Here is a 57,671-nt window from a genome sequence, read left to right on the forward strand (position 1 = left end):
AGGTAAGTTTATCTACTACGTTGGCCCCGTTGATGCGGTGGGCGATGAAGTCGTTGGACCTGCTGGGCCAACCACTTCAACCCGTATGGACAAATTCACCGATATGATGCTCGAACAAACCGGCATCATGGGCATGATAGGCAAAGCCGAACGTGGCCCAGCAACGGTGGAATCGATCAAAAAACACAAAGCGGTCTATTTGATGGCCGTAGGCGGCGCGGCTTACCTAGTGGCGAAAGCAATCAAAAAAGCGCGTGTCGTCGCCTTTGAAGATTTGGGTATGGAAGCGATCTACGAATTCGAAGTGGAAGATATGCCCGTTTCTGTCGCCGTCGACTCGAATGGCGTGAACGCTCACCAGATTGGCCCAGACACTTGGAAAGTGAAAATCCAAGAGATGGAAAGCCAAGCTTAAGTGTGAGAAATCGCTGATTTCATTAGGAATCAGTTGACAAAGGTGCGAATGAGTCGCACCTTTTGTTTAACGTCTACTGGTATTAGGAGTGCACATGCCTCGTTTTGTACAAATCTTACAGCTGATCATCGCTGCGGTTGTTGGCGCCTTCATCGGCTACGACTTAATCCTGCACGGTATCAGTATCTTCAATGAGAAATACGTCACCATTACCTGTGTGCTGTTTGTGTTGGTTGAGATTAGCTTGTTTGTTATCTACAAATTGATTGAAGACGATTAAGCGACGCTCAAGCGCAATCACGATTTGCTAAGCCTCTGATTTTAATCAGGGGCTTTTTTGTTCATCTTTGATTAAGATTGAAGTCGGTACCTTTAGTACAAATGATCAAAAGAGGCCATTCATGTCCATTCCCACGCCGATAAAACAGCTCTCACAAGAGATGCAAGATTTGCTCAGTCGCAGTATGGATTCTCATGTGCGCATCGCGGTCACGGGGTTATCTCGTGCAGGGAAAACCGCGTTTATCAGCTCGCTCGTCAATCAACTGCTGCATGCCTCGACCCATGAGGCGCTACCCTTGCTGGAAGCCTCGCGTGAAAAGCGCATTATTGGTGCGCGACGTGAACCGCAAACCAATCTCATGGTACCGCGCTTTGCCTATGATGAGGCGATGCGGGCCTTCTATGCGGATCAGCCCGATTGGCCGTTACCGACTCGTGACGTGAGTGAAATTCGCTTAGCGCTTAAGTACAAGCCGAAGAAGCGAAGCAAAAAGTTGCTCGGCAGCAGCGCAACGCTCAATATTGATATTATTGATTATCCAGGCGAGTGGCTGCTGGATTTACCGTTGTTGGAGATGGATTTTGATCAATGGTCTGAGCAGCAATTTGCTGCGTTGAAAGGCGAAAGAGCTCAACTGGCCGAGCCTTGGCTTAGTCAGTTAGCGCAATTTTCGTCCCAAGCGGACGCCGATGAAGACCAACTGGCCGCACTGTCAGCCGCCTACACCGACTATTTGCATGCCTGTAAAGCCGCGGGGCTACACTGGGTACAGCCGGGGAGATTTGTTTTGCCGGGCGATTTGACCGGGGCGCCTGTATTGCAATTTTTCCCCTATGTGGAGAAAGAACAAGGGAAACAAGTAAACAAAGACAGCCAGTTAGCGATGCTCAGAGCGCGCTATCACGAATACCAAACCAAGGTTGTCAAAGCATTTTATAAACACCATTTCGCAACGTTTGATCGCCAAATTGTGCTGGTGGATTGTTTGCAGCCACTCAACGCGGGCGCGGACGCTTTTCAAGACATGCGCGGCGCGTTAGAGCAACTGATGGGCAGTTTTCGCTATGGGAAAAGCCACCTGTTGCGGCGTCTGTTCTCGCCTACCATCGACAAGATTTTGTTTGCCGCCACCAAAGCCGATCATGTGACGCCTGATCAGCACCCACACTTGGTTTCACTGCTGGGCCAGATGGTTTACCCGGCATGGCAAGCCACCACGTTTGAGAATATTGAGATGCAGTGCCTCTCCATTGCTTCCGTGCAGGCAACCCAACCGGGCTTTGTGACCAAAGCGGGAACGTCTTACCCGGCACTAAGAGGTGTCGATCTTAGCGGTGAGCCGCAAACCCTCTATCCCGGAGAGGTGCCGAGAAAACTGCCCGATGCCAGTTATTGGCAGCAGCACGGTTTTGAGTTCACGGAATTTAGACCGCAAAAAGCGCAGATCGATGCGCCACTACCTCACATCCGAATGGACAAAGTTCTGCAGTTTTTGCTGGGAGATAAATTGAAATGAGTCAGCATGAAGAGCACCACAGTGAACCTCGCTTGAAGAAAAAGCAGGTCTTTGAGTCCACGCCCAATGAGGACACGCAGTGGCAAGGGGAGGCGCAGTCACAGGAGGACGACTTGACTCTCAAGCAGGCCTTCTCGTCCCAAGAGTCCTTCGCGCCCGTTAGTATTGATGATGAGGTGGAAGCGGATGAGGCCATTGAGAAGCTAGAAAACTTGCGACCGAAAAAACGCACCAGTCGTTGGGTGACAGTGCTACTTACGGCCTTTGCTGGATTGGTGGGCTGGCAAGCGGTCGATTCTCTCTACAATGCAATTCAAGCGGGGGATTGGCTGACATTAGGGTGGACTGGATTTGTCGCCGCATTGGCCGGCCTTGGTGTAACAGCGCTGGGGAAAGAGTTATGGAAACTGCGCCGCTTGCGTCACCATTTTAGCGTACAAGAACAAAGCCAAGCGCTGTTGGAGGCCAACAGTGTTGGCCAAGCGAAGGCTTTTTGTGAGCAGTTGGCCAAGCAAAGTGGTCTTGATGACAAGAGCCCTGATTTTCAGCGCTGGCAAGAGGCGGTGACCCAATCTCACAGCGACGCTGAGATTCTAGAACTGTTTGATGCGTTGGTCATCGCAGAGCAAGACCGACGCGCCAAAGCGATTGTCACTCAACATGCCACGGAGTCCGCGGCTTTAGTGGCGATCAGCCCGTTGGCGATCGCAGATATGGCCTTGGTCGCGTGGCGAAATTTCAAGATGGTGGACAAGTTAGCGGCGGTCTATGGTGTGGAGCTAGGCTATTGGTCTCGGCTGACGCTGTTTAAAGCCATCTTAGTTAATATGGCCGCGGCGGGAGCGAGTGAATTAGCGGTGGATGCCAGTATCGACTTGATGTCAATGGACTTAGCAGGTCGCTTGTCTGCGCGTGCGGGGCAAGGACTTGGGGTTGGCATACTCACAGCAAGACTCGGTATCAAAGCGATGGGACTATTGAGACCGCTTCCTTGGCTGGCGGGAAAGCAGGTCCGATTGGGTGAGATTCGCAAGCAAATTGTAGAAAAAGTCGTCGCTTTATCGGTCAAATAGCGCGAATGTGAGGCAGGCAAGCGCATGCGGCTTGACGAAAATCGGGGCTTAGGCGACACTTCTGTCAACTTTTCGTGACACCCAAATTAGGAACGGATCTGTGCGCTTAGAAGTACTATGTGAAGACAGGGTTGGTCTCACCCGCGAGCTACTCGATATCCTTGCCTCTAAGGATATCGACTTACGCGGCATCGAAATTGACATCTCGGGCATCATTTATCTCAACTGCCCAGACATCGACTTTGACACCTTCAGTGAACTGATGGCGGAAATACGCCGCATTTCAGGTGTTGACGACGTACGTAAAATTCAGTTCATGCCGATGGAGCGCCACAATACAGAGCTGATTTCGCTGCTGAACAATCTACCTGAGCCTGTATTGGCCATTGATCTCAAAGGCAATGTCGACATGGCTAACCATGCCGCGACGAGCTTGTTCAATCTTGAACCACAAGAGATGCTGGGTCACCCTGTGGCTTCGCTGCTGCCCAACTTTAACTTTTCAAAGTGGATAGACGGCAAGATCAATCGCCAACGGGAAAACACCGTGATTGGTGGACTGGATTACTTAATGGAAGTCATGCCGGTTTACATTACCGATGAAACCAATGTCTCTGTGCTTGCCAGTGCGATGGTGATGATTCGCTCAGTTCAAGAGAAGAGCTTGTTTGATGATTCGCTTCCACTGCACAACAACCTCGGCTTTGAGCATTTTGTCGGTATTTCTAATCGCCATAAAGCGCTGATCAGCCAAGCGAAGAAACTCTCTATGCTTGATCAACCCTTGCTGATTCAAGGTGAAACCGGCACCGGTAAAGAGATGCTCGCGCGTGCATGTCACAATCGCTCTCATCGTGCGGATCACCCATTTTTGGTATTGAGCTGTGCCTCGATGCCTGATGATGTGGCGGAAACCGAGCTGTTTGGTCACGCGCCGGGCTCATTCAACCATCAACAAGGTCACAAAGGGATTTTTGAACAAGCCAATGGCGGGACAGTGTTCCTCGACGAAATCGGTGAAATGAGTCCGCATTTGCAGATCAAACTGCTGCGATTGCTTCAAGATGGCACCTTCCGCCGGGTGGGTGAAGAGCACGAAGTGCATGTCGATGTGCGTGTGATTGCCTCTACGCGCCACAACTTAGCCGATTTAGCGGAGTCAAAAGCGTTTCGTGAAGACCTGTTCTATCGCCTCAATGTCCTCACCCTCAATATTCCGCCATTGCGTGAGCGCACTAACGATATCGCGGTATTGCTCGACCTGTTTGTCGCTAAATACATGAAGCAGCTGGGTGTGGACAAACCCGCTCTTCAAGAAGGCTTGGTGGATCAACTGGTCAATTACCATTGGCCGGGGAATATGCGCCAGCTAGAGAACATGGTCCTTAGAGCGCTGACGGAACTGGAAAGCGATACGTTAACGGTCGATCTTTTCCATCTTCCGCAACTAGAGAACAGCCACGGCAGCAGCGCCAAGATCAATCTCGACGGTTCATTAGATGACATTATGAAAGACTATGAATCACAGGTGTTAGAGCGTTTGTATCAGTCGTTCCCATCGAGTCGTAAGTTGGCCAAACGCCTCAACGTCTCGCACACCTCTATTGCCAATAAACTGCGCGAGTATGGGATCAGAAAAAACTAGATGAAGCGAATCAGTACCCCCACCAGCGTATTTGAGGTCGATGGTGATGTCACACTGCGCACGGCAGAGCCGACCGATGGTCAGATGATCAGTGATTACTTTGTGGCGAACCGCGAACATCTAAGGCCTTGGGAGCCCGAGCGAGAAGCGCCGTTTTATACCTGCTCAGGCTGGACTCAACGCCTGATCAAGTTGCATGAACTGCACAAGATGGGCCTTGGCTATTATCTGCTCATTCTCGACACGGATTCTGGCGAGATGCTAGGCACGATTTCTTTTAGCAATATCTCGCGTTTTCCTGCTCACACGTGCACGGTGGGTTACTCCCTTGGTCAAAACGCGCAAGGACGAGGTGTGATGACCCGAGCACTGCGTTTAGCGGTGAATTACATGTTTGAGATTCAAAACCTCCACCGAATCAACGCCAGCTATATGCCAAGAAACACACGGAGCGAAGCTGTGTTGCAGAGAGTGGGGTTTGAAGCAGAAGGCTTCGCAAAAGCGTACTTATTGATCAATGGTCAGTGGGAAGATCACAAACTGACGTCGTTAATTAATCCACATTGGAAGGCGAATTGAATGACACGCTTAGAACAGCAGCTTAATCTTCTTATTGAGCTCGACCAATTGAAAAGCGTCTTGCGCCGCACACGAGTCAAGAGCGCGCAGGGCCGATTAGAAAACAGCGCAGAGCACAGTTGGCACGTCGCTTTGATGGCAGTGTTGCTGCAAGAGCACGCCAATCAGCCCGTCGACATCGCACGAGTAGTGAAAATGCTGCTGCTGCACGATATTGTCGAAATTGATGCCGGTGACACCTTTGTTTATGATGCCAAAGCGAGCGCTGAACAAGAAGAAAAGGAACTGAAAGCCGCGCAGCGCCTGTTCGCAATGCTTCCTAGCGATCAGGGGGAGGCGCTGTTTCAGCTATGGTGTGAGTTTGAACAAGGCCAAAGTGACGATGCTAAGTTCGCCAAGGCGCTCGATAGGCTCATCCCTATGTTGCTCAACTACCACAATGAGGGGCAAAGTTGGCAGGAGCATGGCGTGCGCCGAGAGCAAGCGCTAACTGTGAATCGTAAAATTGAGTTGGGCTCCACCGCGTTGTGGGACAAAGCCAAACACCTGATTGAAGACGCGACCAAAAAAGGTTGGCTGAAAGCCGACTAACACGTAGAGGACTATTGATGTCGTACATACCTTTGGATGAATACCAAAGAAAATGGATTTTTACTCACCAGTCAATGCCATTGCCTGAAGAAGACTTGGCGCAACTGCAACCCATGACACAAGCCAGAGCTGCGCAGCTTTGGAAAGAGAACATCAGTGCACAAAGCCCCGATTCAGAGCGCTTTAGCTCATCTGACTGGCCGATGAAAGCCAGCAACTGGTCTGAGAGTGTTGACTGGATGGCCAACTGGGAAAGTGATGACGAGAGTTTACCACAAGCGGTCCTTGAGCATCTTGATTGGCAAGATGATGTCACCGTCTATTTTTGTTACGAGAAATACAACATCATCGAAACTAAGTGGGCTATTTTCAAAAAACACTGGAAGAACTTTTTGTTTTACGATGACGGCCCGATGTTGATCGCCCGCCGCCGTGATCAAGCCTTGTGGTTCAGTGATGACGGCCAAGTAAAATTGGGGCGTCGTAAATAATCAATATGCGGCGTCCAGCCGCTTTTTTCGGGGTGACTGCTTTATTTCCATAAGCGGGAAATGATTATTTTGAACCGCGAATAAAAGTGATTTCGCTCCCATTTACCTGACGTCATAATGCAAGATATGCGCAATTTGTTATCATGTTTGAGACTTATAGTGTGAATATGACGCTACCGTGCATTATCATCCACAGGTAAATATCATCGATAGGTAAGGTTAAGGAAAAGCAGTGGACGCGATCATCCGAGAACTGAAAAAAGACTTTCACTCTAAGCTCAATGCGCTGCAATCCCCTGCGGCGAATAAAGAGTCCTCATTGGCGGTGCTCACCCAAGAGGAATTAAAAGAGTTGGAAGCTCGATGGATTGAGCTCAATATCTGGAAGAGCCAACAAAGCTAAGTCCACACGCTCTGCGTTTAAACAACCAAAGACTGACAACCTCAATCTGAGTGAATCGATTGGGGTTTTTTATTGCCTAACGTAATTGCTTAAGAGGGAAATTGTTATATTATAACAAAAGTGATCTTATCGTTGAATTTTACAGTAAGAGTCCCCATAGTTAACGGCAAAGGCGCTATCAATGAACGCGTATAATGATAATAGAAAGTTGCAAGTGAGAACCCATATGGCGGAAGTAAGAGCCAGAGTGGATTTTAAAGTCGGAGCCCAAAGCAACATCGACGCAGAAATCCTTTCTTTTCATGGTCTTAAAACAGACAAAGAACACGTCGCGATCATCTTTAAGCAAGCAGACAAAACGCAGCAAGCACCTCTGGTTCGCATGCATTCAGAATGCCTGACCGGTGACGTTTTTCATTCGTCTCGTTGCGATTGCGGCGAACAGTTGGACGAAACCATCAACCGCATGGGTGAGCTCGGCGGTATTATTTTGTATTTGCGTCAAGAGGGGCGGGGAATCGGTCTTTACAACAAAATAGACGCCTATCGTTTACAAAGTGAAGGGATGAACACCTACGAAGCCAACAACCATCTAGGATTTGGCGATGACTTGCGCGACTTTACTGAAGCGGCTCAAATGCTCAAAGCGCTGGGTGTAGAGACTATCCGATTAGTCACCAACAACCCTAAGAAAATTCGAGAGTTGAAAGAGCACGGCATAGAGATTCAAGAAGTCGTCAATACCTCTGCTCACCTTAAAGAGGGCAATCAGGGTTACTTACAGGCGAAAGTGTCGCACGGTAAGCATAAGCTCAACCTGTAACACACTCATTTACCACCGATTATTAAAACCTCACTTTTGTGAGGTTTTTTTATATCCGCCCTGAATCCTTACTTGCAAAAAAATTGTAAATTTGTATTATCGGCATCTGTAGTGCAAATGATAATGATTAGCGCTAGTAATATAAATAATAGTTAAGCTCAACAAGGATGCCCCTTTCATGAACGTAAAGTCTCTATTCGCTCAATCTGTTACTGCATCACTCGTATTGGCGAGTGGATCGTTGTACGCAGCCAACGTGACCCAAGCGCAAGTGGTCGAACACTATGCGGATGTTGCACACGCTGTCTTTGCCGACGCGCTGATCACGGCAAAAACACTCGACAAATCTATCGAGTCGTTTCTGGCTGATCCATCGGCGGCGAAACTGGAAGCCGTGAAACAAGCCTGGCTCGCGTCACGCGTTCCTTACCAACAATCGGAAGTGTTCCGTTTTGGTAACACCGTTGTTGATGATTGGGAAGGACAACTCAACGCCTGGCCTTTGGATGAAGGTTTGATTGACTACGTATCGAGCGACTATCAATACGAACTTGGTAATGAAGGCGCGGCGGCTAACATCGTTGCCAACACAGAGCTGAAGATCGGTGCGACGACCTTAGATGTGTCGACCATCACGCCTGAGCTGATTGCGGACTTGAATGAAGTGGGCGGATCAGAAGCGAACGTGGCATCGGGCTACCATGCGATTGAATTCTTGCTTTGGGGCCAAGATCTGAACGGTACCAATGCGGGCGCGGGTGCACGTGCTTACACAGATTTCGTAGTGGGTGAAGGTTGTACCAATGGTCACTGTGATCGCCGTGGTCAATACTTGCAAGCGGCGGCAGACTTGTTGGTCCAAGATCTAGAGTGGATGGAAAAGCAGTGGTCTGCCGATGAAAAAGGCAACTACCGTGAAGCCCTGCTGGCGGATTCTGCTGAGAACGGTTTGCGTAAAATGTTGTTTGGAATGGGTTCACTCTCTCTTGGTGAACTGGCGGGTGAGCGAATGAAAGTCGCGCTAGAAGCCAACTCAACAGAAGATGAGCACGACTGTTTCTCTGACAACACGCACAACTCTCACTACTACAATGAGCAAGGTATATACAACGTTTATACCGGTCTTTACAAGCGTCAAGATGGCACACTATTGTCAGGCCCAAGTCTGCATGATCTAGTGACACAGCAAGATGCGCAAGCGGGAGCAGAGATCCAAAAACAGTTTGATGTGACACGCGCCCAAGTGGGTGAGTTGGTCACATCGGCTGAACAAGGTCAGTATTTCGACCAATTGATCGCATCAGGGAATGCGCAAGGTAATGCCTTGGTCAATGAAGCGATCATGTCTCTGGTTGCACAGACCGCTTCTATCGAGCGCGCGGCGAAAATTGTGGGTATCACCAACCTAAATCCTGACACCGCTGACCACGAATTTTAATCGTGGTATCAAAACCAAGGGCTCTTTTTAGAGCCCTTTTGCTGTTTTTATCCCCTAGTGGTTTTTGATAGTAGTTCTTGTTTAGATTTAAGGAAAAGTCCCTTTCATCATGTTGTACTCAGCTCTTTCGTTATCCAGCAGACGACCCTCGCGCTCATTGGCTCTATACATACTGGCTTTTGCCTTTCAGCCCATGGCGAATGCGTATGAAGTTAAGTCAGGCGGCGCCACCTCTGTAAACAAAGAGGGACCGAATGCGTATTCGCTCCCAGCGGCGAATTTACCCTTGAGTAAGCGTTTGGATTTCAGTGTCGGCAATAGCTTCTTTCGCAACCCCTGGGTACAAGCGCCTGCATCAACCGATGCCAGAGACGGGTTAGGGCCGCTGTTTAATACCAACGGTTGTCAAAACTGTCACATCAAAGATGGTCGTGGTCATCCACCAGAAGAGAACGACCAGCATGCCGTGTCAATGCTGATAAGACTCAGCATCCCAGCGATGACGGCGGAGCAAAAAGCGGCGTACATTCGTGATGGCGTGATCCCAGAACCGACTTACGGCGCACAGTTGCAAGATTTCGCTATTCAAGATCAGCGAGCGGAAGGGCAAATCAAGATCACCTACACCAACCATGTAGAAGCCTTCAGTGATGGCACCACCATCACGTTGCGTAAACCTCATGTTGAGTTGACGGATCTCGGCTATGGGCCACTTCACCCGGACACTCAGATCTCAGCGCGTATTGCGCCACCGATGATAGGGCTAGGACTACTGGAAAGTATCGCCGATGACACACTTGTGCAGTGGGCCGATGAGCTCGATGAGAATCAAGATGGCATTTCAGGCAAACTTAATCGCGTGTGGGATATTGAAAAACAGACCCATGTCATTGGTCGTTTTGGCTGGAAAGCGGGGCAACCGACCTTGATGCAGCAAAACGCCGCCGCATTTAACGGCGATGTTGGCCTCACCAGCCGCTTATTCCCAGAAGAGAATTGCACGCAAGCGCAAAGCCTGTGCCGTGACTTGCCCAACGGCGGCTCACCGGAAGTCAGTGACAATATTTTGGACTTTGTCGAATTCTACTCTCAGCACTTAGCGGTGCCCATTCGCCGCAATATGAATGACCCCAAGGTGAAGCAGGGACAGGCTTTGTTTGCGCAAGCAGGCTGCGACAGTTGCCATAAAACGGACGTTGTGACGGCCGAGCGAGAGGGCTTGCCTGCACTTTCTGGGCAACGCATTCACCCTTATACGGATTTGCTGCTGCATGATATGGGCGAAGGCCTTGCAGACCATCGGCCCGAATACTTGGCGACGGGCCGAGAGTGGCGTACCGCGCCGCTTTGGGGTATAGGCTATACACAAGAAGTGAATGGGCATACCTACTTCCTCCACGATGGGCGAGCTCGAAACTTACTCGAAGCCGTATTGTGGCACGGGGGAGAAGCCCTCCCTGCCAAGCAGCATGTACTGACATTTAATCAACAAGAGCGTGAGGCGTTGGTCGCCTTTCTCAACTCATTATAAGGAACGTTTATGAAGCCCTTTACTCTATCGACCGTTGTTTTAGCGGCGAGCTTGTCTGGCTGCCAAAGCGTCTCTCACTCGACGTCAGAGAGCGGCTATGAAGTCACGTCTCACGTTAGCCAAGGTGTCTATCAAGTGGAATACCTTGCTGCTGCGCGTTTGGCTGACTCAACCCAAGCCTTGCACCTTGAGATGGTGAACTATTGCCAAAATGGTCACCACAACCCAGAACTCAAAACCCAGTGGCAAGCCACGATGCAAGATTGGATGGCGCTCCAAGGTCAGGAGCGCGGGCCGGTACAGGCCCTTGAACAGAGCTGGAACTTACAGTTCTGGCCAGATAAAAAGAACACCACGGGTCGCAAGATGAGCGCATTAACGACATCGACATGGACCGCAGCAGAGATCGCGCAGCAAAGTGTTACGGTGCAAGGATTGGGGGCAGTGGAATGGTTACTTTATGACGCCAGTTCGACACTGGAGAGCTCACAGACCACTTGCCAAACGGCGCAAGCGATCACCGAAACACTCGCCAACAATGCCAATACCATTCACCAAGCGTGGAAAACCAACCCTTGGCAAGCGCTGAACGATGAGCAATGGCTGGCGGAGTACATAGCGTTGCTGTCCAATCAACTCGAATTCAGTATGAAAAAGATGACCTTGCCGCTGGCGGATTTTGGTCAGCCGCGTCGCTACTTCGCTGAATCTTGGCGCTCGCAAGTATCGATGGCCAACCTGTATGCGAACGTCGAGGCGATGCACGCTCTTTATCTGGCCGGCGGTAATGGCTTAGATGCACGTTTACGCCGCGAGGGGCATAGTGAGCTTGCCGATCGCGTGCTCAACCAATTTGAGCTGATCAGTACCACATGGCCTAAGGACGACAGCTTGTTTACTTTGCTTGAGAGTAAAGAGGGTTACCGAGAGGCGTATGCTCAGTACAATAAGTTGGAGCAGCTGAAGTATCTCATTCACGATGAAGTGGCTGTCAAGTTAGGTGTGGTGATAGGATTTAATGCAACCGATGGTGACTGATTCAACACGCCGACAGCTATTGAAAGCCGCATTGCTCGGCGCCGCAGTGCCTTGGATGCCTATGGGGTGCGCCTCGGCGAAAAAGAATACCGGGCAGCCCGATTTGATTGGTTGTGCGATGACGGGTCCGAATCGCTTTAGCGCGGTGGTGGCCGATGCCACTGGCATGCCGATACGTCAAGTCGCGCTCCCTTCCCGCGGGCATGGTGTCGCGACATCGGTAAGGCTTCGCCACGCGGTCGCGTTTGCGCGTCGTCCAGGGCACTACTTTTTAGTGTTTGATTACGATACCGGTGACGTTGTCACTCTAAGCGCTGCAGCAGGTGACCGTCATTTCTACGGTCATGGCGTTTACTCCAATGATGGGCAGTGGCTTTATGCCACCGAAGGGGAACGCGGATCTAGCCGCGGGATCATCGGTGTCTACGACGTGCTGGCGGGTTATAAGAAAGTGGCAGAGTTTACCGGGTTTGGTCTTGGGCCGCATGAAGTGATCGTGATGCCTGATGACCGCTTGGTGATTGGTGTCGGAGGGGTACACACTGATGGGCGGACACCTTTGAATCTCACCACTATGCAGCCGAGCCTAAGTTATCTTGACGCCAACGGCCATGTGGTGGAACAAGTCTCGCTACCTGATAGGTATTTGAGTATCCGGCATCTCGCCCATGATGGCGATCAAACCGTGTTGTGCGGTCAGCAATACAGAGGCCAACCGGAGGCGACCCCATCACTGCTGGCTATGCATAGCGCAGGTGAAGAGATGGTGTCGTTACGAGCAGAGCCGGAAGAGTGGGCGCGCTTTGACCACTACATTGCCAGTATTGCCGCTACACAAGAGTGGATTCTTGCTACCTCGCCAAGAGGAAACTGCTATGGCATTTGGAGTAAAGCGACCGGTCGGCTGGTGGAACTGTCGGCACTGGCCGATGCCTCTGGTGTGGTTGTTCATCAACAACGTTTTATGGTCAGCTCCGGTTCAGGGCAAGTGGTCTCGCAAGAGCAACCCAAGGTGAAAACTCGGCAACAGTCGGGTGTTCAATGGGACAATCATTGGTCTAGGATCACATAGTTCAATTAATTCGCGATAGAGTGTCATACACTTTTAATGGCCGTTCTCATAAACTGTGCACACGCGCCCATTATTTTTTGCCATACTGATCACATGGACGCTGAAAAGCAAACGGCGGAGAGAGCGTATGAAGAGATGGATGATCGGTGTTTGGGTAACCCTAGTAATGGCGTTCCCACTCAAAGCCATGGAGCATTTTCAGCAAATCGGTTGGATTGACAGTAGCAGTCAAGTGCATGAGATTGTTCAATATCCGCAACTGGTGGAGCAGGCTTATCGTCAGAACAGTGACCAGATGATTTGGTTCGATCTGCAACAAAGCACCAAACTTGAGTTCCAACTTGAGGTTATCCAGCAAGCGCAATTCAGCCCTCTGTTTTCACGTCAACTCAGTTATTTGGCCTTCTTTCGTAAGAGTAATCGCTGGCATGAGTATGACATCCTCGCCACTGACACACTGCTGCTTTATCTCAGTTACGCCGAGCACGCACGCTCACAAGGCGAAGATTGGTTTTTTGGCGCCTCACTCAATGCAGCGTTACCTCAGCTGAGCAGTGATGCTTGGCTCGCGTTTCAATCTGCAGCTCACAATCAGCAGCTCGCTGAGTTGATTGAAGCCTACACCCCCGACAGCGAAGGCTACCAAAAATTGGTCGATAGCTATCTGGATCTCCTTAAGTATCAAAAGATTGATGTGCCCAAATACACCCAACAAGGTCTAAAGCGGGTGGGGGATACGCTGACCGATCGTGACGTGTTGCTTGAACGTATGGCGATGGTCGGCGTCAACTTAGATGAGGTCAGACGCGATGTGAGTTGGTACGACGTGACACTGGAGCCGGCGATTAAACGTTTTCAAGCGCTACATGGCCTTACACAAGATGGCATTATTGGCAGTGAGACCATCGGCTGGCTAAACCGACCTATTGAATCACGGATGACAACTCTCGCACTCAATGCAGAGCGGATGCGAATGTGGCCCGCTCAGCGCGACACGCTCATTTTGGTCAATGTGCCGAGCTTTGATATGCACTATTGGCATGCCGGTCAGACGGTTTTCGAATCCAAAGTGATTGTGGGTAAAACCAAACGACCTACGCCAGTAATGCAAACTCGTCTCGACTCTTTGATATTCAATCCCACTTGGAATATCCCATGGAAAATCATGGTCGAGGACATCATTCCTAAGGTGAAACGCGATCCTGAGTATCTGACTAAACACAATATCCATATCATTCCCAAATGGGGATCGAGTGAGACAATTCCGGCCAGTGAGATAGACTGGCAGAACTTGAGACCTAAGTCTTTCCCTTATCGGATGCGGCAGATGTCGGGCAGTTACAATGCCTTGGGTCTGTATAAGTTTAATACCCCCAACGCGCGCGCGATTTATCTGCACGACACGCCAAGCAAAGGTCTCTTTAGTCAAACGTCGCGAGCGTTCAGCTCCGGATGTATTCGCGTTGAACATGCGGACACCTTCGCCAACTTGCTTCTTGCTCAACAAGGCATGAGTATCAATGATGTCGATCGCAGTGAATGGGTATCGAACAAGGCCGTAGCGCTGCGCACGCGTATTCCGGTCTACATCATTTATCAAACGGCATGGTATGAGGAAGGGATTGTCCACTACCGCGACGATATTTACCGCCTCGATAAATCCAGTTACACAAAAAGTTAAGCTGACCAAAAATTTACAATTCTATCAACGTACAAAAATAGCCTGACAGCTCAATTACTAAGCAAACGTGCCGCTCAAATTTTTGAGATTGTGCACGTTTTATGCATTTGCACTTATTATTAGACTCGGGTAGTGTCCTGACATCTTGATAACTACCCTATTTGATGAAGGTGCAAAGTTTTGGATTTATCACGCAGACATTTCATTCAGTTGGCAGGCAGTGGCATTGTTGTAGCAAGTTGTCTACCCGGGGTGGCATTCGCATCACGAGCCCAGCAGCCACGTGTCCTCGCTATGAGTAATCTCCATACTGGAGAAGCATTAGAAACCTGTTACTTTGACGGTGCTAAGTACGTTAAAAATGAGCTCAAACGTTTGAACCATTTATGTCGTGACTTTCGACGTAATGAGGTTCACCCAATGGATAAACGTTTGTTTGACCAAATTTCAAAAATACAAACTATGCTTGGTGTCGAAGCCGAAGTGCAGATTGTCTCCGGCTACCGCTCTCCAGCCACCAATGAAGCGCTGCGTGCGCAGTCAAGTGGTGTGGCGAAGAAGAGCTACCACATGCTTGGTCAAGCGATCGATTTTCGCCTCGATGGTGTGGATTTGAAGAAAGTGCGCGATGCCGCTAGAGAGCTCAAAGCGGGCGGCGTTGGATTTTACCCAAGTAGCGACTTTGTTCATATCGACACTGGACCGGTACGCTACTGGGCGTAACGGTTGTCAAATCAAACCGGTGGTGTCATAGTTCAGCCAGTTTAACTGTTACTCAAGGCTGAATTATGGCACTCAAATACCAAGTCGTCCCTGTTACTTCCTTCTCTCAAAACTGCTCCATCGTCTGGTGTGATGAAACCATGAAAGGCATCGTCATTGACCCAGGCGGTGACGTGAAGTCATTGGCAACGCTTATCCAAGAGTTGGGTGTCGACGTCGTCAAACTGGTGTTGACTCATGGTCATCTCGATCATGTCGGCGGCACAGAGCCTCTTTCTGATGCATTGGGCGGTGTTGAAATTGTCGGTCCACACAAAGACGATAACTTCTGGTTGCAAGGACTAGAAGGGCAGAGCCAAATGTTTGGTTTCCCGCTTACCAGTGCATTTGAACCTCATGAGTGGCTAGAGGATGGCGATACGGTCACGTTTGGTCATCAGCAATTGGATGTCCTTCACACTCCGGGCCACACTCCCGGTCACGTGGTGTTGTTCAGTTCATCGGCGCAACTGGCGTTTGTCGGTGATGTGTTGTTTAACGGCTCCATCGGTCGAACGGACTTCCCGAAAGGCGACTTTGACACCTTGATTCATTCGATCAAATCAAAACTGTGGCCGCTAGGTAATGAGGTCCGCTTTGTTCCCGGTCACGGACCGGAATCTACTTTCGGCCATGAACGCCGCACTAACCCGTTTGTGGCGGATGAAATGCCGCTGTACTGATGAATCTTCCCCTAAAGGTCGCGAATGCGGCCTTTTTTGTGGTCGCTATTCGGGTTCTGCGGCGGCTAGGTAACGTCGCATTAGACCGACAAACTCATCGGCAGGGCGATCAAGGTCTTGGGTAGAGATGAAGATATCATAGTCATAGTAGGCGCGTTGATAGCGCATGCGGTTGGCGAGCATCGCTTGCAAACCAGTAAAGGCTTGCCCGTCTTCGTCGTGGTAATCGGCCGAGTCCAACACAATCTCCTCAAAACGCGTTCCTTGTTTGTGCTGTTTTGCGCCAAGGTAAAGTAGTGCACGTTGGCTGAGCAAAATTTCTGTCGCTATCCGAGGGCACACGCCAGTGAGGTAGGGCGAGTAGTGTTTGAGTTTGATGCCTATCCAAGGCAGTGGTTGCTGCCAACCGTCGCTATCGTAGTAACACAGACCAACGCGGCTGATGTTGTTCCATTTCACTACCCAGCCGCCTTTGAACAGATGCTGCTGAAAATGGGTCGACGTTAGGGTGTATTTGACGGTACTTTTTAAAATCAACCAATAGGCGACGAAGAGCGAAAATCCGAGCAAGAACAGCGCCAATAAGAAGGGTTTAAAGCCGGGGGCCCAGAACATTAACGCTGCAAACACCACCAACAATAGAGAAGCCAGTGACACTCGCCACAAGGGGGAAGCAAGGTTGATAGGCTGATTCACAAGGTGTTGCGTTTCCATGTCGCTCTCCGGTCACAATCTAATGACTTCTAATATTACGATGAGCAGAACCGATAAGTTTATACGTTGTTTAAATTGTAGTCTGATCTTGGTAGATAGCGCATTTTTGGCGCACAAAGCCGCCCTAACTCTGTAAATAGTGCGGAAATTTTGTTATAAAACGCGCTTCAAATTTCAACCGCTGCTCGATTCCTCGTGAATCTGCAGTGATACGGAGACAGATTCAATGAGATTAGCTCATAAGCGTAAAGTGCAGATGAAACTGCAAAAACGCATTAAAGCGACGGTAGCAAACATTCAAGCGGTAGCGAAAGCTGCGCCTGCACCTAAAGTAGCCGCTGAAAAACCGGCTGAGAAAGTCGTCGCAGCGAAATCAGTGGACGTGGCATTGACACCGAAACAGCAACAAGTGCTAGACATCGTGCTGGCCAACGGTGAAGGCATCAACCCAAAAGGTATCGGCATCGCAGCTGGTCAAGAAGAGGCGAAAGCGGCTTCATGGGCGACGGGTGCGCTTAAGAAACTGTTGGACGAAAATCTCGTCGTTAAAGAGCAGCTAGCAGGCAACAAGGTTATCTACAAAGCCATGTAATCTGCACGCTCAGTATTGCAGTGCTCTGTGAGTGAGCACAAACACAAGAGCCTCGATGAATGTCGAGGCTCTTGTGTTTTTATTGGGCATAACAACCAGTTTTTAACATTTGTCACAAATATCACATCTTTCTACTGATTCATTTTACTTATCAATCACTACGTATAATTTGATCTTCTACTTATCTGTCTGGTTTATAACTAACTGATAAGTGGCTATTTATTTTTAGTGATGTTAATTACCCTACGTATTACTACGTAATTCTTTGGTCTAAGGCTTGCGGGGCTTGTTAATTTTTCTGCGTGTTCACGCTGATTTAATAATCAATAGCTTTCTACCAAGCTGTAAACGAAACAAAAGTAACTGGATAGTTGCTACAGCTAACAAAGGACGTGAACATGAGTCTAATTAAACAAACGTTGAAACGAGTACTGAAAGGGACCGCGATGGCTGCGGCGCTCGCGGTTGCGGCGACCTCCGCAAACGCAGCGGAAAAAGTCTATCGTCTGAAACTGGCCGAAACTTGGGGACCAAACTTCCCGATTTTTGGTGACGCGACGAAGAACATGGCGAAAATGGCGGAAGAAATGTCTAACGGCCGCCTGCAAATCCGTATTGATTCTGCCAACAAACACAAAGCGCCGCTTGGCGTGTTTGATATGGTGAAATCGGGCCAATACGACATGGGCCACTCCGCGTCGTATTACTGGAAAGGCAAAGTGCCAAACACCTTGTACTTCACCTCAATGCCATTCGGCATGCTGCCCACAGAGCAATACGCTTGGTTCTACTACGGCGGTGGTATGGAACTGATGGAAAAAGTGTATTCGCCACACAATTTGATGTCGTTCCCAGGCGGTAACACAGACGTGCAGATGGGCGGCTGGTTCCAAAAAGAGATCAACTCAGTGGAAGACTTGCAAGGTCTTAAAATGCGTATCCCAGGTTTCGCTGGTGAAATCCTTGCGGAGCTAGGTGCGAAACCAACCAACATTGCACCGGGTGAACTCTACACCTCGCTAGAGCGCCGCACCATTGATGCGCTTGAGTGGGTAGGTCCATCACTTGACCTACGTATGGGTTTCCACAAAATCGCGCCATACTACTACACAGGTTGGCACGAGCCAGCAACTGAGCTTCAGTTCCTCGTCAACAAGCGTACTTGGGAAAAACTGCCAGATGATCTGAAAGCGATCTTGCAAGTCGCGATGAAGACTGCAGCGTACGATATGTACACCCAATCTAAGCACGAAAGTGGTAAAAACTGGGTTTCTATCAAAACTGAATACCCAAATGTTCAAGTTAAAGATTTCCCAGCGGAAGTGATGACGGCGCTACGTGAAGCGAACGATCGTCTACTTAAGCAGCATGCAGATGAAGATGCGCTTGCGAAGGAAATTCAAGAGTCACAAGCGGCTTATATGCAGCAAGTGCGTTCTTGGACAGACATTTCTACCCGTGCCTACCTCAACAGTTCGGCACAATAACAGCAATGACCTAAGCGCCGAGTGTGTCTCGGCGCAAGCCCAAGAAACCTCACTCACTAGATTCTGAGCCTAAAACAGAGCGTATATCGAGTGTAATCAAAGTGTTGTAAGCCTAACTTGCAACACGCTTTCAAAATTCCATGGAGTAGGGAATGAGAAGTCTTATCTATGTCGAGCGTATTTTTAATCGCTTTGGTGACTTTCTAGGCTGGCTATCCAGTATTCTTTTTATCTTATTGCTTGCCAACGTTGTCTATGACGTGGTGATGCGTTACGCATTTAATGATGTCTCCATCGCGTTTCAAGAAATGGAGTGGCATCTCTTTTCAGCCGTGTTTTTGTTGGGTGTCCCTTATGCGCTGAAAGCGGGCGGGCATGTTCGAGTGGATCTTTTCTACGAGCGACTATCGATGCGCGCCCAAGCGATCATTGATCTACTCGGTACCGTGGTCTTTCTTTTCCCATTTTGTTTGTTGGTGGCGTGGTTTGGTATCGATTTCGCCAAAGAGAGCTATGCGTTAGGTGAAACATCGGGCGACCCCGGTGGTCTGCCTTACCGCTGGATCATCAAAGCCATGATTCCGGTTTCCTTCTTCTTTATGGCCATCAGTGGTATTGGATTATTGATCCACTCCCTCAATAAGATTTTTAACCCACAGCTGCTGTACGTTAACAGCAAAGATCAGCACTAGGAGACAAGAAGATGGTCGGTATTGTAATGTTTTTCGTCGCCTTGTTTGCACTGCTGCTGGGCTTTCCTGTCGCTTTCACCTTTGGCGGCATTGCATTGATTTTTGGTGTGTGGGCCGAAGGCATGGATATGTTTGCCTTTATGCCTTATCGCATCCAATCCATTATGGAAAACACGGTGCTCATGGCTGTGCCGTTATTTGTTTTTATGGGCTTGGTGCTGCAAAAGACGCGTCTGGCGGAGCAGTTGCTTGAGTCTATGGGGCGCTTATTCGGTGGCGTTCGCGGAGGTATTGCGATTTCCACCGTGCTGGTGGGAGCGTTGCTTGCGGCCTCTACTGGTGTCGTGGGGGCCTCGGTGGTGGCGATGGGGCTGATTTCACTGCCTGTGATGCTTAAATATAATTACGACAAGGGATTGGCCTGCGGCACCATCTGTGCGTCTGGCACACTAGGCCAGATCATTCCGCCCTCTATCGTGTTAATTTTGCTCGGTGATGTGTTGGGCGTACCTGTCGGCGATCTGTTTCAAGCGGCAGTATGGCCGGGGCTAGTCTTGGTTGGTGCGTACGTCATTTATATTTTGATTTACGCGAAACTCAACCCAGAGGCGGCGCAACCGATTCCAAGTGATGGCAGCATCAGCCGTAAGCAAGAAGTGATCACGGCGCTTAAAGCGGTGATCCCACCGTTGGCCTTAATTGTGGTCGTTCTTGGGTCTATTTTTGCTGGCGTGGCGACACCGACGGAGTCGGCAGCGCTTGGTGGCGCGGGTGCTATCGTTCTTGCTCTGCTTTATAAGCAATTTAGCTGGGGTATGGTGTATGACGCGGCAAAAGAGACGGTTAAAGTGACCGCGATGGTTTTTGCTATCTTGTTGGGTGCCACCGCTTTTTCGATGGCGTTCACCTATACCGGTGGTGACTACTTGGTCGAAGAGTGGATGCTACAAATTCCTGGCGAGAAATGGGGCTTTTTGATCATCACCATGCTGGTCATCTTGGTGTTGGGCTTTTTCATCGACTTCGTTGAAATCTGTTTCATCATCGTACCCATCATCGCGCCTGTGGCGGAGCTGTTAGGCATCAATATGACTTGGTTTGCTATCTTGATTGCGATGAACTTGCAGACCTCATTCTTAACACCGCCTTTTGGTTTCAGTCTCTTCTATCTCAAGGGCGTTGCGCCGAAAGGGGTCACCACCACGGATATCTACCGAGGCGTGGTGCCGTTTATTGCGATTCAAATCCTGGTACTGGCGTCGCTGTTGGTCTTCCCTCAATTTTACGGAATGTGATCACTCAATTACAGTTGATTAACAACTCCTGCTAAAGTGGAGGCCACCCAAATCGGGTGGCCTTTGTGTTAAATGGGGAGAAGGAATGCCGTTACAAGCCAAGCTGATCTTGCTTAGCCTTGTGCCTTTGCTTCTGGTGACGGCCATCACCAGTTGGATCTCAATTCATCAGGCGAAAACCCTAGGTGAGCAAGAAATTGAGATTTTTGAGAGTGGCTTAATCAAGTCAAAAGAGTCGGCACTGAAAGACAGCGTGGATCTTGCGTTTGATGCGATCGCCTACATCTACAATGACCCTCATTTGCCGGAAGAGGTGGCCAAACAAGAGGTCAAATCTATCCTCAATAAACTCCGCTATGGCAAAGACAAAGATGGCTATTTTTTTGCCTATGATGGCGAAGGGACCAACTTAGTCCACCCTGTGATGCCCCATCTAGTAGGCGAAAACCTTTACGATCTGCAAGATGAAAACGGCGACCACTTGATTGCTTCATTGTTGATGCAAGCGCGCAGCGGCGGCGGCTACCACCGCTATTTGTGGCAAAAACCGTCAACGGGGGAAAATGTCCCCAAGCTTAGCTACGCGGCTTGGCTGGATCGCTGGCAATGGATGATCGGCACTGGGGTGTACATCGAAGACATTACCCAAGAAGTGGCCAATTTGCGCTCTGAAGTGAACAAAAACATCGAAACGACCTTTTTTTCTGTGATTGTCATTGTGGTGGTCACGGTCGCGGTGATTGTTGTCATCACCTTGGCAGTCAATCTTCACGAGCACCGTTTGGCGGATAAAAGTTTGAAGGAGCTGGCACATAAAACGGTGATGTTTCAAGAGGATGAGAAGAAGCATCTTGCCCGAGAACTGCACGATGGCATCAACCAACTGTTGGTCTCTAGCAAGTGCCATCTTGAGCTGCTCGGTAATAAGCTTGATGACGCCGTCCTTCAGCAATACGTCACTCAGTCGCAAAATTCGCTGCTGACGGCGATCAACGAGGTCAGACACATTTCTCACCAATTGCGCCCGAGCGCATTAGATGACATCGGCCTTGAGGCTGCGCTGAAAACCCTGCTGCACGATTTCAAACTGCACTCGGGGATTGATGTTGAAGCGTCGATCCACACAGAGAAAGGCAAGCTAAAATCAGAAGTGGCAACAACTTTGTATCGTATTGCTCAGGAGTCTTTGACCAACATCGAGAAACATGCGCAGGCGAAAAACGTTACCCTAATATTGCAGCAGATGGGCAGCATGCTGCAGTTGATCATTAGAGATGACGGCGTCGGGTTTGATGTGACGTCCGCGTTGAGAAAAAATGGTATTGGACTGAGGAATATGCGCGAACGCGTAGAATTTATTGGTGGAGAGATTGAAATCGAGAGTGACGCCGGGCTGGGTACTGAAATTACCGTCTTACTCGAACTGGAAGGATTAGTGTATGGATAAACCAATTGAAGTGGTGATCGTGGACGATCACCAAGTGGTGCTGGATGGATTCATCGCACGGTTAAAACAAGAGCCTGAGATTCGAGTAGTAGGCTGTGCCAGTAATGGTTTAGAAGCGATTGATGTGGTCAAGGCACTGAATCCAGATGTGGTTTTAATGGATGTCAGTATGCCGCTGATGAACGGCATTGATGCGACCCGCCTTATCAAAGAAGAAATGCCCGAGGTCAAAGTGCTGATGTTAACCATGCACGATAACCGCGAATACATCATGAAGGTGATGCAGGCTGGGGCGGTCGGCTACATGCTCAAAGAGATTTGTGCCACACGTATGGTGCAGGCCATCAAAACCGTCTATCAAGGCTCAACCTACTTCTGTGAATCAGTAACGCAAACCCTCTTTTCCCAAGAGGTGATTCCCGCCGCGCAAAAGCCCAATCCATTGAGTCGCCGAGAAGAAGCGGTACTTAAGTTGGTGGCACAAGGCAACAGCAGCAAAAAGATCGCGGCGCTGCTCAATATCAGTTTTCGAACCGTTGAGACCCATCGTCAAAACATCAAACATAAGCTCGATTTGCACAGTACCGCAGAATTGGCCAAGTATGCCGTTGAACACGGATTAGACGTTTAACGACCCTAATTAATCGTTACGACAAAAAGTCGCAATTGCCGATTGCATTACCACTTCGGTATAAGGCGTTTTCCTATTAATTCATGGAACGCCAACGGCTGATGAACGCGCTAATCGATGCACTTTTTACACACGGTTACTATATTTGGGATGATTTTCTTTCAGAACACGAAGTGGCGGAGCTTCGTGATTGCCTACCGGACACCTGGAAAAAAGCACGCATTGGCCGCAATGAAGAGACGGTTCGCGCAGCCTCGATTCGAAGCGACAAGATTCACTGGTTGTCTCCTGCGATGGGCGAACCTGTTCAGGCTTACCTAGACAAGATGGAGCGTATTCGTCTGGCGGCCAACCAGCACTTTTTCCTCGGCCTCTTTGAATATGAAGCGCACTTTGCTAAGTATGAGCGCGGTGACTCTTATCAAAAGCATCTCGACAGCTTTAAAGGCAATGAAAACCGCCGCTTAACGACGGTGTTTTACATGAATGAAGAGTGGCATGAAGCCGACCAAGGCGAGTTAGTGATTTACGATCTCAACGATCAAATGATTGAGAAGGTCGCGCCGAAAGCGGGTCGCTTGCTGGTGTTTTTCTCTGAGCAATTTCCTCATGAGGTACTGCCCACCCAAGCGGAACGATACAGTATCGCTGGGTGGTTTCGAGTCAACGGCGTGCAGGGCAACCAGCTCGATATTGCGCGCTAACGCTACGGCCTCCGCGAGCGACCTCAAAGGCAAAAGTGACAGTTTTCTCGGGTTAGACCGTATGTGCCGGCACGACTCGCCAGATGCTTATTGCCTTCTCTTAGCCCCATTTTATAGCCATCTAACAATCGGTCTTGACGCATGGTGAGGCGATTCACTTGAAACGTCTCATCAGGTGCGATGACTCTAATCTGCGTGCCTTTCGGTGGATTGCGGATAAAGTCGAGCGAGCGGTTGTAGTTCTCTGCTCTCACTGCCATCGCGTTGGCGATGGCGGGATATTTGGCCAGCAATCGCCTCATTAGCCAAGGATGTTTTGCTTTTGGCATTCGATAGCTCAGCGGGTGTGACAGAATCACAGTGATCTCTCTGGCGCCGCGTCGGTGCGCCTCTGCGACAGGGATCGAATCCGACACGCCGCCGTCTGTGTAGCAATTGCCCGAAAAGCAGGGCGTATGTTTGTACGCAATAGGCAGAGCGCAAGTCGCCTCAATCACTTGCTCTAAGTTGTGCGGTTTGACCTGATAATAGTCCGCTTCTCCGGTATCAATATTGGTCGCAGCTGCAATCAGCGGCATGTTACCAAACATCATGGTTTCATTGATCGGATAACGACGGTTTGATTCGCGGATAAGCCAGCCGACATCGACCAGATTTCCCCCCTTTAAAAAGCGTCTCGGATCGTAAAAGCGACGGTCGGTGGCGAGTTGGGTGATGACATTAAAGCTGCGCTCGGGCTGTTTAGACAAGTAACCGATGAGATTGGTGGAGCCAGCCGACACACCAAGCGTAAAGTCGTAAGGGTAGTAGTCTTGGTGGATAAACGTATCCAATACGCCTGCGGCGAAGATTCCGCGCATCGCGCCGCCTTCCACAACCAGTGCTTTCATGCTTTCTCTCAACTCATTTCATTAAACAGGTCTTACCAGAGTATGTAAATGGGTCGGTGTTGGTAAATCGTTTATGCAAATTGCTGGGATAGGTCAAATCGAACAATTGGATCAATTGTTTTAAGCTATTAAAGCAATAGATTTAAGCGGTTTTACCTATTTACTCTGTGGCGATATATTAAACCCATCACGACAACGCACCGTATCAAAAGGGCGTAAGTCATTCTCAAACACCTGAGTTTTTTAAATACTTAAGTGGTTAGACACGTTGTTTTAGAGGGCAAAACTATGACATCACAAGTTAATCTTATTGGTCTAGATAAAGACAAAGCACAGCAACTCGCCGTTGAGCTCAACGATCTTCTTGCACACTATCAAGTGCTTTACATGAATACCCGTGGTTACCACTGGAACATCAAAGGCCAGCAATTTTTTGAGCTGCATGTGAAATTCGAAGAGATCTACACTGATCTGCAAACCAAAATCGATGAATTGGCAGAGCGAATCTTGACGTTAGGTTTCACGCCAGACCACAGCTTCACCCAATACCTTGAAGGCAGTACGATTCAAGAGCACAAAAACGCGACACAAGGGAGCGAGTGTGTCAAAGGTTTGGTTGACGGCTTCAGTGTGCTCCTGAGTAAACAACGCACGATCCTAGAGCAATCGGGTGACGCTGCGGATGAGGGCACGGCGGCACTGATGGGAGATTACATCCGTGAACAAGAGAAACTGCTATGGATGCTAAACGCGTATTTGCAGTAATGGCACGGCTTTTACCCACCTATTTATGGGGCGCCGAGAAAAAACACTGAGGATATAACCAGTAAAATTTGACGGTTGATGATCATCGACTATACTGTATGTATAAACAGTCAAGGAGGTGGAATATGATATGGGAAACCATTGAACGCGTTAACCGCCTACGTCAAAAGGCGTTGTCAGACCCGGAGTTCATTCAATCAGCGAAGGAGCATGAGCAAGCCATTCGTCATCAAGATGAAAGCTATGAAGCTCGCGCCAAACGGAGCAAGAAATTGAAAGATAGAACTTTGGCCGATATTTACAAGCAAGTCGACTTTGCACCGGATCCCGAAGGTCGGCAACATTAAAGCCTTGCTCCAATCGTTATTTTTCTGTTTAACCTAACTCTAAGCAGCCCACTCGGGCTGCTTTTTCGTTCAGGCTTTTTCGTTGAGGTAAGATGAGTGGCAAAAAAAGAAGGTCGCATCACGCGACCCGATCACAGGAAGTCAACAATGTCAGTCGACAAAGCATATCAACATGGAGTTTTCTCATCCCTAGACAACTTACTTCTAAAGTTTAGTTGAAGATGTGGGAATGAACAGAGTGTGAATTGAATTAATGCTAAGTGGAAAACGAGAGCAGCGTCGCGGCTCAGCGTAAACAGAGCGGGTGGTTATGGGTGCGGCAAGGTCTCATAAATCAAGGATAAAGGTTACTATTTATCTGCCGATAACTATACTAGTTAGAGTGGGTTAAGGCCGAAATAGGAGCCAGCCATGAACGACATGGAACAAAAACGACAATACTATCGCTTAAAATACCCTCGCCGAGCGAGACCAAGTGTGCGCTTTTCTGATGAGCGTTTTCACGTCACTGAGGTCTCGGAAGGGGGGATTCGTGTCGTGATGAATAATTTTACCTCAGTATACAAAGGGTTATCGCTTGCAGGTATTCTGGATCTACACTGCGACAACCAAGTAGCCATTGAGGGAGCCGTGTTGCGTATTGATGGCGGAGAGGTCGTCCTTAAACTGAAAAAAGGGCCGACATTTAAGCATATGGTGCAAGAGCAGCGTCACATTAAAAATACCTATCCTACCTATTTTGAGCGTTTAAAAACCATCGAAGCGGCGTGATGGTTTCACGCCTTACTCACCGTGTCGGCACCCTGTTCAAGCGTCGTTATTTCGTTAAGCGATGGCTATACACCCCGCGTGTTCGCTGCTAATGTCTAGCCACCGAAAACGCAAAACCTTTGGAGTGCCGCATTGCACGGATTGCCTCAAGATCCCCATTCTCTTTTTGATGTACCTCATGAGCGCCGAACGCGCACCTCTGATGTCATCCTCGCATTAGCAGAACAAGCCAGTCAATCGACCATCACCTTACGTAGCTTGACGCAACGCTTTGGCGATCGCACCTTCGGCTTATTTTTGGTGCTGATGGCCATCTTTAGCATCGTGCCGTTTGTCTCTCTGTTTGCAGGGCTCATCATCATCGTTTTGGGCTTACAGATGGTGGCAGGGCGACGTCGTGCTTGGCTTCCAGGTTGGATTCTCGATCGTGCGATGCCCGCCGCTGCGGTGAAAAAAGCGCTGTTAACCTTTGAGCCTAAAGTGCGAGAGATAGAGAGCTACATCCGCCCACGATGGCGATTTACCGAAGCGCCTATTGTCGATCGATTGAACGGCAGTATTGTGGCTATGTTAGGAGTGATTATTGCGATCCCGGTACCCTTGGCGAATTTGGCGCCTGCCCTGGTGGTGATCTTTATGGGGCTGGGTTTGCTTGAGCGTGATGGCTTAGTGCAAATGGTTGCCTTACTTCTCGGGCTACTGGCGATGACGACCATGGGGTATTGGCTATTTATTCACTAACGCCAGAATGAGAGAAACGCATCACACAAATCTATTGACACTGTTTGATAATCAAACTAAATTAACAGTCAAATAGTTTGAGGGTCAAAGTAACATGCGGTCATCATCTTGCCAATCTCACGGTTTTTCCAGCCACAATCATCAAGGGGAAACCCGCACTTTTTATGTCTTACTGCTGACGGTCGTCACCATGGTGGTGGAAATCGTTGCAGGGACCGTCTATGGCTCGATGGCTTTGCTGGCGGACGGTTGGCACATGGGTACTCATGCCGCCGCATTTTGCATCACGCTATTTGCCTATCGCTATGCGAAAAGGCATGCCAATAGTGGTCGTTTCTCGTTTGGTACCGGTAAGGTCGGCGTGCTCGGTGGTTACACTAGCGCCATTGCTCTGGGCATTGTTGCGCTGCTGATGGTAGTGGAATCGGTTCATCGTTTGATCAACCCTCAACCGATTCAGTTTAATGAGGCAATCTTGGTCGCGGTAATAGGTTTAGTGGTCAATCTTGCCAGTATGGTGTTATTGGGCGATCATCATCACGACCATGACGACCATGACGACCATGACGACCATGACGACCATGACGACCATCACGACCATCATCATGACCACAATTTGCGCGCCGCCTATTTACACGTGTTGACCGACGCCTTGACCTCTATTCTTGCCATTGTGGCGCTGCTGTTTGGTAAATTCTATGGTTGGCATTGGCTTGATGCCTTGATGGGTATCGTCGGAGCCTTGGTGATCACCAAATGGACGCTCTCCTTGATTCATCAAACCAGCCCAATCTTACTTGATGAAAGCATCGATGATCACTATCTGGATGAGGTGGAGTCAGAGCTGGTGCGTCACGGTGAAGTGGTGGACTTACATGTTTGGAAAATTAGTGGCCATCATCACAGTGCCGCGATCACACTCAGGGTCGCTAACGGGCAGACGGCAGAAGAGATCAAGCAGCATTTAGAGAAGTTTGATAAGATTCATCACCTAACGTTAGAAGTACAGTATGAGCCGCAATGAACACGTTATCGAAACTCAATCACGCACTGACTGAATTTTATGACAAACTGTCATCTTGGGAGCAGTCGGTCGTCAAAGAGACGGGGTATAGCTTAGCCCAAGTGCATACCATTGAAACCTTAGGGGTTCATGGCCCCTTGCGCATGAAAGAACTGGCGCAAAAACTTGGAATCACAACGGGGACGCTAACCGTGCAAATCGATAAGTTGGTCAACGCAGATCTGATTGAGCGATGCCCGCACCCTGACGACCGCCGAGCGATTGTGGTTCGTTTGACCGAGCAAGGGCAAGAGATTCATCAGCGCCACAATCAGCTTCATCTTGAATTGGTGAACGAATTGACTCAAGGACTCGAGGCCCAACAAATTGAGACGTTGCTTCAGTGCGTTAATGCGATGAATCAGGAGTTTTGATTGATATTAAGCGCTTGACCTTTCCCCTAGGGCAAGCTTTAGACTATGCTCAATAAACAGCGCGATACTATTGCTCTGTTTGTCCACCAAGTTCAGGTCGACCCAACTGTAGATGATGATATGCACTCACTAAAGACAACATGGATAACGCTGCTCAGCATGATGGCAATGCTTATCTCTAGCTATGTCTCGAGTGCGCCTCTGATGTCAGTGATGATGTCCACATCTGCGGTCGTCGATGCCTCTGATATGGTCACCTCTTGTCATCAAAGCTCGGATTCTTTTGTGACGGCGTCTCATACGGGGCACGTTAGTGCATCGACACCTATCCAATCATCGGCTGATGTTGACCATTGCCAGACCAATGAACGCGTCCACAGTTGTTGCAGTACCGTCTGCGGCAGTGTGTCTTACCCTATTTACGCGACCACGATCAACTTCCAACTCGCCTCGCATCGCGCTGCATACAGTACCTTGAGCGCGCACCCTAGCGTCGGGCATCCCATTGGCATTCTTAGGCCACCTTCACACGTTTAATGATTCCTAACTAGCGCAGTAGCTCGGTGTCAGTGTGGTCACTGGGTCGCTGCACAATGATTTCGCACGTGCGTGTTGTGACGCGTGCCGTGCAGCAATATGGATTAATAAACAGTGAAGAAAAGCTATCGTTGGCTAGTACTGACCGTCAGTACCAGTATCGCGGTAACGTCGTTTTCTGCTCACAGCACTTCAGACGCCAGTCGTCCTGAAGCTGAGCGTCAATCGGCGTATGCCTTGTCGACCTTGATTGAGATCGCCGTCGAAAGAGACAGTAACCGCAAGCAGTATTTTTCCCAATCCCAAGCGATGCGTGAAACGGGTGTCGCACAATCGTCCTTAATGGATCCAAAACTAAAGTTCGGGGTCGGAGGCTTACCCGTCGACAGTTTCAAACTGGATGAGGATCCGATGACCAACCTATCGGTCGGACTCATGCAGCAGTTTGAACGTGGCTCAACATTAGCTCTGCAACAGCAGCGAGCCAATCATCAAGCGATGGGGATCGAAATTCAGGCCGAGTTGAGAGAACGAGACGTCATCAACGCGATGACGCAGCTCTGGATAGAGCTTGCCTATCAGCAGCGTACTCAACAGTTATTGGAACAAAACCGCCAATTGATGGTCGAGATGGCTCAGTTCATCGAAACCAACTATGCCATTGGCAAAAGTGAAGCGCAGGATTTGCTCAATGCTCAGCTGCAAGTGTCTAAAGCCGATGACAAGTTACAGGCCAATGCCCAAATGCAGCGTCGGATTGTGGCGCAATTGTCGGAATGGTTGGGTGCTCAGTGGTTAGATTTGCAAGCCGAAGGTCCCAAGGTACTTAGCGCCTCACTGGATATTTCGTGGTCAACACTCGACGCCTTGTTAGCCCAACATAGTGATGCCGATCTGTATCAACGCTTGAATCAACACCCCGCAGCGAGAGTCCACGACGCCATGATCCGCGCCAATGAAACTCAAGTCTCAGTTGCTGAGCAAGCATACACACCGCAGTTTGGTGTTGAGGTGATGTACGCATACCGCCAAGCCGAGTCTATGGGTGGTGGTCCAGCTTCCGATCTCGTTAGTGCCTATGTGACGATGGACATCCCGCTGTTTACCGGTAATCGCCAAGACAGGCAGCTGGCTGCGGCGCAACATCAAGTCGGCGCGGTCAGAGCGCAAAAAGATGCTCTGTTGGAGCAAATGCATGCGCAGGTCAATGCCTTGTTGGTCGACCGGGACAACCTAGCGCAACGTATTGAGCGCTATCAGGACACCTTACTCCCTCAAGCGAGCGCACGTATTGAAGCGATTGAGCGCGGCTACCAAAACAATACCGCTCAGTTCAACGATGTGATTGTCGCTACCAGCGAGAAACTGACGCTCACCATCGAGCTAGAAAGGCTTAGCGCGGACTTAAGCCGTGTAAATAGCCAACTCGCCACACTGCTGAGTGGCTTTGATGAACCTCTTGCGCCTCGCGCCGAAACAACCAGAAGGACGAATTAATGAGTACAGTGAAAGTGGCGGCGCTCGCCCTAGTGATGGGAGGCGGTATCGGCTTTGGCGTGAGCCAATGGTGGCCAATGCTAAGTCATGGTCATGATTCCAGTGTCAGTGTGGCCGCGGACGAGCCGCTCTACTGGGTGGCACCGATGGATCCTAATTATAGACGTGATAAGCCCGGTAAATCGCCAATGGGAATGGACTTAATTCCTGTCTATGCCGAGGATGCGCAAGGTGACAATGTCAGCGCGGGTACAGTGACCATCAACCCCGCAGTGGAAAACAACCTGGGGGTCAAAACTGAGTTGGCACAGATGAGCGTCTTGACCCCTCACATTGACACCGTTGGCTATGTCGCCTTTGATGAGAGCCAACTTTGGCAAACCAACGTTCGCGTCGCAGGTTGGGTTGAGCAACTCAACATTAATGCTGTAGGTGAACACGTGCGCAAAGGTGAGGTGTTGTTTACCCTCTACTCACCGGAACTAATCAAAGCCCAAGAAGAGTTGCTGCGCGCGTACCAAAGCCAGCGCAACGCAATGATCACAGGAGCGAAAGAGCGCTTGATGACGTTAGGGGTGGATGAGGCACAAATCAAGGCGCTACTTCGCCGTGGGAAGGCTACGCAGACGATTGATATCAAAGCGCCGGCAGATGGCGTGATCGCAAGCCTCAACATCCGTGAAGGTGGGTATTTGTCGCCCGCGCAAGCTGCCGTAAGTGCGGGGCCGTTGAGTGAGGTTTGGGTGGATGCAGAAGTGCTAGAGCGCCAAGCGCATTGGATCCGTCAGGGCAGCCAAGCCACGATGCGTTTGGACGCCATTCCCACTGGTCAGTGGCAAGGTGAGGTGGAGTACATTTACCCCATCTTAGACCCTAAGACTCGCACATTACGTGTGCGTCTGAAATTCGACAATCCGCAAGGGCAACTGAAACCTAACATGTTTGCCAATGTCACCTTAACGCCCGTCAGCGATGATGCGGTGCTCATTATCCCTAAATCAGCGGTGATTCGCTCTGGCGGAATGACGCGCATTGTTCTCTCGTTAGGTGAGGGTCGATATCGTTCGGCGCGCATTGACGTTGGCCGCGAAGCCGGTGATAAAGTCGAAGTGTTGAAAGGGTTAAAGGCGGGGGATCGCGTAGTGACCTCTGCACACTTTATGCTTGATTCTGAATCGAGCCAAAGCGCGGATCTCTCCCGCATTAATGGCGTTGAAGCGCCTGCAGAGCGAGTCTGGGCGACAGGCAGTATCACGGAGGTTATGGCGGACCACCGTATGCTGACGCTTAACCATCAGCCTGTACCTGAGTGGAACTGGCCGGGAATGGTGATGAATTTTACTCTTGATGCTGGGTTGGATATGCAGGGTCTGAGCGTTGGTCAGACGATAGAGTTCGAAATGGAAAAAGGTCAAAACGGCCAGTATCAGATTGTTGATTATAGCGTGAGTGACCAAGTTGCGCCGTCACAAGTTTGGGTGACGGGCGAGATCACCATGTTGATGGCCGATTTTGGCATGGTAACACTGAGTCATCAGGCGGTGTCTGAGTGGAACTGGCCAGCAGGCGAAATGAACTTTTCCGTCGATGACACGATAGCCTTGGGCGCGTTTCGTGAGGGGCAAACGGTGCGCTTTCTCATTGAGAAACAGGGGGCGGACTATCAGCTAACCCGTCTTGATGCGCAGGAAGGTGAGTTATGATTGCGGCCATTATTCGTTGGTCTTTGCACAACCGAGTCTTGGTGCTTATCGCCACTGTCGCTTTAGTGCTGAGCGGTCTGTATAGCGTCAAGCAAACGCCGGTGGATGCGATTCCTGATCTCTCTGATGTGCAAGTTATCATCAAAACCAGCTACCCAGGTCAAGCACCTCAAGTGGTGGAAGATCAGGTGACCTATCCGCTCACGACGGCCATGCTAGCGGTACCGGGTGCGCAAACAGTACGGGGCTACTCGTTTTTTGGTGACTCGTATGTCTACATTATTTTCGATGACAATACCGACATGTATTGGGCACGTTCGCGGGTATTAGAATATCTAAGCCAAGTCGCGCCTAAATTACCCAGTAGTGCCAAACCGACACTTGGGCCAGACGCGACAGGTGTGGGCTGGGTGTACAGTTATGTATTGCAAGACAAAACCGGCCAACACGATCTGGCGTCTTTGCGCAGTCTGCAAGATTGGTTTTTAAAATACGAACTGCAAACCGTACCGGGCGTATCAGAGGTCGCGACGGTGGGCGGAATGGTCAAGCAGTACCAAGTGCAGATTGATCCTGCCAAGTTGCGCGCCTATGACTTGACTTTACAGCAAGTCAATATGGCGATTCAAAATGGCAATCAGGAGGCCGGTGCATCGGTCGTTGAAGTCGCGGAAGCGGAGCACATGGTGCGCACGACGGGTTATCTCACGGGTATTGATGATATCCGCGCTCTACCGCTCAAAGTCACGCCGCAAGGCACACCTCTTTTACTGGGCGATGTCGCGGAGATCAATCTCGGACCACAGATGCGCCGTGGCATATCTGAACTCAATGGTGAAGGTGAAGCGGTTGGCGGCGTGATTGTGATGCGCTTTGGCGAAAACGCCAGTGAGGTCATTGAAAAAGTCAAACAGAAGTTGGATGGACTGTCGCGCAGCCTGCCCGAGGGCGTTGAGATTGTGGCGACCTACGATCGCTCAACCTTGATCAATGCCGCCGTGGATAACCTTTGGCACAAGCTTGCTGAAGAGTTCATTGTGGTGGCAGTGGTCTGTGCACTGTTTCTGTTTCATCTCCGTTCGTCTCTGGTCATCGCGTTAAGTTTGCCCGTGGGCATTTTGGCGGCTTTTGTCGTTATGCACTGGCAGGGAATCAACGCCAATATCATGTCATTGGGAGGGATAGCGATAGCCATCGGAGCCATGGTAGACGGCGCGATCGTGATGATTGAGAACGTGCATAAACATATTGAGCGAACGCCGCTCACCGATAAAAACCGCTGGCAGGTGATAAGCCGAGCGGCGGAAGAAGTCGGCGCACCGCTGTTCTTCTCCTTATTGATCATCACATTAAGTTTTGTGCCAGTGTTTGCCCTTGAAGGGCAAGAGGGCAAAATGTTCTCGCCGCTTGCGTTCACGAAAACCTACGCCATGGCCGCCGCCGCAGGGTTAGCTATTACCTTGGTACCGGTATTGATGGGGTATTTTATTCGCGGACATGTCCTACCCGAGCACAAAAACCCAATCAACAGAGGCTTGATCGCACTTTACAAACCGCTGCTGTCAATGAGTTTGCGTTACCCCAAGGCGATGATTGTCCTGGCTCTCGTGCTGATGGCTTCGGCGTATTACCCGACCTCGCGCCTGGGTAGTGAGTTCATTCCTCCGCTCGATGAGGGCGATTTGATGTATATGCCTACCACCTATCCGGGGATCTCTATTGGTAAAGCACGCGAAGTTCTTCAGCAAACCAATAAGCTCATCATGACAGTACCTGAAGTAAAAACGGCTTGGGGGAAAATTGGGCGAGCTGAGACGGCCACCGACCCCGCGCCGCTGACCATGATAGAAACGGTGATTCAACTAAAACCGCGAAGTGAGTGGCGAGAGGGCGTGACCACGCAATCGTTAAGAAAAGAGTTTGATGAACTGGTGCAGTTCCCTGGGCTCACAAACGCTTGGGTGATGCCGATTAAAACGCGTATCGACATGTTGGCAACCGGGATAAAAACCCCTATCGGTATCAAAATTGCCGGCCCAGACTTGAGTCAAATTCAGACCATTGGTAGCCAGCTAGAACCGATTCTACATAGTGTGGAGGGCACGGCCTCTGTGTATGCCGAGCGCGTGGCAGGCGGACGTTATGTGACCATTGACATCAAACGCCGAGCGGCCGCTCGTTATGGTCTGAGCATCCGTGATGTGCAGCAGGTCGTATCAACAGCGGTGGGTGGCATGAATGTCGGCGAAACGATCGAAGGACTGGAGCGTTACCCCATTAATGTCCGTTATCCGCAGGATTATCGCGACTCGGTGGTCAAACTCAACAATCTTCCTTTGGTTACACCAAGCGGTGCGCGTGTGGCATTAGCGGATGTGGCGGATATTCGTTATGAAGACGGCCCACCAATGATCAAAACCGAGAACGCCCGTCCGAATGGTTGGGTCTTCGTTGACATTGATGGCCGAGACTTGGGGTCTTACGTCGAAGAGGCAAAAACGCGAGTGGCGGAACAACTGGCGCTGCCTCCTGGGTATTCACTGAGCTGGTCTGGGCAGTATGAGTATATGGAACGCGCCAAAGAACGGCTGAGTGTGGTGGTACCGATCACTATCGCGATCATCATGTTACTGCTCTATTTCAGTTTCCGCCGAATGGGCGAAGTGCTGATCATTATGCTGACATTACCACTCGCCATGGTCGGCGGTTTGTGGTTGATGCACTACCTTGGCTTCAATTTCTCGATTGCTGTTGGCGTTGGTTTTATTGCGTTGGCTGGGGTGGCGGTGGAGATTGGCGTCATCATGTTGGTCTACCTCAACCAAGCGTGGCATGCGACCAAACTGCGCGCTGAAGAATCGGGCGAGGCGCTGGGTATAAATGATTTGACTCATGCCATCGGTGAAGGGGCAGGGCTGCGTGTACGACCGGTAATGATGACGGTCCTCACTGTGATTATTGGCCTTATTCCCATCATGTTCGGCGAAGGGACGGGGTCGGAAGTGATGCAGCGCATTGCCGCACCGATGATAGGGGGTATGGCGTCGGCGCTTATGCTCACCTTGTTAGTCCTCCCCGCTATTTACAAACTTTGGAAGCAGCGAGAAGTGCGCGCTTCTATTCAAGATTAAGACGATGCAAGCGCATCAAAGCAAAAAGGAAAGACGATGAAAAAGACAATACTTGCACTCACGATGGCACTGGTCTCATTAGGCGCATCGGCCAGCAGCCATCATGCACATAACGACCATGCGAGCAATGACCATAACCAAATGGACCATAGCCAAATGGATCATGCAACAATGGATCACTCAACGATGGATCACGACATGATGGACCAAACCAAAATGGACCATTCATCCATGTCGATGGAGGGGATGTCTGAGGTGGGGATGCCTGCAAAAGGAGCTAAACCTGACAAAGTAGTGCATGTCCTTTTGGCTGATGACATGAGCATTCGCTTTAAAAAAGCGGTACAGATTGAACCGAACGATGTCGTGCAGTTCGTGGTCATGAATACGGGTAAGATCGAACATGAATTTGCGATCGGATCGCAAAAAGAGCAGTTAGAGCATCGTGAAATGATGAAATCCATGGGCAATCACGCGCACGATTCTGGCAGCGCGGTCACCGTTGCACCGGGTAAAGCCAAACAGTTGCTGTGGCATTTTCATGGTAAACGCGACGTTGAGTTTGCGTGCAACATCCCAGGTCATGCAGAAGCGGGCATGGTGAAACGTGTAACCTTGTAAACACCTCTGTATTGATACTGAAAAGGAGCAACAGCAGTTGCTCCTTTTTATCGCACATCTAAGCACAATAGTGGCGGATTACGCCACTTCGGGAATCGGCTTGGGCGCCTCTTCGAGATCGGGTTCTTTTTGCACCGCTGGCACTTGACCATCGCCTACAGCGCTGATGTAACAGCCACTCAGTTTGATGGCGAGATAGAGGTCAGCGCGCAGCAATACGCCGCCGTCGCTGGTACTGATACCGGCCAGTTCACACCAATGACGAATGCGCCGCTTGCGACCTGCCAGCACTAAACGAATGCCCCGTTTTTTTAAGGTTTCATGGACGTCAGAGAGCGTCGCCATCACACTGAGATCTAAGTGTGTGAAGCTGGATACGGCATCTACGACAACGCAGCTGATGTCCCCAGAGCGCTCAGACAGGTCTAATATCCGCCGCTTGAAATAGGGGGCGTTGAAGTAGGTCAGCGGAGAATTGAAACGATAGATGACCATACCAGGAATCGCACTGGCTTTGCCACTGTCATCGATAGTGCGGATGGTGCCTTTCTTATCTAGCCCTAACGTTTGGTCGGATGGACGCATGACAATGCGTAAAAATTGAAACAAACCGAGTAATACCGCCAGCGCAATCCCGGGAATTACGCCAATGACCAGTACCGATAGAAAGGTGATGCTGGCAAGGTAAAAAGCATCTCGATCACGTGAACGCAATGCCCAAATTCCGCGTAGATCCACCAAAGAGAGCGATGCAATCACCAACACGACCCCTAGTGAGGCAATAGGAATGTATTGGAGTGGCTGGTAGATGAAAATCGCGATCAGGGCGATGGTCACCGCGGCGATGATCGACACCAACTGCGACTTGCCGCCATTGGCATCATTGACGGCGGTGCGTGAGTCGGCGCCACTGATGGCAAAACCTTGTGAAAACGCAGAGGCAATATTGGCGAGACCTAAGGCGCGAAACTCCTTGTCGGCATCAATATCGTAGCCATTTTTTGCGGCAAAGCTTCGCGCAGTAAGCATCATACTCACGAAGCTGACCATAGCGAGGTTCAGGGTTGGCATCACCAATTCACGAGTAATGCCAAGCTCAAATTCCGGTGTCTGAAATGCTGGTAAACCGCCTTGGGTGACGCCTACAACGCTGACGCCCTGTGCTTCCAAATGTAACGCCCAAACTAAGCTGGTGGTCAGCGCAATCGCAAGCATGGCGGCGGGCCAACTCGGTTTAAATCGTTTGGCAAGAAAGTAGATCACCAAGGTAGCAAGGCTAAGAGCGAGAGTGAGCCAATGGATATCCATCAACATTTGTGGCGCTTCCCACATCCGTTCAAGCAGGTAACGCTGCTCATATTTAAGGCCGAGCACTTTCGCAAATTGGCCAACGATAATCGTGATCGCCACACCATTGAGCAGGCCAAGCAGAATCGGACGAGAGAGAAAGTCGGCCAAAATACCAAGTTTGAGACGGCTGGCTAAAATACACCACCCACCTGTCATTGCCGTCATCGTCATGACCAACTGCCAATGTTTGGTGGCATCGCCAGCCGCCAGCGGCGTGACGACGGCGGCAATCACGGCACAGGTCGCCGCATCGGGCCCAACAATCAATTGCCGTGAAGTGCCCACTAGTGCATAGACCAACATAGGCAGCACACAAGAGTATAAGCCGACAATAGCGGGTACTCCGGTGAGTTGTGCGTAGGCGATGGCGACTGGGAGTGCGACTGCGACCACGGAGAATGCGGCTCGGCAGTCGTCCACTAGCCAGGCTTTTTGGTACTGCTTCAGTTGCATGAGTCCAGGTAACCACTGGCTGATGAAGTGCGGGTTCAACGTTGCTCTCTTATCGGGTTGGCTTGCAGTAAAGTATACGCCATGTCATTGAAATACGCGCGATTTCTCGATTGGCGAAGAGCGGAAATATGGACGATCGGTTTCATCTCTGCACACAGTGCTCTATCGGGGTCCTGGTTTGCTGGCAGCCGTTAATTTCGGTGATGGTTTGCACCGGAACCGCATCCCATTGGGTTTTGCTATCAAGAGGCTCGGAGGCTAGCGTCATATTCCCATCCAAACAGCGGATAAAGACCGTCGGCGCGATGCTATCAGTGCTGTATCTCACGACCCAAAACTGAGCTCCGTTTGAGAGGCACATTGAGGCTTTGAAAGGCTCTGTGATCGCCTTGTCTTTGAGGGTGGCTTCTATTTCTTCAATAGTAAGACTGATGGCACGAACAGCGTTGTCAAATAAGCCGTTTTTGATCATCAAGAGAAAAATCAGTTCACTGTCAGTGGAGCCGCGTTTAAGAAGGTAGAGTGATTCAGGCAGCAAACGTTCAAGCATGAACTTAACCTGTTCAAAACCGCCGATTTGACCGTTGTGAAGGAACATCCAATGATCGACGATAAAAGGATGACAGTTGGATCGTGACACTTGCGCGCCAGTCGAAGAGCGGACATGCGCCATAAATCGGTGCGAACGGATATGATGCGCGAGAGACCGTAAATTTTGATCCCCCCAAGCAGGCAAAACCTCATGAAATTGCCCTGGCGTACTGCGCTCTGTGTACCAAGCGAGCCCAAAGCCATCGGCATTGACTCGCGTGACAGCCTTTCGGGCCTCTAAGCTTTGATGAACCAACGAATGCTCTGGTTTGTACACCAACTCATCGAGATAAATGGGCTCACCTTGATACGCCAACCATCGACACATACTGCAACCTACTCAACAAAACGACCACTCAACAGGGCGCGAATCATCGATGCAATCACCCTGCGCCGCAGTGACAATGTGAGGCTTGACGATGAAAAAGTAAATAAAAAATGAGCCCGAGGATCATGACTCTGGACTCATTTTTAAGCCTACGATTGTGTAATCAGGCTAAACTTTGAAGTTGCCCACGAGATCGTTAACGTGCTCTCCGGAAACAGCCAATGAAGAACTAATTTGCTCAGCACGTTGTAAATCAGCACTTAGCTCTTCAACGATGTGCTGAATCGCAACGAGGTTTTGATTAATATCTTCCGCAACGGCACTTTGCTCCTCAGCGGCGGCGGCGGTTTGTATCCCCATATCATGAATCGTGCGGACTGATGTTTCAATGCCACCCAAGCGTTGCTGGATTACAGAAGAATCTTGTACCGTTTTTTCTCCACGTTGCTGGCTGGCCGACATTGTTGAGACCGCTTTTTTAACGCCATTTTGTAGCGCTCTGAGCATCTCATTAATCTCTTCTGTACTTGATTGCGTTCGACTCGCCAATGAACGGACTTCGTCTGCCACGACAGCAAAACCACGACCTTGTTCGCCTGCTCGCGCCGCTTCGATGGCTGCGTTCAGTGCCAACAAGTTGGTTTGTTCTGCGATGCCGCCAATCACTTCTATCACACTGGTGATTTGATGGGTTTGATCGCTCAAAGACTCAATGGCATCAGAGGCAATGTTCACCTCAGCAACTAATTCGTTGATGCTCCTCATCGCTTCAGCCACCTCTTGCTGGGCATCTTGAATTTGTTGATTTGCTTCGTTTATCGAGTCTGAGGTCAGGTTAGTGTTGTTCGCGACTTCACGAGAGGTCGCCGCCATTTCCGTTACTGCCGTGACGACTTTTTCCGTTTCTTGACTGTGATGTTGCATTGTTTGGCTCGACTTAGAGGTATGAGCATCTAAATCGTGGGCTGCTTGCATCACGGAAACAGAACTGTTTTGAATATCTTTAATCAGTGGCTGCATTTTATCCATAAAGGTGTTGAATGCTTGACCTAGCTGAGCAACCTCATCGTGTCCTTTCGTTTCCAAACGGCGGGTTAAATCACCCCCCCCCTGTGCTACGTCATGAAGTCGTTGAGCCATATTGGTCAGCGGTAACAAGCTTTTGTTCACAACCAAACTGATAATAATAATAGTGATAATAAGGCCTAACACTGAAACCATAACGGCAAAGCCGATATCCGACATGATGTTGGCTTCACGTTCGACACGATATTGAGCCACGAGCTGATCGACGTCGTCGATATAAATCCCTGTACCCAATACCCAATCCCATTTGGATAGGTGTTCCGCGTAACCCAATTTTGGTGCTTGTGCATCAATGGATGGCTTATGCCAAGAGAAGTAAAGAAAACCGTCACCTTTTTGAGAGGCGTCGATAAGTCCAGCAATGACGGGAACGCCATTATCATCTTTTAAATCATAGAGATTTTTGCCTTCTAACGATGGCTTGATGGCGTGCATCGTGTTAACGCCTTGCGAGTTGTAGGCGAAGAAGTAACCATCATCCGCAAAACGCATACTTTCAAGAATGTGTTTTGCTTGCGGAATGTTTTCACCATTTTTATCACTCTCATAGAGAGATTGGATTGCCGTGCGCCCCATCAATAGATACGCTTTTAGCTCATCTTGACGAGATTCAATGAGTTCCTGACGATACAGTTTGGATTGCTCCTCAAGATCTCGGACGCCATTCCAATAGAAGATCCCAGTCACTAAAACGGTAATCAGCACGAGGGGAATAATAGTAATTGACAGCAACTTCCCGCGACTTTTTAAATGCATAACCATGCTCCACATTATTTTTTGATGCTGGCTTGAGATGTAGGGGGGGGGAACCAGCGTTATTGCAATTCGTTTGTTAATGTAGCGATTATTTTTCTGATGGTATATGAGAGAGTAAGCAAAGCTTTGCAGGGCTCACAAACCGCTATCCGGATCGGGCAATTGCAACGTATTGAGTATCTCCTCATAGCGTCCGGAGCGATGCAGTTGCTCAAGCCCTTGATTGAACTTTTCAACTATGAGCCTGCTTTGGGGATGCCGTTTTGAAATCATCAGGTGGTAACGACGCTCTTCAGTCGGAAAACGAGATTGGGCAATTCGAGTCATTTCCTCACCATCGAGCAGGGCCTGCATGAGGTAGCGACCCACGTGCTCTTCTAAAGAGATCACTTCGATTCGTCGATGGAGTAGCCGTCCGAATAAATCTTCGTAGGTGCCCACTCGCTCTATGGTTAGACGCTGCTCTGCCTCCATTTGCTCTAATAACGGATAGCTAACATGTATCGGAGCCCCGAGGATCGTACCTTCCAATGCTTCCATATTGGGATAGCTTTCTTGGTAACCGTCGAGAAAATAGAGGTAGTCATGGCTCACAATGATAGGGTCACTGAAGACAAAGTCATCATCACGCTGAGGTGTCCAAATCCAAGGAAATGTGCCTATCCATATGTTGTTCATTACTTGAGTTTGTTTGTAGGCTCTCGGCCACGGGAAAAAGGCGAACGTCACCTCTATATCTACATGCGCAAAGGCTTCTGTGACGATTTGACTGGCGATACCGTGATGTTGAAGAGACTCTGAGGTATAAGGCGGAAACTCACCAATGGCGAGGGCAACTTCTCGTATCGAGTCGTGCGCGTAGACAGAAGGAGTGAGCAGCAACCCACATAGCCAAACCCATTGCCAACCTCTCAACATGGATTCCCTCCGTGACGTGTTGTACCACTGCCCACAGATCGGAATATAAGTGGGATTGGGTTCATATCAATAAGCGTAGCGCAATACTACGCTTTGCATATGATACGTCAATAATGAGGAGCGAAAAGTGTTAATGAGAGTTGACCGTAAAGCGGGAAAATAAAACGAGCTAGCCAAAAGAGGGCTAGCTCGTTGACCTGTGGATAGTACAACGCACAGTATCGTCAAATGGCTAGTTGTCTTTGGTTGTCTACCAAGACGATGCAACCATAGCATAAAAGATATAATAATACATGTGACATTTTTTCTCTGAATGTGACAAGTCAGGAGCGACGAAGTGTTTGATCGGCTTCAATATCCTGAATGAGTCCTAAACGAAGCCGCCTTTTCACGCTGTCATCAAACTGGGTGTGGATCCAAGTCGTCACGAGTTCCGCTGCTTTGACTCTGTCGGTCGTTAATGCACCAAGCGCGAGTATGTTGGTATCGTTATGCTCACGGGACTGCTTGACCGTGTAACTATCACTGCCCAAGACTGCGCGAATACCATTGACCTTGTTCGCGCAAATGGACATGCCCACTCCCGTACCACAGATGAGAATGCCAAAACGAGCGTCACCTTGCTTTACATACTGGCATGCTTCAACGGCATAAAAAGCCGAATGGGTGGTTTCCTTAGTATCGCTGCCAAGATCAATGACTTCATGACCTAATTGAGAGAGATGCGCGACGAGATGACGTTTTAAATCGACCCCATTGTGATCGTTGGCGATGACCAGTTTCATGCTTGCTCCTGCGTTAATACGTTGTCGAGACAGTGCTTGGCGAAGCGCGGCAGTATACTCGTCGCTAGCGGTGTTTGACAGGTCTTGGTTTGCAGGTCACTGCAGAGTTTATCGCCCAGTTGTGTGTTTAAGTCTGCGATCATGTCGTTCATGATAGCGGCAGAAAACTCAGGATGAAATTGTACGCCCCAGGTGTTGTCGCCCACGCGAAAAGCATGGTGAGGATCCATTTTGCTGGCGGCAAGTCGGTGAGCACCAACAGGCAGTGTGAGCACCGATTGGTAATGGATGGCTTGAGCAGGAAAGGTATCCGGTAGGGAAGAAAAGAGTGGATCGTGCTCTGGGTGTTTAGAGATTTCCACCGTGCCTAGCTCCAATCCTTGGGGATTAAGATCCACCTTGCCACCCAGAGCATGGGCGATCAGCTGATGGCCAAAACAGATACCGAGCATCGGTATGTGCTGCTGATGCAGCGCTCGAATATGCTGACTCAGTGATGTCATCCATGCCGTCTGCTCGGTCACCATCGACAACGATCCCATAATGATCATACCTGCTAATTCATCATAAGGTGGAAAGAGGCCATGGATACCATCATGAAAGCGAATGGGCAGGGGTGTGGTTCCAATCGCCTCTTGAGCCCAAAGTTCAAAATCACCATATTTTTCGAGCTGATTTTGGGGCGCAGAACCGACGTTGACGATAAGCAGTGATTTCATAGTGGTGGACTCCTTCCTTGGTCATGGATGTAATCTAGAGAATTTACTGGTTAGACGCAATGTCTTGCTGGTGACTACTGAAACCACTGGCGCAGCTTACCAACCCGTTGAATGATCAAAGCGTCTATGGCCAACACAACCAAGATGGTCATCCCGCCGAGCGGAAAGAGTAGCCCAATGATGAACAGTGTCACTAGCCCAACCTTCCAAACTCGATCGCTTTGAAAGGTTGATGGCACACCTAATCGAGCGCGTTGAGGGCGGCGTATCCACCACATCATCGTGCCAGAAACACAGAGAAACAGCGTAATAAGGCAAAACAAAACATTGAATACCTTGTTCCACAACCCGACATCGCCTTGATGGAGTGACACGCTAGCTGCCATCCATTTGGCAAATATGGTGTAATCTTGCCACGTTACATCGAGAACGGGCGTCCCGGAGTATTGATCGAGATGGAGTGTCCGGTCTTGGCGAGGGTCAAAATTGTCGCCATTCATCGAATTGGCGGCAATCGTGTAAACGCCTTTTTCACTGAGTGGCAGATAAACATGGTAGCGAGTAAAGCCGAGTTGATGTGCCTGCTCGACCACCTCGTCGAGCGTAATACTACCAAGATGAGAGTGTGTCGCCGCTGGCATCTGGGTGGTCATATTGGCGTGATCGTGGGTTGGACCCTCCTCAGATTGAGGAAGTGGGGTTTGTTCAAGATTCCACGGCATCTGTTTGTGGCCAGTTGGGTTTAAGTCTTGATGCGTAAGCTGAGAATTCGGCTTTTCTCCCCATGTGTAGTAGGTGGGAAAGGTGTTCCAAGCTTGCGTTAATTTGGCGCCCCAAATCCCAGTCCAGGCGAGACCTGAAATTAAGAAAAACAGCAACACAAGTGACAATACACCGCCTAAGTTGGCATGTAAGTCACGTAACCAGACTCGACGGCCTTGACCCAAGCGAAGCGTTAGAAAACCGGCTCGTCTTGCATGATCATTTGGCCACCACAAGGCCACGCCCGTCACAACCAATAAGATGCCTAAGCTAGCAGCAATCTCTAGCAGTCGATCGCCGACATCACCGATTAGCAGGTTTGCATGTATGCGGTTTACCCATTGGTACACGCTCCGGTCGCGGTCAATCGTACCTTGTAGTGTTCCTGAATATGGACTCACTGCGGCTATCAATGAGCGACCATCTTGTGTTTCAAGCGAATAACGATTGACGGTATTGTCGCTGCGAGCAGGCGAGAATTGGGTGATGGTTGCATCAGGAAAAGCGGCGTTGACGCTAGCCATCTGCTGGGTGAGAGAGGTGGTGTGATGTTCTGGTACAACGGCTAATATTGACTCGTACCTCGCGAATTCGATCTCCTCATCAAACAGCATAATGAGACCGGTGAGCGAGAGTATGATCAAAAATGGGATAACAAAAAGCCCGGCATAAAAATGCCAACGCCAAGTCATAAAGTAGCGTGATTTAATGTGATGAGATTGAGCGCTCTTCGCTTCTAACGAGCTTGACGACATAGCGATTTCCTTTTGGCTGCCTTATTCACAGCGACGACATTGGTGATGATGGCGTGTACTTGTGTTATATCGGTCTATTATTTTTATATTGATATTGTTGGCGTATTTAGCACGCGACACACATTGGTGTATGAGCGATAGGATCCGGTACGACGTGCGCGTTGAGTGAAAATACTTTTTTGAGTAACTCAGGGGTGAAGATATCCTTCGGTGCACCTTGAGAGACGACCTCACCTTGGTGCATCACCACTAAATGGTCGCAGTAGCGGCATGCTTGATTTAGATCGTGCAGCACCACAACCACTGTTTTCCCTTGGTTGTTCATCTCTCTCATCAGCTTCATTAGCTCAATCTGATGGGATAAATCTAAGTAAGTCGTCGGTTCATCCAACATCACGACATCGGTGTCTTGGGCAAGGATCATAGCGATCCAGACACGTTGTCGTTGTCCTCCTGATAAGCTTGAAAGAGGCACAGACGCGAGGTCTGAAATGCCGGTCTGCTCCATTGCGCGCTGAACCAGCGCTTTGTCATGGGCACTGAGTCTGCCCCAATGTGAAAGGTAGGGGGAGCGGCCATATTCAACCAGTCGTTGAACGCTTATCCCTTCGGGACTTTGGAGAGTTTGCGGCAGTAGCGAGAGCCGCTGTGCCAGAGACTTTTCCCCAAACGATGATAAAGCAGTTCCGTCGAGTAATACCTCACCGTGCATGGGTTTGTGTATCCGAGCCAGTGCTTTTAACAGCGTGGATTTTCCACAACCGTTTGGACCAATTAGGGCGGTGATGCGTCCTTTGGGGATCGAAAGGTTCAGATTGTTGATTATCGTGGTGTCGCCGTATCCGACGCTCAGGTTGTGTACTGTAATCATTACCAGCCCTTATAACGTTGCAACAAATAAATGAAATAAGGTGAACCAATCAAAGAGGTTAAGACACCTGCGGGTAGCTCTATTGGTGGCTGCAGACCGCGGGCCAGTGTGTCAGAGGCAAGAACAAGTGAGCCGCCAATGAGCGCTGCGCCGGGAATCAAGGCTTTATGCTGATGACCAAACAGCATTTTCGCAAGGTGGGGTGCCAACAAGCCGACAAAGCTGATGGTACCGCAGATGGATACGCTAAGACTTGCCAAAACGACAGCGCAGAGCAGTGCTCTCCACTGCAGTTTGGTGGGAGTGACACCGAGAGAGGTGGCACTGTCGTCGCCTAAACCGAGAATATCGAGTCGCCAAGCGAGCCAGAATGCATAGGGGACCAACACCACTAATGTGAACCAAATAGTGGGAACGTGTGTCCAGTTCCGTCCCCACAAACTGCCGGTAAGCCAAACCATAGCAGTATTGATTTCCATTGGGTGTACCACCATCAAAAAGTCGATCAAGCTGGCAAGGAAAGCGCTGATCGACACGCCAACAAGGGCTAATTTTGTCGGTGTGGGTTGAGTGGTTGTGTTGATGATGTAGATGATTGCCGCAGCGCTCATGCCACCAAACAGTGCAGACAAAGATAACAAGTGATTAGGCGCCTGAGGAAAAAATACCATCAATGCGGTCGCTGCGAGCCCCGCTCCGGCACTGATGCCCATGAGGTCAGGAGAAGCTAATGGATTACGAATGATCCCTTGAACTAAGACACCCGACAACCCCAAGCCCGCGCCGACACCGATCGCTAAAATGACACGGGGCAATCGATATTGGTTAACGACAAAGTCGTACTCTCCCCCGTAGATCAGAGTGTGCGCCACTTGAACAGCGGATAAATGCGTTGCGCCGGCAATTAGGCTGACAGCGATCAAGCTAATCAAGATGGCAGAGAGAGTAAAAAATACAAGTCTGTTCATGAGTCTGAGTGACGAATAGCGAGGTAGATAAAGCAGGGTGTACCAATCAGTGCTGTGATAGCGCCAACGGGCGTTTCTGCGGGAAAAGCGATAGAGCGTGACAAAGCATCTGCCCACGTGACTAGCGCTGCGCCGAGCAGTGCGCAAGCGGGCACTAACACGACGTAGTTACTGCCGACTAAGCGTTTTGCCATGTGTGGAATCAGCAAGCCAACAAATCCAATCGGCCCTGCGACGGCAACACTTGATGCGGTGAGCAATAGGATAGCGATACTCGTGATGGCTTGGGTCCTAGGGATGTGGATACCGAGGCTGATCGCTGACTCGTTACCTAGGGCAATAAGGTTTAAGTGGCGACTCACCGTTACGGCCATCGTTAGCCCAACTAAGCTGATTGGCCATAGAGTATGCCATTCCTTCCAACCCAAAGAGGAGATGGAACCCGCAAGCCAAGTGATGATCGTATAAGCGTTATCGTCGACAAGTATCACAGAAGCACGCGTGAGACCTATCAGCAAGGCATTAAGCGCAATACCTGCAAGCACCAATTTTAGGGGATTGGAGCGAGAGCTAAACACGCCACCTAACAACATGGCGGTTGCACCGCTTAGCATACCGCCGATACCTGCTAGAACAATACTGGGAAATTCAGACAGTATAGGTAGGTTGAGGGCACCAAGTGCCATGACGCAAGCCGCACCAGAGTTAATCCCTAGTACAGAAGGAGAGGCGAGTCGATTTCGCGTTATTCCTTGCATCAGCAGTCCAGCAACAGCGAGGTTTGCGCCGATCACCATGCCAGATAAGACGCGAGGGATGCGTATTGTTCTAATGATTTGTTGCTCAATACTCGGTGATGGGCTAGTGCTCATGGAATACCAAAGGTCAATCACGCTGAGAGGGAAACTAGACCACGCGATGACAGAGTAGCTCACTCCACTCAACAAGGTGAGCGAAAAACACAGCCAAACCAACTGCTTAGAAGTCAACATGGGGAGTGACTCCATTCTATTGACGATTGTACGAAGCGCGGAAGTGTAACCGTTATGATAATCACAATCAATTTCACCATTAGATAAATAAAAAATAGTTATAAAAACCGAATTTTTGAGTTGCAATACTAATGATAATAATTACCATGCGCATGTCGTGCCGGCTGACAAGCCAGTCGAGCACGATCACGACAATAAAAAGCGCATAAGCGCGTACATGTAAGGTTTTTATCTCATCTATGAAATTTGCTGCAAATACTATCACGCAATGCCTGGCCCTCTCGCTAGGCGTTACCTCGGTTGCGATGGCACAAGACCGCTCTAGCGACGAGACAGCTGAACTCGACACTATGGTCATCGTCGGTCAACAAAATTCGTATCTCGACCCTAGCGTCAACACCGCGACCAAAACCGATGTGGATCCGTTGGAAACGCCGCATACGGTTAACATCATCAACCAACAATTTCTTCAAGATATCCGTGCCAATACGCTGGATGATGCCTATGGCTATACCACAGGGTTAAGCCGCTCTGGGGTAGACGCAGATAGCTTTACACTCCGAGGTATGCCCGCAGATTTAAATACCATTCAAGTGAATGGCCTGCCTGGATTAGCGTCTCGTTTCGGCTCTCCTACAACGGCGAACGTTGAGCGTGTTGAAATCCTCAAAGGCCCCGCTTCGATACTTTATGGGCAAATACAGCCGGGTGGGCTGGTCAACATCATTACTAAGAAACCGCAAGAGGTTGCTTCCATTACGTACGACGTGTCTGCAAGTAGTTACCTCACAGAGGTCAGTGGCGTTGGCGAGAATAATGGATTTACCGGTACGCTCGATTCGACAGGGCCACTTAACAGCAGCAAAACATGGTTGTATCGAATGATTGTGAGTGGTGAGCAGTCCGACTCGTATCGTCAAGACGTCGATCAGACCAACTATTATCTGTTCCCCAGTTTAACCTATCAACCGTCAACGGCCACAGCGCTCACCTTTGGCTTAGAGCTTCAGTCTGAGCAGCGTGTGGCAGACAACGGACTGGCTGTCCTCAATAACGACATCAAACAGATTGCTTCGCTGGATACCCATTATCAATCAGCGGATGACACAGACGAAGATAAGGGACTTGTGGCGTTCGCCACTTTTAATACCGCATTGACTCGCGCCTTTGATCTTACCCTTGATTGGCGCAGTGTGTGGCATGAAGACTCGCGTCATCTCTACGAGACACGTGATGTAAAAGACACGTCACAGTCGGTTACCGTGAGAGATAGAGATCAAGTCAATAAGCGTGAATATCATTTTATTGATGCGAGGAGCACAGGCAGTATTTGGCTTGGCGATATTGAGCATCAACTGCTGATTGGTACCAATATCGGCTTAGAAAAGCGCGATTTTTTGCGTGAAACCTACGCGACGAGCAGTGTAGACTTTTTCGATCCCATCGATATCACAGAGCGTGATGAGAGTGCGTATAACGTGGATCATCGCATTACCGACTACACCAACTACGGTGCTTATCTTCAAGATACTGTCTACCTTACTCCCGACTGGACGCTGATGGCGGGCGTGCGCTACATGCGCCAAGACGTAGACTTCGATTACATCAGTAAGTCAACTCAAGATACTCAATCCACGGATGCATGGGTCTCGCAAGCTGGCGTTGTTTATAAGCTAGCGACTCGATCATCGCTTTACGCGAGTTATGGAGAGAGCTTTAATCCCAATAGTGTTGAAAAGAAAAGTGCCAGTGATGAGGCATTTGATCCTGAAGAGGGACGTCAATACGAAATTGGTCTCAAAACCGACTTGATGGGAATGGGCAGCCAATGGACGCTGGCCTATTTTGACATTGAGAAATCGAACGTGGTTGAGAAAAACGACAACGGCGATTATGAATTGCTTGGTGAAGTACGTAGTACAGGGATTGAAACGGAACTGCTAATGCAGCCCGTGGACAACTGGCAAGTCAAGCTTGGTTATGCTTATGTTGATTCAAGAATTGCAGCGAATGCTGATGAGACGATAGAAGGAAATCGCACGCCGATGTCGGCCTACCATGACGCCTATGTTTGGACTAAATATAACTTCCCTTATCAGATTGCGGGCGGTGTCGTGGGAACCACACTCGGCGCGAATTACGAAGGTGCGCGATACACTAGCGAAGATCCGAGCTCGAGAGTGGAGTTGCCTGCTTATGTCACCGTGGATCTCGGTGTTCAATATGAGATGACGGATTACCGAGTATCACTCAATCTCGCCAACGTATTTGATGAAACGTACTACGTTGGAGGCACGGATAGCCATCGTATTTACGCAGGTGATCCTCGCGAAGTGACACTGAGCTTAACGGGTCAATTCTGATGCGATCGGCCAATATAATGGGTGTGCTGCTTGTACTGTGTGTGTGCACAGTACAAGCAAATATCAGAGGCACCAATGAAGTGGCGTACCCGCAGCGGATTGTTGCATTGGAGTATTCTTTTGTGGATGCACTGGCGGTGGTGGGAATATCCCCCGTTGGGATTGCCGATGATCATGATCCAGAGCGAATTATTCCTCAAGTGAGGGAACGTATTCAGCCTTGGACATCGGTTGGAATACGGTCTCAACCCAATCTAGAGGTGATTGCACAATTGAAACCGGATTTGATCATCGCGGATGCGCACCGTCATCGAGTCAGTTTGGATGATCTCAATGCCATCGCGCCGACCTTACTGTTAAAAAGTCGCGGTGAAAGTTACCAAGATAGTTTGAACTCGGCGTTGACCATCGGGCAAGCTGTTGGTAAATCATCGGAGATGCAAGCAAGGCTCGCTCAACATCGCGTGTTCATTGAGGCCCATCGAGGGCGTTTTCAAGGGCAAGGTAACGTACAGTTCGCTAACGTGAATGATCGAGGGATGTGGTTACATGGCCCTCAGTCCTACACCGGTAGCTTGTTGGCTGAGCTCGGGTTACAACCCGCAATGCCTGAACTGACCGAGAGCCATCTCGTCGAGGCAAATTTTGAGTTGTTGTTGAAAGTCAATCCAGATTGGTTGTTTTTCAGTAAACGCTCGACAACAACGCTACTTGACCAATGGCAAGATAATCCGCTCTATAGGTTGTTGAATATTAGCGGTAATCAGCAGGCTATCGAGGTTTCTCCGCAGGTGTGGTCGCTTAATCGAGGCATCTTAGCAGCTGAAGCTATCGTCCGTGATCTTGAGAAAGCGATGGCAAAATCACCACTGGATTGAGCCTCGCTGTAGGTTGATTGAGTGTCAGCGATGATGACTCAGTGTCTGTCAACAACAGCCTTCACTATTGGCAAGCACTTCAGCATCACGGCATTGCTATGGAGATGCACCTTTTTGAGCGCGGAGGGCATGGTTTTGGACTGCATGGAGCAAAAGAGCATCCGGTCTCTTGCTGGCCAACGTTGCTGCACAACTGGTTGTTGCAGCACGCCAAGTAAGTCTTCGCCGCTCATCATCAGCGTAGGCTAAGGTTCCTTGTCTTGATGTTTGACTCATTGGCTGAAACAATGGTTTGCATAACAAACAGCGCATGCGTCTACAAAGCCGTTTTGCGCGCGTCAAGGAGTGAATAGTGAAGTATGACGTTGCTATCGTCGGGGCTGGTTCTATGGGCATGGCTGCTGGTTATTTTCTGGCGAAAAAAGGACAGAAAGTCATTTTGTTGGATGCCGGGGATCCTCCCCACCACAATGCCAGCCATCATGGTGAAACCCGAATTATTCGTCACGCCTATGGTGAAGGAGAGGCTTATGTGCCTCTTGCTCTTAGAGCGCAAGCATTGTGGCAGCAGTTGGAGCAAGAATCTAACCAGTCGTTATTTCTTAACACCGGCGTTCTGAATATGGGAGAGCGGGACTCTCCATTTATTCAAACCCTTATTGCCAGTGCCGTTAAGTACCAGTTACCTCTCGATATTCTTGATGCCTCGCAAGTAAGTGAACGCTTCCCCGGCATTACCTTACCAGACAACTATATCGGCTGTTTCGAATCCACATCGGGCGTATTGCGCTGTGAAGCGTGTATTCGCGCCTATCGGACCCTAGCCATTGGGCACGGTGCTGAGCTACTGACTTACCACGGCGTTGATAGTATAGACATCCATGAGTCAGGCGTAACGCTCACTTCTGGAGAGACGGTGATCTCTGCTGACCGGTTGATTGTTTCAGCAGGCGCTTGGTCAGCAGAGATACTTCGTCAACTCAATTTGACCTTACCGATGCAACCGACCAGAAAAACCTTCGCTTGGTTTGAAGCTGAGGAGACAAAGTATGGGCAAGACCATTTTCCAGCGTTTTCTTTTGATTCACCAGAAGGCATCTATTACGGTTTTCCGAGTATTGACCAAGCGGGCCTCAAAGTTGGGCGTCATGATGGTGGGCGAGCGCAAGACCCTAACTTGGACATAGAGCCTTATGACAGTGTGCATGATAGCCATGATTTGGAGCGTTTCTTAGCCGCAGTGATGCCAGATGTTGGCAATTTAATGTACGGAAAAACATGTATGTACAGTATGACAGAAGACGAGAATTTCATCATCGACAGGCACCCTCAGCATTCTCATGTACTGATTGCAGCGGGCTTTTCTGGTCACGGGTTCAAATTTGCGAGCGTGATAGGGGAGATGTTAAGCGAGCTTGCCTACAATGGGCAGACGCAATACGATATATCCATGTTTTCCCTTAAACGATTCTCGGCATAAAACGCATCAGGTATCTATCGGCTGCTATGCGGAGCATCACGCTCACCGCGGCAATGGCTCGGGTGAGCGGTGGTGTTTATGGGATCAACACAAACTTACCAAAATGGCGTTTGCGTAAGAACTCCGTCTGTGCGTTGGCAATTTCTTTAAGAGGAAACGTCTTCGCGACCAAAGGTTGAATTTCATTTCGCTCAATGTAACCAATTAAGTTTGCGAAGACGGGTTCATCCCATGCTGTCGTGCCTATCAGTGTGATGTCCTTGAGGTAGAGCTTACGCAAATCAATGTTGACGATAGGTCCTGCAATTGCGCCTGAGGTAGCGATTCTGCCGCCACGTTTGAGCAGCGCTAAATGTTGACCAAATTTGTCGCCGGCGACGTTATCAATCACAACATCAACGCTGTTTTCACCAAGAATGCTTGGTAAGTCTGCGTTTCGGTCGTAGACCTGAGAAACCTTCAGTGCCTGGATGGCAGAATGATTAGCTTTTGAAGCGACCGCGATGACTTTAGCACCACGACGTACTGCTAATTGAACAGCGGCTGAACCTACGCCGCCAGAGGCTCCTATCACAAGCACGGTATCAGAGCGCGAAACTTGGGCACGATGCAGCATATTCTCCGCAGTACCATATGCGCAGGGAATGCTCGCCAATTCGACGTCACTCCAACTGGATTGAACCGTAAAGACTTCAGTGGCAGGTACTTTGACGTACTGAGCGAAAGCGCCATCAAAATCCGAGGCCATCCAGATGTTGTCTAGGCTGTCAAAACCGTGTTTGCGGATGCAGGGACGAACCAAAACGCGCTGGTTGAGCAGTGATTGATTCGTTACATCGAAGGCGTCTACTACAATCCCACATGCATCCGTCCCTTGGATTAATGGAAAAGGTGTGGCGTCGCTCCAACCTCCATCAGACAGTGAGCTAAACTGCTCCTGGCTCGCCATGTCGTCCGTTGAGCCAGTCACGTCTTGTGAATACCAACCCATACGAGTGTTGATTTCTGTGTTGTTCACGCCGGCGGCAAGCACTTTGACCAGTACCTCGCCAGGTTGAAGTGTCGGCATCGAAACATCTTTGTACTCCAATTTGTCCAAACCACCTTGAGCGGTAGTGACGATGGCTTTCATGGTTTTCTCTGGCTCCATAGGTCGCTCCCCTGTTTTTTCTTGCAATGCGATCGATACTTGATATTGTGTGTATAGTGATCACTATACTTTCATCTTGGAGTGTCAATGTCAAAAAGAGACGATGTGCTGAACGCCGCCGAGCAATTGTTTTATCAAGAAGGCTTTCATCGAACTGGCGTTGCCAAGATTGCCCAACACGCGAATACCACTCAGCGTACCTTGTATAAACATTTCCCAAGCAAAGAGGCGTTGATCCTCGCGATTATGAAGGAAAGGGAAGCACGCTATTGGGCCTGCTTGAAAGAAGTGGAGCAGCAAACGGAGTATTCCTTTACGGCCTTAGTCCCTTTTTTCGCGTTACGCCATTGGAACAAGCAGCAACATCACGGTGGTTGTTTTTACCTACATGCTTTGGCTGAGTATCAAGGGAAAAATGATGACATCGTAGATTATGTCCGCGGTTATAAGCGCCGCCTTAGCGAGGATTTTGACACTAGGCTCCAGCAAGATGGTGTATCACGACCTCACCTTTCGGCCTTATTGATGCTGGTTTATGAAGGGATCACCGCATCTTCTGCGTTGGAGTTGCCATCTAACACTTGGGATCAAACCATCGACCATGTCTTGCAACTCTTGAACGATGCTCGCTAATGGGGCCACCATGAAAATTGAGAAATATTCCGCCTACCTATTACTTTTGACCACTATGCTTGCCGCTTTAGGATGGATTTTTTCCAAAGAGACAGTGCGCGGCCTTCCTGCATTTGCTTTTATCAGTAGTCGCTTTATCTTGGCGTCCCTGTTTTTGATGCCGTTTTGCTACAAAGCATGGAAGCAGACAGCGTTAGCGGCCTGCGGGAAATCCGCTGGCGTTGGGGTGTTATTGGGTTCGGCACTGTTGTGCTGGATTCACGCGATTGACATCAGTCATGCGCTGGGTCAAGGGGCTTTTATCATGAGTCTCTCCATGCTCTTGGTCCCGCTGACAGCTTGGGTACTGTTTCGCACACGTCCCGAGCGGTGGTTCTGGTTCGCACTTCCGTTTGCAGTGTTGGGTCTTGCGTTATTGGCGCACGATCCTAGTGAGTCTTGGCAGTTGTCACAGGGTCAAATGTGGTTTGGTTGTGCAGCCCTCATGTTGGCCCTTCACTTTAACGTTAACAGTCGAATTGCACGTGAAGTACCAACGTTGCTTCTGACGACCTTGCAGCTTTTTGTCACAGGAGTGATGGCCGGGGTTGCCAGTGCTTGGTTCGAGGTTTGGCCAGATACCGTCGATGCGGATATTTGGGCATGGTTTACAGCGAGCACCTTATTAGCGACCAGCCTTCGATACTTAATGCAGACAACAGCGCAAAAGTACATGGCGACGGCGAGTGCCGCCTTCATCATGATTTTGGAGCCTGTATGGACTGTGGCGTTAAGTGTCAGCGTGTACGGAGAGAGGCTGACTTTCTCCAACCAAATTGGCTGTGGAATGATTCTGCTGGCGCTAATGGTGTATCGCGCGCCGATGCTTTGGAGAAAATGAGCAACACAAGCGACGTATTGGTGCTAAAGCACTTAACAATGTTTGAGTCGCTATAAGTCCCTTAAGAGAGAAAATGTGGTTGGGGAAGCATGTTGTTTTACTCATCTTGATATTTTTCAAGTTTGTTGTAGAGCGTTTTGACACTGATACCGAGTTTGTTTGCCGACTCAGTTTTATTGCCCTCAGTTTCTTCTAGCGTATTCAAGATAGCGGCTTTCTCTAGCGTTTCCAGTGCCACGCCTGCTGGGACGAGGTTTTCGATGGGGGACCCTGTTTCTAGTGGAGGCGCATCAAACACTAGGTGCTCCTCACCAATGACGTCATCGGCCAGTATGAAAGCTCGTTCTATGGTATGTTTTAGCTCTCTCACATTACCAGGCCATTCGCTAGCGGCGATTTTATCAAGCGCACTGTCAAGAATGGTTTTTACTTGGTTTTCATTTGCATTGCGGTGAGCGATGAAATGCTTAGCTAGGCCGACAATGTCATTCCCACGTTCTCTAAGTGGTGGGACGTGAATGGGGAAATGAGAAAGCCTAAAATAGAGATCTTCGCGAAAGAGTTGCTGCTCGATGGCTTCTTTAGGATCACGGTTTGTGGCGGCAATGACACGCACATTCGCGATGTGAACTTTGCTGTCTCCAACGGGACGATACTCTCCTGTTTCAAGGACGCGCAATAACTTAACCTGATGCTCAATCGGCATTTCAGTCACTTCATCAAGAAACAAAGTACCGCCTTGTGCTTGCTTAAATACACCATCATGCGGTTTATTTGCGCCAGTAAACGCCCCTTTTACATGCCCAAATAACTCACTGTCGACGAGTTCTGGGCTAATTGCTCCGCAGTTAATGGCAATATACGGTTGCTGTTTCCTCTTGCTCGCAAGGTGAATCGTTTGAGCGACCAGCTCCTTACCAGAGCCGCTTTCGCCAACGATAAGGACATTCGCTTCGGTTCGAGCGACGCGACGCAGTGTCCTGTACAGTTCGTGCATTTGCGAAGAGGAGCCGAGCAACAGACCAAATTGGTCTAAGTCGCTGGTGGTAATGGCTTCGCCCTTGGTTTGACTTTGCTGATAGAACTGGCTGATTTCACGCAAAGTTTCATTTAGGACGGACACATCAACCGGTTTTCTATAATGGAAAACGGCGCCTAGATGAGGGAGGGCATCGATGTTGTCATGCGGATCGCCTGAGCTAATCAAAATGATCTCCATCGAGTCGAACAGATCTCGAGTACGAAGACGTTGGTAGTCGTCATGGTTAAGCTGCGTGACTTCAATCAATGCGACATCGGGCTGTTTATTTTCGAGTAGTGTAATCCAATCGTCTGTGTGAGAGCAGAGGGTGACATTAAAATTCGACAGCTCAGTACTGGAATGAATCATGTCGCTTAATTGAGGATCAGACAACTGGATAAGTAGGTGGGGTAGCGACATAAACGTTGTCCTTTTTACTTTGATAGAGTCAATGTACGCGCATTATTGTATAGGTACAAGGAATGCGAATGTCATCATTCATTCAAATACACGAAAATAACCGAACCAGAAACAATATGAGTTGAGTTCAACGACTTGTGCAGTAAACAATCGCTGGTGAAAGTGAACACTAAAATATTACATGTGCGGTGTGTAAATAATTCAAAACCTTTCGACTTATGAAAGATGGTATTGCTAGGAAAATAATCTAAATCGTTAACATTCAGATGGTTACGTTTTTGGCGTGAGGTTTGCAACGTGACAGTGGCAAAAGTGAACACTCATTGGCAACGTCAATTATGGAGAGTAACAATGAATAAATTAGCCACAGCGATAGCTTTAACGACATTGATTTCCGTTCCAACAGCCGTATATGCGGAAAATAATTGGCAAGAAGAGGCAAAAGATGCTTGGTTGGATGGGAAGGCAGAAACAACGTTACTTCTAAATAGCAACCTCAATTCGTTTGATATCAACACGGATGTCAATGAAGGTGTGGTGACGCTCACAGGTTCTGTTAACAATGATTTGGAAAAGGCCCTCGCACAAGAGCTTATTTCTGGTCTAGATGGCGTCAAATCGGTAGAAAATAAGCTCACAGTTTCTGAGACGTCTGCCGAAGCTACTTCAGAGACACTCGAAGCGATGACAGACACAAAAATCACCGCAATTGTCAAAACCCGCTTATTGTTGGATACCAACGTCAGTGGCAGTGCTATAGAGGTTACCACGCAAGAGCAAGCAGTGACGCTCGCCGGACAAGTGAGTTCTGACGCCGAACACGATCTGGCTATCTTGATTGCCAGCAACACCAATGATGTGACACGCGTTATCGACAAGCTAGAGATTGTTCAATAGAAACGTCATCGCATTCAAATCCCGTACGTTAATGCAATACGTTCCAATAAGGAGTTTGTGATGATTCGTTGGATATTTATTTTCCTGCTGTTGGCGTTGGTTTCTGCACTCTTAGGGTTTACAGGCATTGCAGGTGCAGCAACCACTATCGCACAACTTATCTTCTATTTGTTTGTTTTGTCTCTGATTGTTTCTTTGGTGATGTACTTTACAAGTAGACGTTAATAAAAATTGATAACTGACATAGGAAGGCGAAATATGAAAAGCAATCACTCTATTATGAAATGGGTAATCCCACTGGGATTAATGTTTACTTTAGCGGCTTGCAGTGAAGAAGGCCCGATGGAAAAAGCCGGTGAAAAAATGGATGAGGCCGTACAAGATACTCAAAATGCCATTGAAGACAGCTGTGAGAATATTAAAGAAGAGCTGAAGGCGGAAGACGAAGATTGTTAATCTGTTTCTTAATTTTTATAAAGCAAAAAGGGAGGGTTAACCTCCCTTTTTCAGTCTAGAATAAATTTATTTCCCTAGAGGGAACGCCCTTACCTATCTTATTATTTTCATCACATGAGAGCTGAACTTAATT

At 49.3% G+C, this 57,671-nt stretch carries 59 protein-coding genes (2 of these 59 cut by a window edge); 44 read left to right on the plus strand and 15 right to left on the minus strand.

The features are described 5' to 3' along the window. The 17 genes from AC6R0R_RS17020 to AC6R0R_RS17100 all read left to right on the plus strand — a co-directional run. Window positions 1-415 carry the final stretch of a fumarate hydratase gene (locus tag AC6R0R_RS17020; RefSeq protein ID WP_500627585.1) on the plus strand. Its footprint begins 1,109 nt before the window's first position, so the window shows 415 of its 1,524 coding nt (coding positions 1,110-1,524); its start codon lies beyond the left edge, outside the window; it ends in the stop codon at window positions 413-415. A 94-nt stretch (window positions 416-509) separates the two neighbouring features. Then, a complete protein-coding gene (locus AC6R0R_RS17025; protein ID WP_334552412.1) occupies window positions 510-695 on the plus strand; it encodes a hypothetical protein in 186 nt (61 codons plus the stop codon). A 139-nt stretch (window positions 696-834) separates the two neighbouring features. Further along, window positions 835-2,214, plus strand: a complete 1,380-nt coding sequence (locus AC6R0R_RS17030; RefSeq protein ID WP_500627737.1) for a YcjX family GTP-binding protein — start codon at window positions 835-837, stop codon at window positions 2,212-2,214. Next, complete coding sequence (locus AC6R0R_RS17035; protein WP_500627586.1) at window positions 2,211-3,287, plus strand: YcjF family protein; 1,077 nt, start codon at window positions 2,211-2,213, stop codon at window positions 3,285-3,287. The genes AC6R0R_RS17030 and AC6R0R_RS17035 overlap by 4 nt, the downstream gene beginning before the upstream one ends. A 100-nt stretch (window positions 3,288-3,387) precedes the next feature. Continuing rightward, the gene (gene tyrR / locus AC6R0R_RS17040) at window positions 3,388-4,932 is read left to right on the plus strand and encodes a transcriptional regulator TyrR (RefSeq protein WP_500627587.1); all 1,545 of its coding nucleotides are present in this window, start codon (window positions 3,388-3,390) and stop codon (window positions 4,930-4,932) included. Next, window positions 4,933-5,511 carry a ribosomal protein S5-alanine N-acetyltransferase gene (gene rimJ / locus AC6R0R_RS17045; protein WP_487901215.1) on the plus strand — a complete coding sequence of 193 codons (579 nt, stop codon included), beginning with the start codon at window positions 4,933-4,935 and terminating at the stop codon, window positions 5,509-5,511. It abuts the gene before it with no gap. After that, on the plus strand, window positions 5,512-6,102 hold the full coding sequence (locus AC6R0R_RS17050) for an HD domain-containing protein (RefSeq protein ID WP_500627588.1): 591 nt from the start codon (window positions 5,512-5,514) through the stop codon (window positions 6,100-6,102). 17 nt (window positions 6,103-6,119) lie between these two features. Beyond that, on the plus strand, window positions 6,120-6,593 hold the full coding sequence (locus tag AC6R0R_RS17055; RefSeq protein WP_334552407.1) for a DUF2947 domain-containing protein: 474 nt from the start codon (window positions 6,120-6,122) through the stop codon (window positions 6,591-6,593). A 232-nt stretch (window positions 6,594-6,825) separates the two neighbouring features. Beyond that, window positions 6,826-6,996, plus strand: a complete 171-nt coding sequence (locus AC6R0R_RS17060; RefSeq protein ID WP_487901218.1) for a hypothetical protein — start codon at window positions 6,826-6,828, stop codon at window positions 6,994-6,996. 181 nt (window positions 6,997-7,177) lie between these two features. Then, on the plus strand, window positions 7,178-7,819 hold the full coding sequence (locus tag AC6R0R_RS17065) for a GTP cyclohydrolase II (RefSeq protein ID WP_420378209.1): 642 nt from the start codon (window positions 7,178-7,180) through the stop codon (window positions 7,817-7,819). Window positions 7,820-7,997: 178 nt separating this feature from the next. Next, window positions 7,998-9,257: an imelysin family protein gene (locus AC6R0R_RS17070; protein WP_500627589.1), complete on the plus strand. Its 1,260-nt coding sequence runs from the start codon at window positions 7,998-8,000 to the stop codon at window positions 9,255-9,257. Window positions 9,258-9,450: 193 nt separating this feature from the next. After that, complete coding sequence (locus AC6R0R_RS17075; protein WP_500627738.1) at window positions 9,451-10,788, plus strand: di-heme oxidoreductase family protein; 1,338 nt, start codon at window positions 9,451-9,453, stop codon at window positions 10,786-10,788. A 9-nt stretch (window positions 10,789-10,797) separates the two neighbouring features. Next, window positions 10,798-11,826 (plus strand): imelysin family protein, encoded by a 1,029-nt coding sequence (locus tag AC6R0R_RS17080; protein ID WP_500627590.1) that lies wholly within the window; start codon window positions 10,798-10,800, stop codon window positions 11,824-11,826. Further along, the gene (locus AC6R0R_RS17085) at window positions 11,816-12,898 is read left to right on the plus strand and encodes a DUF1513 domain-containing protein (protein ID WP_500627591.1); all 1,083 of its coding nucleotides are present in this window, start codon (window positions 11,816-11,818) and stop codon (window positions 12,896-12,898) included. The genes AC6R0R_RS17080 and AC6R0R_RS17085 overlap by 11 nt, the downstream gene beginning before the upstream one ends. 127 nt (window positions 12,899-13,025) lie before the next feature. Then, on the plus strand, window positions 13,026-14,579 hold the full coding sequence (locus AC6R0R_RS17090; RefSeq protein ID WP_500627592.1) for a L,D-transpeptidase family protein: 1,554 nt from the start codon (window positions 13,026-13,028) through the stop codon (window positions 14,577-14,579). Between the two features lie 180 nt (window positions 14,580-14,759). Then, window positions 14,760-15,302: a peptidoglycan L,D-endopeptidase MepK gene (gene mepK / locus AC6R0R_RS17095; RefSeq protein ID WP_334552401.1), complete on the plus strand. Its 543-nt coding sequence runs from the start codon at window positions 14,760-14,762 to the stop codon at window positions 15,300-15,302. Window positions 15,303-15,367: 65 nt separating this feature from the next. Next, on the plus strand, window positions 15,368-16,024 hold the full coding sequence (locus AC6R0R_RS17100; RefSeq protein WP_500627593.1) for an MBL fold metallo-hydrolase: 657 nt from the start codon (window positions 15,368-15,370) through the stop codon (window positions 16,022-16,024). Window positions 16,025-16,069: 45 nt separating this feature from the next. On the opposite strand, the gene AC6R0R_RS17105 is transcribed toward AC6R0R_RS17100, so the two are convergent. Beyond that, complete coding sequence (locus tag AC6R0R_RS17105; protein ID WP_487901225.1) at window positions 16,070-16,738, minus strand: DUF2982 domain-containing protein; 669 nt, start codon at window positions 16,736-16,738, stop codon at window positions 16,070-16,072. A 226-nt stretch (window positions 16,739-16,964) separates the two neighbouring features. Between AC6R0R_RS17105 and AC6R0R_RS17110 the strand changes: the two genes are divergently transcribed. From AC6R0R_RS17110 to AC6R0R_RS17140, 7 genes are all read left to right on the plus strand, one after another. Next, complete coding sequence (locus AC6R0R_RS17110; protein WP_500627594.1) at window positions 16,965-17,330, plus strand: MarR family transcriptional regulator; 366 nt, start codon at window positions 16,965-16,967, stop codon at window positions 17,328-17,330. A 398-nt stretch (window positions 17,331-17,728) separates the two neighbouring features. Then, complete coding sequence (locus AC6R0R_RS17115) at window positions 17,729-18,817, plus strand: TRAP transporter substrate-binding protein (protein ID WP_487901226.1); 1,089 nt, start codon at window positions 17,729-17,731, stop codon at window positions 18,815-18,817. A 152-nt stretch (window positions 18,818-18,969) separates the two neighbouring features. After that, on the plus strand, window positions 18,970-19,509 hold the full coding sequence (locus tag AC6R0R_RS17120; protein ID WP_334552396.1) for a TRAP transporter small permease subunit: 540 nt from the start codon (window positions 18,970-18,972) through the stop codon (window positions 19,507-19,509). 11 nt (window positions 19,510-19,520) lie between these two features. After that, on the plus strand, window positions 19,521-20,804 hold the full coding sequence (locus tag AC6R0R_RS17125; RefSeq protein ID WP_334552395.1) for a TRAP transporter large permease: 1,284 nt from the start codon (window positions 19,521-19,523) through the stop codon (window positions 20,802-20,804). An 85-nt stretch (window positions 20,805-20,889) separates the two neighbouring features. Next, window positions 20,890-22,251 carry a cache domain-containing protein gene (locus AC6R0R_RS17130; RefSeq protein WP_334552394.1) on the plus strand — a complete coding sequence of 454 codons (1,362 nt, stop codon included), beginning with the start codon at window positions 20,890-20,892 and terminating at the stop codon, window positions 22,249-22,251. Next, on the plus strand, window positions 22,244-22,882 hold the full coding sequence (locus AC6R0R_RS17135; protein ID WP_334552393.1) for a response regulator: 639 nt from the start codon (window positions 22,244-22,246) through the stop codon (window positions 22,880-22,882). The genes AC6R0R_RS17130 and AC6R0R_RS17135 overlap by 8 nt, the downstream gene beginning before the upstream one ends. Window positions 22,883-22,983: 101 nt before the next feature. Then, window positions 22,984-23,586 (plus strand): 2OG-Fe(II) oxygenase, encoded by a 603-nt coding sequence (locus AC6R0R_RS17140; protein WP_500627595.1) that lies wholly within the window; start codon window positions 22,984-22,986, stop codon window positions 23,584-23,586. A 23-nt stretch (window positions 23,587-23,609) separates the two neighbouring features. Here AC6R0R_RS17140 and AC6R0R_RS17145 read toward each other — a convergent pair whose 3' ends face one another. Beyond that, window positions 23,610-24,476, minus strand: coding sequence for a patatin-like phospholipase family protein (locus tag AC6R0R_RS17145; protein ID WP_500627596.1), 867 nt, complete (start codon window positions 24,474-24,476; stop codon window positions 23,610-23,612). Window positions 24,477-24,764: 288 nt separating this feature from the next. On the opposite strand from AC6R0R_RS17145, the gene AC6R0R_RS17150 reads away from it, so the two are divergent. The 11 genes from AC6R0R_RS17150 (at window position 24,765) to copI (ending at window position 36,026) form a co-directional block, all read left to right on the plus strand. After that, window positions 24,765-25,241, plus strand: a complete 477-nt coding sequence (locus tag AC6R0R_RS17150; RefSeq protein ID WP_500627597.1) for a Dps family protein — start codon at window positions 24,765-24,767, stop codon at window positions 25,239-25,241. A 125-nt stretch (window positions 25,242-25,366) separates the two neighbouring features. Continuing rightward, a complete protein-coding gene (locus AC6R0R_RS17155; RefSeq protein WP_334552389.1) occupies window positions 25,367-25,588 on the plus strand; it encodes a hypothetical protein in 222 nt (73 codons plus the stop codon). 411 nt (window positions 25,589-25,999) lie between these two features. Beyond that, window positions 26,000-26,359 carry a PilZ domain-containing protein gene (locus AC6R0R_RS17160; RefSeq protein ID WP_487901231.1) on the plus strand — a complete coding sequence of 120 codons (360 nt, stop codon included), beginning with the start codon at window positions 26,000-26,002 and terminating at the stop codon, window positions 26,357-26,359. A gap of 132 nt (window positions 26,360-26,491) precedes the next feature. Continuing rightward, window positions 26,492-27,100: an exopolysaccharide biosynthesis protein gene (locus AC6R0R_RS17165; RefSeq protein ID WP_500627598.1), complete on the plus strand. Its 609-nt coding sequence runs from the start codon at window positions 26,492-26,494 to the stop codon at window positions 27,098-27,100. A 94-nt stretch (window positions 27,101-27,194) separates the two neighbouring features. Continuing rightward, the gene (dmeF, locus tag AC6R0R_RS17170) at window positions 27,195-28,124 is read left to right on the plus strand and encodes a CDF family Co(II)/Ni(II) efflux transporter DmeF (RefSeq protein WP_500627599.1); all 930 of its coding nucleotides are present in this window, start codon (window positions 27,195-27,197) and stop codon (window positions 28,122-28,124) included. Beyond that, the gene (locus tag AC6R0R_RS17175; protein ID WP_500627600.1) at window positions 28,121-28,537 is read left to right on the plus strand and encodes a MarR family winged helix-turn-helix transcriptional regulator; all 417 of its coding nucleotides are present in this window, start codon (window positions 28,121-28,123) and stop codon (window positions 28,535-28,537) included. Before dmeF ends, AC6R0R_RS17175 begins: the two co-directional genes overlap by 4 nt. A gap of 45 nt (window positions 28,538-28,582) precedes the next feature. Next, entirely contained in the window at window positions 28,583-29,074 is a 492-nt protein-coding gene (locus AC6R0R_RS17180; RefSeq protein ID WP_500627601.1) for a hypothetical protein, read from the plus strand. A 114-nt stretch (window positions 29,075-29,188) separates the two neighbouring features. Then, complete coding sequence (locus tag AC6R0R_RS17185; RefSeq protein WP_420378208.1) at window positions 29,189-30,571, plus strand: TolC family protein; 1,383 nt, start codon at window positions 29,189-29,191, stop codon at window positions 30,569-30,571. Further along, window positions 30,571-32,274, plus strand: coding sequence for an efflux RND transporter periplasmic adaptor subunit (locus tag AC6R0R_RS17190; protein WP_500627602.1), 1,704 nt, complete (start codon window positions 30,571-30,573; stop codon window positions 32,272-32,274). Before AC6R0R_RS17185 ends, AC6R0R_RS17190 begins: the two co-directional genes overlap by 1 nt. After that, window positions 32,271-35,405: an efflux RND transporter permease subunit gene (locus AC6R0R_RS17195; RefSeq protein ID WP_334552382.1), complete on the plus strand. Its 3,135-nt coding sequence runs from the start codon at window positions 32,271-32,273 to the stop codon at window positions 35,403-35,405. Before AC6R0R_RS17190 ends, AC6R0R_RS17195 begins: the two co-directional genes overlap by 4 nt. 36 nt (window positions 35,406-35,441) lie before the next feature. Continuing rightward, on the plus strand, window positions 35,442-36,026 hold the full coding sequence (copI, locus tag AC6R0R_RS17200; RefSeq protein ID WP_334552381.1) for a copper-resistant cuproprotein CopI: 585 nt from the start codon (window positions 35,442-35,444) through the stop codon (window positions 36,024-36,026). A 78-nt stretch (window positions 36,027-36,104) separates the two neighbouring features. Here the strand turns inward: copI and AC6R0R_RS17205 are convergent, their stop codons facing one another. The 10 genes from AC6R0R_RS17205 to AC6R0R_RS17250 all read right to left on the minus strand — a co-directional run bounded on the left by AC6R0R_RS17205 (window position 36,105) and on the right by AC6R0R_RS17250 (window position 47,360). Further along, window positions 36,105-37,829, minus strand: coding sequence for a SulP family inorganic anion transporter (locus AC6R0R_RS17205; protein ID WP_500627739.1), 1,725 nt, complete (start codon window positions 37,827-37,829; stop codon window positions 36,105-36,107). A 142-nt stretch (window positions 37,830-37,971) separates the two neighbouring features. Beyond that, window positions 37,972-38,748: a class II glutamine amidotransferase gene (locus AC6R0R_RS17210; RefSeq protein ID WP_500627603.1), complete on the minus strand. Its 777-nt coding sequence runs from the start codon at window positions 38,746-38,748 to the stop codon at window positions 37,972-37,974. A 168-nt stretch (window positions 38,749-38,916) separates the two neighbouring features. Then, window positions 38,917-40,590, minus strand: coding sequence for a methyl-accepting chemotaxis protein (locus AC6R0R_RS17215; RefSeq protein WP_500627604.1), 1,674 nt, complete (start codon window positions 40,588-40,590; stop codon window positions 38,917-38,919). A gap of 135 nt (window positions 40,591-40,725) precedes the next feature. Then, entirely contained in the window at window positions 40,726-41,508 is a 783-nt protein-coding gene (locus AC6R0R_RS17220) for a substrate-binding periplasmic protein (protein ID WP_500627605.1), read from the minus strand. Between the two features lie 323 nt (window positions 41,509-41,831). Further along, window positions 41,832-42,293 (minus strand): RpiB/LacA/LacB family sugar-phosphate isomerase, encoded by a 462-nt coding sequence (locus AC6R0R_RS17225; RefSeq protein WP_500627606.1) that lies wholly within the window; start codon window positions 42,291-42,293, stop codon window positions 41,832-41,834. After that, window positions 42,290-43,012: a glutamine amidotransferase gene (locus tag AC6R0R_RS17230; RefSeq protein ID WP_500627607.1), complete on the minus strand. Its 723-nt coding sequence runs from the start codon at window positions 43,010-43,012 to the stop codon at window positions 42,290-42,292. Before AC6R0R_RS17230 ends, AC6R0R_RS17225 begins: the two co-directional genes overlap by 4 nt. Window positions 43,013-43,086: 74 nt before the next feature. Further along, the gene (locus tag AC6R0R_RS17235; RefSeq protein WP_500627608.1) at window positions 43,087-44,529 is read right to left on the minus strand and encodes a PepSY-associated TM helix domain-containing protein; all 1,443 of its coding nucleotides are present in this window, start codon (window positions 44,527-44,529) and stop codon (window positions 43,087-43,089) included. 106 nt (window positions 44,530-44,635) lie between these two features. Further along, window positions 44,636-45,400: a Fe(3+) dicitrate ABC transporter ATP-binding protein FecE gene (gene fecE / locus AC6R0R_RS17240; protein ID WP_500627609.1), complete on the minus strand. Its 765-nt coding sequence runs from the start codon at window positions 45,398-45,400 to the stop codon at window positions 44,636-44,638. Next, on the minus strand, window positions 45,400-46,368 hold the full coding sequence (locus AC6R0R_RS17245; protein ID WP_500627610.1) for an iron chelate uptake ABC transporter family permease subunit: 969 nt from the start codon (window positions 46,366-46,368) through the stop codon (window positions 45,400-45,402). Before AC6R0R_RS17245 ends, fecE begins: the two co-directional genes overlap by 1 nt. Next, window positions 46,365-47,360: a FecCD family ABC transporter permease gene (locus tag AC6R0R_RS17250; protein ID WP_500627611.1), complete on the minus strand. Its 996-nt coding sequence runs from the start codon at window positions 47,358-47,360 to the stop codon at window positions 46,365-46,367. The genes AC6R0R_RS17245 and AC6R0R_RS17250 overlap by 4 nt, the downstream gene beginning before the upstream one ends. Window positions 47,361-47,599: 239 nt before the next feature. On the opposite strand from AC6R0R_RS17250, the gene AC6R0R_RS17255 reads away from it, so the two are divergent. The 4 genes from AC6R0R_RS17255 (at window position 47,600) to solA (ending at window position 52,081) form a co-directional block, all read left to right on the plus strand. Further along, a complete protein-coding gene (locus AC6R0R_RS17255; protein WP_500627612.1) occupies window positions 47,600-49,723 on the plus strand; it encodes a TonB-dependent siderophore receptor in 2,124 nt (707 codons plus the stop codon). Then, window positions 49,723-50,601 carry a Fe(3+) dicitrate ABC transporter substrate-binding protein gene (locus tag AC6R0R_RS17260; RefSeq protein WP_500627613.1) on the plus strand — a complete coding sequence of 293 codons (879 nt, stop codon included), beginning with the start codon at window positions 49,723-49,725 and terminating at the stop codon, window positions 50,599-50,601. The genes AC6R0R_RS17255 and AC6R0R_RS17260 overlap by 1 nt, the downstream gene beginning before the upstream one ends. Window positions 50,602-50,642: 41 nt before the next feature. After that, on the plus strand, window positions 50,643-50,819 hold the full coding sequence (locus tag AC6R0R_RS17265; protein WP_500627614.1) for a hypothetical protein: 177 nt from the start codon (window positions 50,643-50,645) through the stop codon (window positions 50,817-50,819). 134 nt (window positions 50,820-50,953) lie between these two features. Continuing rightward, the gene (gene solA / locus AC6R0R_RS17270) at window positions 50,954-52,081 is read left to right on the plus strand and encodes an N-methyl-L-tryptophan oxidase (RefSeq protein WP_500627615.1); all 1,128 of its coding nucleotides are present in this window, start codon (window positions 50,954-50,956) and stop codon (window positions 52,079-52,081) included. Between the two features lie 76 nt (window positions 52,082-52,157). On the opposite strand, the gene AC6R0R_RS17275 is transcribed toward solA, so the two are convergent. Continuing rightward, window positions 52,158-53,231 carry an alcohol dehydrogenase family protein gene (locus tag AC6R0R_RS17275; protein ID WP_500627616.1) on the minus strand — a complete coding sequence of 358 codons (1,074 nt, stop codon included), beginning with the start codon at window positions 53,229-53,231 and terminating at the stop codon, window positions 52,158-52,160. A gap of 87 nt (window positions 53,232-53,318) precedes the next feature. On the opposite strand from AC6R0R_RS17275, the gene AC6R0R_RS17280 reads away from it, so the two are divergent. Both AC6R0R_RS17280 and AC6R0R_RS17285 read left to right on the plus strand, forming a co-directional pair. Next, window positions 53,319-53,864 (plus strand): TetR/AcrR family transcriptional regulator, encoded by a 546-nt coding sequence (locus AC6R0R_RS17280; protein ID WP_487903755.1) that lies wholly within the window; start codon window positions 53,319-53,321, stop codon window positions 53,862-53,864. 10 nt (window positions 53,865-53,874) lie between these two features. After that, window positions 53,875-54,744 carry a DMT family transporter gene (locus tag AC6R0R_RS17285; protein WP_500627617.1) on the plus strand — a complete coding sequence of 290 codons (870 nt, stop codon included), beginning with the start codon at window positions 53,875-53,877 and terminating at the stop codon, window positions 54,742-54,744. A gap of 97 nt (window positions 54,745-54,841) precedes the next feature. On the opposite strand, the gene AC6R0R_RS17290 is transcribed toward AC6R0R_RS17285, so the two are convergent. Then, window positions 54,842-56,185, minus strand: coding sequence for a sigma-54 dependent transcriptional regulator (locus AC6R0R_RS17290; protein WP_500627618.1), 1,344 nt, complete (start codon window positions 56,183-56,185; stop codon window positions 54,842-54,844). Window positions 56,186-56,536: 351 nt separating this feature from the next. Here AC6R0R_RS17290 and AC6R0R_RS17295 point away from each other — a divergent pair, with 351 nt between their 5' ends. Genes AC6R0R_RS17295 through AC6R0R_RS17305 form a run of 3 tightly spaced genes read left to right on the plus strand, consistent with a single transcriptional unit; the run spans window position 56,537 to window position 57,538 of the window. Beyond that, a complete protein-coding gene (locus AC6R0R_RS17295) occupies window positions 56,537-57,082 on the plus strand; it encodes a BON domain-containing protein (RefSeq protein ID WP_500627619.1) in 546 nt (181 codons plus the stop codon). 60 nt (window positions 57,083-57,142) lie between these two features. Next, window positions 57,143-57,307, plus strand: a complete 165-nt coding sequence (locus tag AC6R0R_RS17300) for a DUF1328 domain-containing protein (RefSeq protein ID WP_500627620.1) — start codon at window positions 57,143-57,145, stop codon at window positions 57,305-57,307. Between the two features lie 33 nt (window positions 57,308-57,340). Then, window positions 57,341-57,538: a hypothetical protein gene (locus AC6R0R_RS17305; RefSeq protein WP_500627621.1), complete on the plus strand. Its 198-nt coding sequence runs from the start codon at window positions 57,341-57,343 to the stop codon at window positions 57,536-57,538. A gap of 131 nt (window positions 57,539-57,669) precedes the next feature. Here AC6R0R_RS17305 and AC6R0R_RS17310 read toward each other — a convergent pair whose 3' ends face one another. Continuing rightward, window positions 57,670-57,671 carry a 2-nt sliver of a hypothetical protein gene (locus AC6R0R_RS17310; protein WP_500627622.1) on the minus strand. It continues 406 nt past the right edge of the window, so a 2-nt sliver of its 408-nt coding sequence is all that appears in the window; its start codon lies beyond the right edge, outside the window; its stop codon straddles the right edge of the window (only 2 of its three bases are visible, at window positions 57,670-57,671).

This window comes from Vibrio sp. R12-SW3-ISO1 (genome assembly GCF_059834005.1).

Coding starts and splice junctions, on each gene's coding strand:
- AC6R0R_RS17235 (WP_500627608.1), bottom strand. CDS start 44,529: ATGTCGTCAAGCTCGTTAGAAGCGAAGAGCGCTCAATCTCATCACATT.
- AC6R0R_RS17125 (WP_334552395.1), top strand. CDS start 19,521: ATGGTCGGTATTGTAATGTTTTTCGTCGCCTTGTTTGCACTGCTGCTG.
- AC6R0R_RS17290 (WP_500627618.1), bottom strand. CDS start 56,185: ATGTCGCTACCCCACCTACTTATCCAGTTGTCTGATCCTCAATTAAGC.
- fecE (WP_500627609.1), bottom strand. CDS start 45,400: ATGATTACAGTACACAACCTGAGCGTCGGATACGGCGACACCACGATA.
- AC6R0R_RS17090 (WP_500627592.1), top strand. CDS start 13,026: ATGAAGAGATGGATGATCGGTGTTTGGGTAACCCTAGTAATGGCGTTC.
- AC6R0R_RS17085 (WP_500627591.1), top strand. CDS start 11,816: ATGGTGACTGATTCAACACGCCGACAGCTATTGAAAGCCGCATTGCTC.
- AC6R0R_RS17105 (WP_487901225.1), bottom strand. CDS start 16,738: ATGGAAACGCAACACCTTGTGAATCAGCCTATCAACCTTGCTTCCCCC.
- AC6R0R_RS17065 (WP_420378209.1), top strand. CDS start 7,178: ATGAACGCGTATAATGATAATAGAAAGTTGCAAGTGAGAACCCATATG.
- AC6R0R_RS17135 (WP_334552393.1), top strand. CDS start 22,244: ATGGATAAACCAATTGAAGTGGTGATCGTGGACGATCACCAAGTGGTG.
- AC6R0R_RS17155 (WP_334552389.1), top strand. CDS start 25,367: ATGATATGGGAAACCATTGAACGCGTTAACCGCCTACGTCAAAAGGCG.
- AC6R0R_RS17115 (WP_487901226.1), top strand. CDS start 17,729: ATGAGTCTAATTAAACAAACGTTGAAACGAGTACTGAAAGGGACCGCG.
- AC6R0R_RS17160 (WP_487901231.1), top strand. CDS start 26,000: ATGAACGACATGGAACAAAAACGACAATACTATCGCTTAAAATACCCT.
- rimJ (WP_487901215.1), top strand. CDS start 4,933: ATGAAGCGAATCAGTACCCCCACCAGCGTATTTGAGGTCGATGGTGAT.
- AC6R0R_RS17080 (WP_500627590.1), top strand. CDS start 10,798: ATGAAGCCCTTTACTCTATCGACCGTTGTTTTAGCGGCGAGCTTGTCT.
- AC6R0R_RS17255 (WP_500627612.1), top strand. CDS start 47,600: ATGAAATTTGCTGCAAATACTATCACGCAATGCCTGGCCCTCTCGCTA.
- AC6R0R_RS17295 (WP_500627619.1), top strand. CDS start 56,537: ATGAATAAATTAGCCACAGCGATAGCTTTAACGACATTGATTTCCGTT.
- AC6R0R_RS17300 (WP_500627620.1), top strand. CDS start 57,143: ATGATTCGTTGGATATTTATTTTCCTGCTGTTGGCGTTGGTTTCTGCA.
- AC6R0R_RS17110 (WP_500627594.1), top strand. CDS start 16,965: ATGAGATTAGCTCATAAGCGTAAAGTGCAGATGAAACTGCAAAAACGC.
- dmeF (WP_500627599.1), top strand. CDS start 27,195: ATGCGGTCATCATCTTGCCAATCTCACGGTTTTTCCAGCCACAATCAT.
- AC6R0R_RS17205 (WP_500627739.1), bottom strand. CDS start 37,829: ATGCAACTGAAGCAGTACCAAAAAGCCTGGCTAGTGGACGACTGCCGA.
- AC6R0R_RS17245 (WP_500627610.1), bottom strand. CDS start 46,368: ATGAACAGACTTGTATTTTTTACTCTCTCTGCCATCTTGATTAGCTTG.
- AC6R0R_RS17220 (WP_500627605.1), bottom strand. CDS start 41,508: ATGTTGAGAGGTTGGCAATGGGTTTGGCTATGTGGGTTGCTGCTCACT.
- AC6R0R_RS17285 (WP_500627617.1), top strand. CDS start 53,875: ATGAAAATTGAGAAATATTCCGCCTACCTATTACTTTTGACCACTATG.
- AC6R0R_RS17210 (WP_500627603.1), bottom strand. CDS start 38,748: ATGTGTCGATGGTTGGCGTATCAAGGTGAGCCCATTTATCTCGATGAG.
- AC6R0R_RS17175 (WP_500627600.1), top strand. CDS start 28,121: ATGAACACGTTATCGAAACTCAATCACGCACTGACTGAATTTTATGAC.
- AC6R0R_RS17070 (WP_500627589.1), top strand. CDS start 7,998: ATGAACGTAAAGTCTCTATTCGCTCAATCTGTTACTGCATCACTCGTA.
- AC6R0R_RS17250 (WP_500627611.1), bottom strand. CDS start 47,360: ATGTTGACTTCTAAGCAGTTGGTTTGGCTGTGTTTTTCGCTCACCTTG.
- AC6R0R_RS17050 (WP_500627588.1), top strand. CDS start 5,512: ATGACACGCTTAGAACAGCAGCTTAATCTTCTTATTGAGCTCGACCAA.
- AC6R0R_RS17145 (WP_500627596.1), bottom strand. CDS start 24,476: ATGAAAGCACTGGTTGTGGAAGGCGGCGCGATGCGCGGAATCTTCGCC.
- AC6R0R_RS17280 (WP_487903755.1), top strand. CDS start 53,319: ATGTCAAAAAGAGACGATGTGCTGAACGCCGCCGAGCAATTGTTTTAT.
- AC6R0R_RS17075 (WP_500627738.1), top strand. CDS start 9,451: ATGGCGAATGCGTATGAAGTTAAGTCAGGCGGCGCCACCTCTGTAAAC.
- AC6R0R_RS17100 (WP_500627593.1), top strand. CDS start 15,368: ATGGCACTCAAATACCAAGTCGTCCCTGTTACTTCCTTCTCTCAAAAC.
- AC6R0R_RS17150 (WP_500627597.1), top strand. CDS start 24,765: ATGACATCACAAGTTAATCTTATTGGTCTAGATAAAGACAAAGCACAG.
- AC6R0R_RS17230 (WP_500627607.1), bottom strand. CDS start 43,012: ATGAAATCACTGCTTATCGTCAACGTCGGTTCTGCGCCCCAAAATCAG.
- AC6R0R_RS17275 (WP_500627616.1), bottom strand. CDS start 53,231: ATGGAGCCAGAGAAAACCATGAAAGCCATCGTCACTACCGCTCAAGGT.
- AC6R0R_RS17120 (WP_334552396.1), top strand. CDS start 18,970: ATGAGAAGTCTTATCTATGTCGAGCGTATTTTTAATCGCTTTGGTGAC.
- AC6R0R_RS17035 (WP_500627586.1), top strand. CDS start 2,211: ATGAGTCAGCATGAAGAGCACCACAGTGAACCTCGCTTGAAGAAAAAG.
- AC6R0R_RS17225 (WP_500627606.1), bottom strand. CDS start 42,293: ATGAAACTGGTCATCGCCAACGATCACAATGGGGTCGATTTAAAACGT.
- AC6R0R_RS17025 (WP_334552412.1), top strand. CDS start 510: ATGCCTCGTTTTGTACAAATCTTACAGCTGATCATCGCTGCGGTTGTT.
- AC6R0R_RS17180 (WP_500627601.1), top strand. CDS start 28,583: ATGCTCAATAAACAGCGCGATACTATTGCTCTGTTTGTCCACCAAGTT.
- copI (WP_334552381.1), top strand. CDS start 35,442: ATGAAAAAGACAATACTTGCACTCACGATGGCACTGGTCTCATTAGGC.
- AC6R0R_RS17215 (WP_500627604.1), bottom strand. CDS start 40,590: ATGCATTTAAAAAGTCGCGGGAAGTTGCTGTCAATTACTATTATTCCC.
- AC6R0R_RS17140 (WP_500627595.1), top strand. CDS start 22,984: ATGAACGCGCTAATCGATGCACTTTTTACACACGGTTACTATATTTGG.
- AC6R0R_RS17260 (WP_500627613.1), top strand. CDS start 49,723: ATGCGATCGGCCAATATAATGGGTGTGCTGCTTGTACTGTGTGTGTGC.
- AC6R0R_RS17055 (WP_334552407.1), top strand. CDS start 6,120: ATGTCGTACATACCTTTGGATGAATACCAAAGAAAATGGATTTTTACT.
- AC6R0R_RS17190 (WP_500627602.1), top strand. CDS start 30,571: ATGAGTACAGTGAAAGTGGCGGCGCTCGCCCTAGTGATGGGAGGCGGT.
- AC6R0R_RS17130 (WP_334552394.1), top strand. CDS start 20,890: ATGCCGTTACAAGCCAAGCTGATCTTGCTTAGCCTTGTGCCTTTGCTT.
- AC6R0R_RS17305 (WP_500627621.1), top strand. CDS start 57,341: ATGAAAAGCAATCACTCTATTATGAAATGGGTAATCCCACTGGGATTA.
- AC6R0R_RS17195 (WP_334552382.1), top strand. CDS start 32,271: ATGATTGCGGCCATTATTCGTTGGTCTTTGCACAACCGAGTCTTGGTG.